This window comes from Sulfitobacter sp. GN1-4, assembly GCF_055693825.1.
This window is the reverse complement of sequence record NZ_JBVFUQ010000003.1, coordinates 1437653-1494348: the sequence shown is the minus strand read 5'-3', so window position 1 is coordinate 1494348 and position 56696 is coordinate 1437653. Positions and strand designations below refer to the sequence as shown.

The following is a 56696-nucleotide window of genomic DNA, read 5'->3' as shown; positions in this document are numbered from 1 at the left end:
GGGGGGGGGGCAGCAAACTCAAAACATAAAAGGGGACACCGCCACGTCAAAGGAACTACCCCGCGCAAAAATTTCTAATGTGAGCATGCTTAAGGTAAGAAAGGCATACCACACAACCAAATGGCTCTCCATCGTGCCAATCTGTTTCCGCCCTTCGAGCAGACACGTTGGAGCCAGCTGTGAAGAAAACTCCGGCGGCAAACCAATCGGTATTCGCGTTAGTTCGAACTCGGTAAAGAAGCGCATCGCGCTTGACTCCAAACGATGACCACGTAAGCTTCTGAACAGGGCGCTCATATTGGAAACAGTATGGGTTCTGGCATCAAATTCGGGAGACCCTTGACTGGTTATCGCGAGCCAAGCTTGTAACGCAAGAAGGTGTAGAGACTGAACGGTGCCCACCTAACGCAGTTAGCTATGGTGAAGAGACAGTCCAGACCACAAACAGAACTCTGGCAGCGAAAGCTGTAGTGGTAAGATGGGTCGGCAAACGCCGACCCTTGCTCGTTTTGATGGCCTTTGAAGGCTACTCCTTAAAACTTGTTGGCTATGCAGGCTGTCTTTCTCTCGGCACCAAACTCCAATGCGTCGAAGACACACAAACCTTCAATGGTGTGGGTTTAGGGGCGCTAGATACAACAGCGGGGCCGAAACGGGCCAAGAGTTTTTTACATGTTAGTTTGTGGTGCCCCTGACCCAATTCAACAGCCGGTCAATGACTGAAAGGGATTGATTGACTGTTGATCTTGGTGGCAATGCATCGATTTCTCTTTCGAATTCGTCCAGAGAGATGAATTCCACTCGGTCCTCAAAAATCTGCGCGGCATTGCGGTGAATCTCATCGTCTAGAACCTCTAAGAAGTAACTAACGAGCTGAGAAGACACGCGTTGTCGCGCGGCCGCCAGCCTATCCTCACTCACTCTTGCGGCGTCGCCGGGTTTTCTCCTGCCAGTTACCCGCTTTAACCTAGGTGAGCGTTCCAAGGATCCAATTGTCCTGGGGTAATCATAGATGTTCCTTCCAATTTTATATGCTTTGACGCCCCGCGAGCGCCCAGCGTAACTTATGTTCCACTCGTGCTCTTCCAGCCTTTCACCATTGTTCCAGCGAGCCGCAATTTCGCCATACCGTTTCAAGTCTTCGTTAATGAGAAAGTTCTCCGAAGGCTTTATGATTTTCAACTTTCCGAGGTTCTCACTGGTATGCGAAGCTATGACGCCGAACCCCGCGTTGATCACCGGGTCAATCAAATTCCAGTAATAACCCCTACCAACGGCCGAAGCTCCCGCAGCTTCCACAAGTGGTGCAGAATAGAATTTTCGTATCGGGTTTTCTGAAAAGTCCTGGTCGTTGTTTTCGTTGAAGAAAGCGAGTAAGCGGAGCCTCAGAGCTTCCGAAAGGGTCGCAACCTCAAAATCATTAATCCTGAGTATGTTTGCTCCCTTCAGATAAAACGGTATATCCGCCTTCTCCCTTTCCTTGTCGTCAAGGATGATAATTGGGGTACCTAAGGCATGGAAGAAAGATAGTTCATACATCACGCTTGGTGATCTTGAAGTGATGTCTGCAATAGCAAGGTCTGCTGAATCGATGCGATTGAAAACGTATGCTTCAATATCTGACATGCCGTCCGTTGGTGCGTAGATATCTATGATCTCTCCGGAGGGTGTTATGTCGTCTCTGATAGATTGAAGTGCCAGTTTAATGTTACCTACGTGCTTCGAAATTGGCGTAGCTTCTTCTTCTGGATTGTCCTTATCCTCCCCCATGGGCCCAATAATAAATATCTCAAATTTCTTCATATCTTTACCTCACGGAGAGAAGTACACCATCCCAGCAAAGGCGATAAGGACGAAAGGCGCGAGAACTTCAAGCCGCGTCAGGCCAACTCTTCGGTGAGCGGATGGCATCGCGGCCCACTCCTTGGTAAACGGATCGAAAGCGAGTTGCTTCTCCATCTCTAGCAGTACCTTAAATTTGGCGCGAGCTAGGTTTCGATAAAACAAGATCGTCAAGATCCAGATAACGGCAACAAAGCCTATCATAGAGACAGCGTAGAGCTTTGGGAAACCCTCGATGGTCGAGTAGGCGGTTATCACTGCCAAAGAAATAGTTAGATAAATCTGATTAGCGTTCTGACGCTTCCCTTCGTTGTGAAGAAGCGCCGAAACATAGGTCGCGTAAATTTCTGTAATCTCGTTATTCCTTGTCATGCGAACAGCACCACGGTCTCAAACTTCCCGTTCCTTAGATCAAGGAAGTTATTTTCTACTGTCAACCCCGTCTGGGCGGCATAGGCTTTCATCACTAACACTATCTGATCATGGCGTTTGGCCAGTTCGTCACGTTCGTTCTCATCACTACAAGTGGGGGCAATATCTTGAAACACCAGCTTCACTTTGGAAACCAGCGGAAACCCGTGCTCCTTCAATAAATGGAGCGCTTCCAAGGCGAGGTCGTCATCATCTTGGTTGAGGATAAAATCTGAAAACACCATGACGGTCTTGTCTGTTTTGGAGGATGTAACGCGCACGAAAAATCGTGCGGAACCTTCGGCTAGTATTTGAAATGAAAAGTCATCGCTGCGGGAGATAAGTCCGGTCAAAATGCTGCTCCTCCCGCTTCTCAGCCACGACAAGGACCTCCGCCCAAATCACTGCGAGACCAGATTTACAGTGCGCCTTTACAGGTTACTACCTGATTTTCGCAACTGACCTTTGATTTGTCAGGAGAGTATGACAATCGACCCGGCGGCGAAGCGCGCTGCCTGCTAGGAACTAGCTTCTCGCGTTGCGATCCTGACATGTTAAGCTGATGTAGGATTTGGGATTTTCTGCTACGGCGCATGTCAATAACAACAAGTCTTATAAAGATCATTCCCTATTTGGCGGTGCTACTAACGGCACTCGCCACACTACTAGCGCTGTTGGATGCACTATCGCCTGAGTACCATGAAGCAAGCGCTCTATTGTTTATCATCCATTCGCTGCTGCTTGCCGGGCTTTTCTTCGTAGTTGTATCCTGCTCGATCATGTGCCTTTACCTTATGCTTTGCTCCGGACAGGAGAAAGCCGGAGACTTGGAGATGTCAATGTCCACCATGTGTGATGAAAGCGGAGCATCTGAGCAACAGCGCATAGTCGATATGGTCACGGGCATTCCGAACGACCGGCAATTCTGTGTTGATTTCAGAAAGGTTGTCGGATCGGTTTCCTATGAAGCGCCGGTCCATCTGATTGTCGTTGACCTAGTCGCCTTTGGAGAGATCAATCAAAGGTACGGTGACATAAATGGTGACAGGGTTATGAGGTGCTTCGCGCAGACGTTATGTAAGTTGAAGCACAAAGAGGAGAGCGTTTGCAAGATCTCGTTCAAAGTGCAGCCGAAGGTCCTAGGGTTGAGGCAGCTAGTATACCGCAAACAGGCATGTAGCGATGAATTCATAATTATGATTGGTGCCCCAGAGGCAGCCGCAGTTGACTTCCTGGTGCGCTTGCAACGGCGGCTTTTAGATGAGCTTACCCCATACATCCAGTCTAAGACCCTAAAGTGTTCTGAATTGAAACTGACCTTTTCTGCTGCTGTGATATCAGTCTGCCCAAACGACACAATTGTTGACGTATTGCAGCGGGCGCATGAGGGTATGCGCAGTGCTAAGCAGCCAGGACAGTCCTGCCGTATTTTCTGGGCTTCTAAAACACAGCCGAGCGATCTGGAAGACGGTTGGAAGAAGACAGTTTACGAAGACGCGTTGCAGTTATTCCTGGAGACTTCAGATTAGCGGGATTTTCTAGAGTTTTGCATTTCGGGCGAGCGGAAATGTGAAGCTCATAACAAGGCATACATTTCCAAAGCCAAACCTGGTAGGCCCGAGCGAAACGCATACTAAGGCGCTTAACCTAACTCTACTTTTAGCACGATGAAATCCCGCTTTCTCTGGCCTTTGGTATAGGTCCACCAAGAGTCCGGATAGTGCTATGTTAAGGGAGCTTCAAATGGAGAGTGGGGCCATGGCAAAACAATCGAAGCGGAATAGCATGCACGTACGGAGAAACCGCGAATACGAACAGCGCCAGAACATGAACGGTCTGGTGCGCGTCAGTCTTTGGGTGCCTGAGAGTGACAAAGAGACGTTCACAAACGCCGCGCGCACCTATGTCGAGAAGCACAAAGAACGCCTGGGCCTATTGCGGTCCGGCAGCTGAGCGGAATCATCGCCACGAATTGAAGCCCCTGCCGGTCTGGCGGGGGTTTTGCTTTTGAGGGCAAAAAAGACCGATTTTGATTCCAATGGTCGACAAATTGGTCGACAGAACACAGGGTCTCAGAATTAAGTCACTGATTTATATTCAGAATATGGGGAGATATGGTACCACCTCCTGGTCTCGAACCAGGGACCTCTTGATCCACAATCAAGCGCTCTAACCAACTGAGCTAAGGCGGCACGCACGCCGATTTAGCCCTGTCGTTTTCAGATTGCAAGTCCCAGCAAGCCCCAAATCTGCGTAGCACCGGCGATCAGAGGTCGATTTCCCAATGCTGTTCCACCAAGGCCTGTCCGAAACTGACCACCGGCACTGACGACATCAACGTCCAACCGTTTTTGGCATAAAGCGCCCCGGCCGCCCGGTGAGATTCGTGCGTCCACAAAACCATGCGGCGATAGCCCTTATCCCGCGCAAACGCCATCGAGGTCGCCAACATCCGCTGCCCCAACCCTTGGCCGCGCACCGCTTCACTCAACAAAAAGAGCCGCAGCTTGGCGGTATCCTCCTCAAGGCGGACGCAAAAGATGCTGCCCAAACGCGCCGCGCCGCGACACGCGATCCATCCCCGTTCAACGGTTGGATCATGTGTGCTGATAAAGCTGTCCAGGATCTCTGCCACCAAATCGCCAAAGCTGTCATCAAAGCCCTCGGCGCGTGCGTAAGCCAAGCGGTGCTCTGCAACCAGCCAATCGCGGTCTGCCGCTTCAAAGGGGCGAATCTCAATATCATCCATCGCCCCAGTCTCAGCAGGCTGGCTTGCGTTTCAAGACATCCCGCGCTACCTCTGCGGTCCAGCGAAAGAGGCACCCATGGGCATTAACGACGAAAGCGATATTGAGGCAAACCTTCAGATCGGGCCAACTGATGCAGGTATGGTGCGGCTTTATATCGAAGGGGGTGGTTTTGAGATCCCGATGGATTTCACCGCCGAGGAAGCCTATGAGATCGCCGATGAAATCACCGCTGCGGCCAACCGCGTCGCCGGTGGTCAGGCGCAAAAGAAACGCTAGGCCTTAGCCCCATTCGGGGATCAACCCCGGATCGCGCAACATATGTAGCCGCCTTGCGGCATGGACTGCGAACTTCTGCACCATGACTTTGCGCCGCGCGGCGGGCAGCTTGGCCTCTACTGGCATGCGTATGATCTCTCCGCCATAGGCGTCAGCGATGATCAACCCAGTGTCATGCGGCAGCAGTTCACTGGGAAAATCCTGATCCACAGCCCAAAAAAACCGGTCCGCCCATTCAAGATAGCCCTGCCATTTACCGTCAGAGGTGTAATCGGCGCGGGACGATTTGCATTCCACCACCCAAATCTCACCCTTCGGCCCCAGCGCCATGACATCCACACGCAAACCACGCGTCGGCACCAGTTCTTCGACACAGACAAACCCGTGGCTGACCAAATGCCGCGCCACGCCCCGCGCCAACAGCTGACCCGGCTGCGCCACCCGTTCTGCCAAATTCTGATCCGTTGCGGTCATAGCCAAGACTACGAACAATTCATGAACATTTGCAACTTTTTGTGCCGCACCATATCCCCTCACCCGCACCGACACCCGCCACACAAGCGTCCGAAGGCCGCAGCAGAGAGCGGCGCTATTTCGCTCAGCCCCATTGCCACCGCACCCCCGGCAGCATACATGCAGCCCTGTGGCGGGGTTCTGCCCTGTGCGTGAGACGTTACATTCCAGTGGCCTTAAGCAAATCCGAGGGAGCTGGCTCTGTCCGAGCCCTGGTTCGGTTACCTGGCGCCCACCTGTATATACAGGTCCTCGGGAATAAATACTGACCGGCAGCGGTGGTACCGCCACACCCAAAGCTCATGCACCGCATGAACCTTGCAGGGTAACACTTTATTTACCCTTGGTATTTTCCCGCCTCACGGGAACGGGTACGCCACGGTCCGGCCCTGCAGGTGGTGCCGTCTCATCCGTGCTCATCAACATCACCGCAACGCCGGTTTGTACCCCTGCAAAGACAATCCCGTTCAGCACCCAAAAGACCACAAGCGCCAACACAGCGATGTCCGACGTCAGGACCAGATGTCCCAAATTAGCGATGTTGAAATAGATCAGCACTGCCACAAACACCGCTGAGACGGCAAAACCAATCAGACAATGCTTGATGTAGAACCGGAAGATAATGGGCATAGCGCGCGCTCCTGCCCTACAAGATAGACCATCTTGGCTGGCGTTCAAACCCGCTCAGAATGCCTCTGGGCGGGCCTCACGTGCCATGTGATCCAACACCGCGTTGACGAACTTGGGCTCTTTGCTTTCTGGAAAAAACGCCCGCGCCACATCCACATATTCGGTGATCACCACCCGTGGCGGCGTTGCATCATCGCGCAGTTCAGCTCCGGCGGCGCGAAACACTGCGCGCAACGTGGGATCAATCCGCGCGATGGGCCACTTGGCCACCAAGGCGCGGTCGGTCATCTGGTCAATCGGCGCCTGATAGTTCACCGCATCATCCAAGACCCGCGCAAAGTGATCGATGTCGCCATCCACCATCTCATTGCCTTCATAGGTCGCGCCAAAACGGTGGTCCAAAAACTCGCGCCGCACCACTTCGACGGTTTGGGCCGAATGCTCCATCTGAAACAGCGCCTGCACCGCATAAAGCCGTGCCGCTGATTTCATCTTGCGCTTCTGATTGCCTGAAAGGCCGGTGGTCATGCGATGTTCGTTCCGTCTGCTGTGCCAGCCATCAGCGTGTCCTCGCCCCGTGGCTTGAACCCTATGCCCTTGCTGGTGTCGGCCCACTTACGGCTGAGCGCAATAAGATGCAAGGCAGCAGCCGCCGCACCGCCACCTTTATTCTGCCCCTCAGGATCAGCCCGCACCTCAGCCTGGCTCTTGTTCTCAACCGTCAGAATGCCATTCCCGATGCACAGCCCCGACAGCCCCAGCATCTGCAAGGCGCGCGAGCTGTCGTTGCACACCGTCTCATAATGCGTGGTCTCTCCCCGGATCACACAACCCAAAGCGACATAGCCGTCAAAGTTGCTGCGCCGATCAGAGATGCCGATCGCTGTGGGGATCTCCAGCGCGCCGGGCATTTCGACAACCTCAAAGCTGGCCCCAGCCGCTTCCAACTCCGCCTTCGCCCCGCGCAGCAACCCCTCCGCGATGTCGCTGTAATAGGGCGAGACAACGATCAACACCTTCACAGGTTTGTCGAACGTGGGGCGGTCCAAAACCGTATGCTCTTGTGAAGATGCCATATCAAACCTCTTGGGTGATGGGCCGGGTGCCCACAATTTCAATGCTATAGGCGTCAAGACCCAAATACCGGGTCTCGGGGTTATCTGTGAGCAAAATCAGCTGGTTCAACCCCAAAGCTGACAGGATCTGAGAGCCAAGCCCGGTGTTCTTGACCGTGCGGGGCCCTTCATCCTCTTCATCCTCCAACCGCAGCCGCGGATAGGGATCACGGAAAAGCACAACCGCGCCGCGCCCCTCATCTGCGATGATCTGCATGGCGCGCGGCAATTCATCTGCGGGGCTGGGGCCAAGGCCCAGAATATCCTCCAGCGCATTGATCGCATGGGTGCGTACCAAAACCGGCGCAGGGGTTGAGATATCGCCCTTAATCAGCGCCACATGGTCCGTGCCGGTGATCTGGTCACTGAACACGCGCATCTGCCAGTCCCCCCCATAGGCCGACACCACATCGCGGCGCGCGCGTTCCACAAGCAGGTTGTCATGCTGATGCCGGTAGGCGATCAAATCGCTGATGGTGCCGATCTTCAGCCCGTGCTCGGCAGCAAAGGCCACCAGATCTGGCAACCGGGCCATGGTGCCGTCGTCCTTCATGATCTCGCAAATCACTCCTGAGGGGTGCAGCCCCGCCAGGCGCGAGATATCGACCGCCGCCTCCGTATGCCCGGCGCGCACCAACACGCCGCCATCGCGCGCACGCAGCGGAAAAACATGCCCCGGCGTGGCAATATCCGCGGCCCCCGCCTGATCTGAAATGGCCACGCCAATGGTCAGCGCCCGGTCCGCCGCAGAAATCCCCGTGCTCACCCCTTCACGCGCCTCAATGGACACGGTGAACGCGGTCTCATGGCGCGACGAATTATGCATTGCCATCATCGGCAAGCCCAGCTCGGACACCCGCGATGCGGTCAAGGGCAGACAAATCAAGCCACGCCCATGGGTGGCCATAAAGTTGATCGCTGCGGCATCTGCAAACTGCGCCGGGATCACCAGATCACCCTCATTCTCGCGGTCTTCGTGATCCACAAGGATGAACATCCGGCCCTGCCGGGCCTCTTCAATGATCTCTGCGATGGGCGAAATGGCCTCGGCCAGTCCTTCTTCGACCGGTCCGGGTGTTTCATACGTCATAGGGCACCCCGTGATAGCTGCGCCCCCTCTAGCCCGTCGCCGCAGGTTTGACCAGCCGCAGCGCACCCGCGCACGCCCTGAAACACCGTTCACCGGAGCAGATCACACCACCCCAAAAACCCGCGCCCCACGCGCACACCCCTACCCGGGGCCCACCGTCCCGCGCTTCATCTTTCCTCTAAAACTCAAAAACGCCCGACGCCCCAGGCACCACCAATCGCGTGGGCCCCAGGTCAGGCCCCTAAGACATCTCCGCCAGTCGCGCCACATAGCGGGCCAGCGTGTCGATCTCCAGATTAACCCGGTCGCCCAGCTTAACATCGCCCCAGGTCGTCACCTCCTTGGTGTGCGGAATAAAGTTGATGCCAAAATCACAGCCCTCAACCTCATTGACGGTCAGCGACGTTCCATTCAGCGCAACCGATCCCTTGGGGGCAATAAAACGCGCCAGGTCTTTGGGCGCGCGCAGGGTCACGCGGGTGCTGTCGCCCTCATCCGCCATCTCCACCACCTCGGCCACGCCGTCGACATGGCCAGACACGATGTGACCGCCCAGCTCGTCTCCCACCTTCAGCGCGCGTTCCAGATTGACCCGCTTGCCCTCATGCCAACCGTTCTGGCCGATGTTGGTCTTCTCCACCGTCTCGGCTGAGATTTGCACCTCATACCAGTCCGGGCCCAAAGCCACGACCGTCAAACAGACCCCGTCACTCGCGATGGAGGCCCCCATGTCGATCCGCGTGGTGTCATAGCCTGTCTGAATGCGCGCACGCAGATCACCTTCCTGCGCCACCTGCGTGACAATGCCGATGTCTGTGACGATGCCGGTGAACATGGGCGAACCCTCCCTTTCTGGTGTCGCTCAGCAGGTAGCGGCCTTGCCCCCCTATGACAAGGTTCGTGGCACGCCCCTGCCGCTCGCGGTGGCAAAATTCCACACATCGGCACGGCAAAAGACGGCATTAACCAGATTTTTGTTCACTTGTCCGAGGCTTCAGCATAGCTTTGGCGAAAAAAGAGCAGAATTGATGAACGATAACAGGGCATTCCTTTTCCTGCAGGGGCCGCATGGACCCTTCTTTGACCAGCTTGGCAAAATGCTGCGCCGGGCGCGGTGCACGGTCTGGCGCGTAGGCTTTAACGCAGGTGATGCGGCCTTTTGGTCTGACAGCGCCAGCTATCTGGCCTTTGATGCACCCGCTGAGACCTGGCCAGAGCGGCTGGCGCAGATCCTGCAGGACAAATCCATCACCGACATCGTGCTTTACGGCGACACCCGTCCGGTCCACGCCCAGGCGGTTGAAGTTGCGCGCGCGCGTGGGGTCAAGGTGCATGTCTTTGAGGAAGGCTATATGCGGCCCTATTGGGTCACCTATGAACGGGGCGGCTCAAACGGGCATTCGCCGCTGATGGACATGACCGTGGCCCAAATGCAGGCGGAGCTGGCCCAAACCGACGGCGAGGCGCCCCTGCCCCTGGCCATTGGGGCGACATGCGCCAACATGTGTTCTACGGCGCGCTCTATCACTGGTTCGTGATGTTCCGAAACGGCAAGTACCGGCACTTTCGCCCCCACCGCCCGCTGGCCGTGGGGCAAGAGTTTCGGCTCTACCTCAAACGCCTGCTGATGATGCCCCTCAACGCCATAGACCGCATTCTGGCGCAGGGGCGTATCAGACGCGGCGGCTTTCCCTATCATCTGGCGCTATTGCAGCTGGAGCATGACGCCTCTTTCAGGGAACACTCCCCCTTTAACACGATGGAGGAATTTCTGACCCTCGTGGTTGAGAATTTTGCCAAAGGCGCGCCCGGACACCACCATCTGGTGATCAAAGCGCACCCCTTGGAAAATGGCCGCGCCCCGCTGCGCCGCATTCTGCGTCGCCTGGCGCAGGAGCACAGCATCGAAGACCGCTTGCATTTCGTGGGCGGCGGCAAGCTGGCCGCACTTCTTAATGACGCGCGTTCCGCCGTGACCGTGAACTCCACAGCCGGTCAACAGGTGCTTTGGCGCGGCATTCCGCTGAAAACCTTCGGGCGCGCGGTCTATGGCAAACCGGAATTCGTCTCTGATCAACCCCTGGCTGAGTTCTTTGCCGCAGCCACCCGGCCCGACAACAAAGCCTACCAGGACTTTCGCCGCTATCTGCTTGAAACATCACAAGTTCCTGGCGGTTTTTACGCCGCCAGAGGGCGCCGGCAATTGATGCGTCACGTCGTCGATATGATGCTCAGCGCCGATGATCCCTATCAGGCACTACGCGCGGGCACCGCGGCCCCGCGGCAACAGTTGCGCCTGGTGACCTGAGCTAAGCCGTTCAAACCGCTAGCTTTCGAGACAACTCTGGGCTATCTTTCCTCAAAATACGCTGAAAACAGCGATTTCGAGGCAGAGTTGAACAGGTCGAGGAGACCGAGCAGTGAATTCCCAAACCAAACGATGGGTGCGTCCCGTCGCCGCCGTCACGGCCTTGGCCATTGTTGCATCCTGTGGCCTGCCTGCTGTTGGTCCGAACAAACGTCAGATCTTTGCAGGCTCGATCCAGAAAGAGGGCGACGCCTTTATCGTTGCCGTCAACGACAGGGTGACCCGCGCCACCGCCGTGGTGCCTGCGCTTGGGTTCTCAGACGCATTCAAAAACGCCTCAGTTCTGGGATCAGACACCATTCGTCCCGGTGACGTCTTGGGCATCACGGTCTATGAAAACGTGGATGATCCGCTGCTGGGCGTCGAAGGCTCTCCTGCGACCGTGCTGGAAGAGGTCCAGGTCGACGGGGCGGGCTTTATCTTTATCCCCTACGCGGGCCGGGTCAAAGCAGCGGGCAACACGCCTGACGCCATCCGCCGCATCATCACCAACAAACTGGGCGAACAGACCCCTGATCCACAGGTAGAAGTGCGCCGTGCTGCGGGCGATGGCTCAACCGTGTCGCTGATCGGTGCCATCGGCGCGCAAGGCGTCTACCCGATTGAGCGGCCCACCCGCACCTTGGGCACCATGCTGGCCCAGGCGGGCGGTGTGACCATCACGCCAGAGATTGCGCAGATCACCGTCATTCGCGGCAGCCATCGCGGCCAGATCTGGCTTGAAGACCTTTATGAACACCCCGAGCTTGACATCGCCCTGCGCGGCGGCGACCGGATCCTGGTCGAAGAAGACACCCGCTCTTTCACCGCGCTGGGGGCCACCGGTGGCCAAGCCCGGGTTCCCTTTGATTCCCAAACGCTTTCCGCGCTTGAAGGCATCGCACAAGTGGGCGGTCTGAGTGCGGCAACAGCCGATCCAACCGGCGTCTTTATCTTCCGCAATGAACCGGCAGAGGTGGCAGGCCAAGTGCTGGGCCGCGATGATCTGCAAGGCGCGCAGCGCATGGTGTACGTGCTTGATCTGACCCAACCCAACGGCATGTTCATGGCCCGCGATTTCGTGATCCGCGACAGCGACACGATTTACGTGACCGAAGCCCCCTTCACCCAGTGGAGCCGCGTGATTTCGGCGATTACGGGCACAGCTGGTTCGGCAAGCACCTTGACCTCTTTGGGCAGCAGCGGCTGACCAGGTGGGCCTGGGGCCTGAGACATACGATGCGCCCCAGACCGCCCAGCAAGAGGCTGAGCGCCTTTTTGTCTACACGGGTGGCTTTCTGACCCAACGCCGCTTGCGCCGGATCATGGCGCTGGCGGGCTATTCCATCCACATCGGTGCCCCGAAAGAAGACGACGCCATCGCCGTCTGGGGCAATTCGCCTTACGCGCACCGGGGTCTTGGCGTCGCCGAACGGCGGGGCAGCCCCGTGGTCCGGGTGGAGGACGCGTGGTTCCGCTCATTGCACCCTGGCCGCACTGGTGCCCCCCGCTGGGATTGGTGATCGACCGCAAGGGGGTGCATTTTGATCCCTCTGCCCCCACTGAGCTGGAAGAGCTGCTGGCCCATCACCCGCTTGACGACAGCGCCTTGCTCACCCGTGCGCGCGGGGCCATGGCGCGCATGGCCGAGGCGCATCTGACGAAATACGCAGCCGTTGATCCAGACGCACCTGCGCCCGAGCCGGGCTATGTGCTGGTGATTGATCAAACCCAGGGCGATGCCTCAGTCACCGCCAGCGGGGCCGACCGGGCGCGTTTTATGGAAATGCTCGTCTTCGCACAGGAAGAGCACCCAGGCGCGCCCGTCCTGATCAAAACCCACCCAGAGACGGCTCAAGGCCACCGCGATGGCTACTTCAGCGCAGCCGACACCAACGACCGCGTCTCACTCATCACCGGCCCGATCAGCCCCTGGACGCTGTTTGAAGGCGCTGTGGGGGTCTATACGGTCTCATCCCAACTGGGGTTTGAGGCGATATTTGCCGGTCACAAGCCCCGCGTCTTTGGCCAGCCCTTCTATGCCGGTTGGGGGCTGACTAGGGATGAATTTCCGGTCCAACGCCGCCAAAGAACGCTCACCCGCGCGCAGCTCTTTGCAGCCGCGATGATCCTCTATCCAAAGTGGTATGACCCCTATCACGACAAGCTGTGCCGCCTGGAAGACACGATGGAAGCGCTTGCCGCCCAGGCGCGCGCCTGGCGCGAAGATCACCGCGGCTGGACCGCTTCTCAGATGCGGCTGTGGAAACGCAAGCCGTTGCAACAGTTCTTTGGCCACAGCCAACCGCTTCTGTTTGAAAACGATGCAGACAAAGCCCGCCAAAGCGGCCGCAACCGCATGATCTGGGCCAGCAAGGCAGCTGAGGCTGACACAGATGCCGCCCGCGTCGAAGACGGCTTCTTGCGCTCCAAAGGGCTTGGGGCCGCGCTGACCCCGCCGCTGTCGCTGGTTGTGGATGATCTGGGCATCTATTACGATCCCAGCCGCCCCAGCCGTCTGGAGAAATGGATTGAGGCCCGCGCCACCCTGCGCCCGGATCAACAGCAGCGCGCGGAACGGCTGATCGATCAGCTGACCCAGGCAGGCCTCAGCAAATACAATCTTGAAGCCGCCCCGCCAGAGCTTGATGAAGTGCCAAAAGGTGCCCGCATCCTTGTCCCCGGCCAGGTCGAAGACGACGCCTCCATCCAGCTTGGAACAGATCAGTTGCGCACCAACCGCGGCCTTCTCGAAGCGGTGCGCGCCGCCAACCCCGACGCCGTGATTCTTTACAAACCGCACCCGGATGTTGAGGCAGGACTGCGGGACGGGGCCACAGATGCCAGTGACATCGCGGATCGCATCCTGTCCCACGCCGACCCCGCGCAGGTGCTGGGCCATGTCGATGCGGTCTGGACGCTCACCTCTCTGTTGGGGTTCGAAGCGCTGCTGCGGGGCATCCCCGTCACCACCTTAGGCGCGCCTTTTTATGCCGGCTGGGGGCTCACACATGACTTAGGGGATATCCCGCCCCGCCGCCGCGCTGAACCCAGCCTTGCGGGGCTGGTGCATGCGGCGTTGATTGATTATCCGCGCTATCTTGACCCCAAAACCGGGCAAGCCTGCCCCGTCGAAGTGATCGTGGCCCGGCTGAGCAGCGGTGACATTCCAACGCCCGGCCCAGCGAACCGCCTGCTGTCCAAACTTCAGGGCATCTTTGCCAGCCAAGCCCACCTGTGGCGGCGCGGCTAGCGCGGGCAACGCGAGGTAACGTATCGCCTGTGGCCGCTCACAGGGTGAATGGCCCTAAGGCCGCTCCCAGACATGCATCACATCGCCGCCCATTGGCCGCACGTCCCGCAGAACATAGCGCGGGGCCTCTTGCAGCTTTGCCAGCCCCAGGGCCCCAATGCCCGGCAACCCTTCGGCCCCGATCACCAGACCGGCGTTGAACCCAACCAACACATCCACCAGATCCGCCTCAATCAAGGACGCGGCAAGCGCCCCGCCGCCTTCGCAGAACACCCGCGTCATGCCCACACCGCCCAACTGGCGCAACACATCCGCCGGATCTAGCTGCATACCCCTGACCGCGCAGGGCAGCAGATGCGCGCCAAGATCTTTCCAGGTGTGGATCAACGTCTTGTCCGCATCCGCGCCATGGCACAGATAAACCGGAACCTGCCCTGCGGTCTGTGCCAGCTGGCTCATCAGGGGCACATCCAAGCGGCGCGAAATCACAACGCGGGCAGGCTGATGTTTGGCCCCCATGTGCCGCACGGTCAGGCACTGGATCATCCTTGCGGGCCGTCCCGCCGCCGACCATCACCGCATCATGGCGCATCCGCATTCCGTGCACGGCGCGCCGCGCCTCGGGGCCGGTAATCCACTGGCTTTCGCCGGTGCCGGTCGCAATCCGCCCGTCAAAGGAATTCGCCAGCTTCAGCGTGACCAACGGGCGGCCCAACTCAAGCCTGCTGAAAAAGCCCGCGTGATCCCGCGCAGCCGCCTCCGCCCCCGTGCCCACCGACACGTCAATGCCTGCCGCCTGCAGCATGGCGATGCCGCCGCCATCCACACGCGGGTCCGCATCCGTCACAGCCACAACAACGCGCGCCACCTGGGCCGCGATCAAGGCCTCAGCGCAGGGCGGTGTTTTGCCATGATGGGCGCAGGGTTCCAGCGTCACATAGGCGGTTGCACCTGCGGCGGCCACTCCGGCCTGCGCCAGCGCTTCGACCTCGGCATGGGGGCACCCACCGGGCTGGGTCCAGCCACGGCCCAAGATGCGCCCGTCCTTGACGATGACACAGCCCACCGACGGGTTGGGCCATGTCGTACCCTGTCCACGCCGCCCCAAAGACAGGGCCAGCGCCATAAACCGGGCGTCGTCGATCACTCTTCTATTGGGGTATCAGGGCGCAGTTCTTGAACGAATTTGTCAAAGTCATCCGCCGCCTGGAAGTTCTTGTAAACACTGGCAAAACGCACATAGGCCACCGTGTCGATCCGGGCCAGCGCTTCCATAACAATCTCACCGATCTGCTTGGATTGAATGTCTGTCTCACCCATGCTTTCCAACCGCCGTACAATCCCGCTGATCATCTGATCAATGCGTTCAGGATCAATCGGGCGTTTCTGCATGGAGATGCGGATGGAGCGTTCCAGCTTGTCGCGGTCGAAATCTTCGCGTTTGCCGGTGGATTTGATCACCACCAGATCGCGCAACTGTACCCGTTCATAGGTGGTAAAGCGCCCGCCACAGGCCGGACAGAACCGGCGCCGCCGGATGGAGACATGATCCTCTGCAGGACGCGAGTCTTTCACTTGCGTGTCGATGTTTCCGCAAAATGGGCAGCGCATGTGCTTCTCCCTCTCTTTCCGCCGTGCTTGGTGGGGCCAAAGGCCCTGTTCCCTAGACTTATAGGAGACCCGCGAGGTTTTGGGTAGGGTTGAAATGCAAACCTATATCTTGTGGCCAAATCCTGGCCAGGCCCGCGCGAAAAAGAGGTTTGGGAACGAAACAATTGGCGTGCTGGACAACCACCCTCGCTGGCCGTTCAGCGCCCCTGCACCTGCCGCCCAAACCCGCATACCGCCGTCTTAGCCCGCAAAATGCGCGGCAATCTCGCGCCGGTGCGGCGCGTCGCGATGCTCAAAGACGTAAATCCCCTGCCAGGTGCCCAGACGCATCTGCCCTGCCTGCACCGGAATGCTCAGATGGATCGGCAGCATCGCCGCTTTGATATGCGCCGGCATGTCATCCGGCCCCTCCTGCCGGTGGGTGATATAGCCCATCGACGGATCATGTGTTGGTGGCACAAGCCGTTGATAAAACGCCAAAAGATCCACCTGAACATCTGGGTCCGCGTTCTCTTGGATCAACAGCGAAGCCGAGGTGTGGCGGATCATCAACGTCACCAACCCATCGCCCTGCCCGCGCAGCCAGCGTGCGACATCTGCGGTGATTTCGTAAAGGCCCTGGCCCTGGGTCTGGCATGTAAAACTCGTCTGCATGGCGCGATCTTGCCCGCCCTCGCGGCCAGGGGGCAAGCGCTACTTTGTGGAGCGGGTGAACGCATCCCGGCAATAGCGGCGGGCCTGCACGGATTTCAGCATCACGCCCGGATCATCCACAGTTAGCGTCAACCGCGCGCCCGTTTCAGCGGGCAGCCCAGCATTGCTGAGCGAAAAGACCACGCCCTTGCGGCCCGGTGCGCTGACGCTGGGAGCCTCTGCCCGCTTTACATAGATCGGGGTCAGCTCTGATTTGCCGCTGCGCCGCTCCACAAATGTGGCGGCCCCGCACCAATATTCGGCCGCGCCAAAGTTGATCCCTGCAATCACCTCAAAATCCGCGCCCGACAGCGGGTTGATCACGATGGTGTCTTCCTCCCCCATGGTCGCGGCGGCTGCGATGGTGGGGGTCAGGGCGCAAACCAATGCCAGCACGTGATGTTTCATCGGTTGATCACCTTTGCGTCGGCACAAAAGGAATAGGCGTGATCGACAGACAGGTTGGCCCCCGCCCGCCGCAAAGACGCGCCCACGATGAACACCTCACCGGGTGGCAACCCTTGTGCATCCAGCGTGAACCGCACAGGTCCCCGTTGCCCCAGCCCCGGTGTGCGGCCCTCTGCGATATAGATCCGGTCGGTGCCTGCCGCCCCCAAGGCACGGCGCGCATAATCTGCCGCAGCACACCACATGCCGCGCGCGCCATGCCCCGCGTCGCCCTGCACGGCAAACCCATCCGCCTGGCCCACAACAGCCACCCGGTTTTCAGCACGAAATGTCGCGGCCTCTGCCATCAGCGGCAGGCAGGTTGCGGCAATGCCCAAAGCCATCTTAAAATGCATGTCCTAGCTCCCTCTCCGGCGCAGCAGAATGTCTTCCAGCTCAATCTGGTAGTCCTTACAGAACTGAACCGCATGATTGACGGGCAACCCAACGCCGGCCGTCCGCACGGTCACTGACAGCGATTGGCTGGGGGGCACGCCCAAACGGGCGGTGCTGGTGGTGAACACTACTCCCTTGCGCCCCGGTGCGGTGATGGCCGCCTGTCGCGGGCTTTTAACATAGATGCGCCGATCCGCCCCCTGCCCGCCGCGCGCCAACACATAATCCGCCGCCGCACACCACAGGCCCCGCGCGCCTTCGCCTCGGGCCTCAATCACTTCAAAGTCACCGCCCTGCAATGGCATCACAACCAGCTGGTTCACCGCACGATACCCCTGCGCCGCCGCCAGCCCGGGCAAGAGCCCCAACACCAAAGCCGAAAGAAAAATCCGCATCACGTCTCTCCTGTTCCTGATACGAAAATAGGGGCGCTTTGGATCAGGTCAAAATCACGAGGCTGTGGGAGGCGGCCTTATGCGCATCACAACCCTGCGCGCTTTAGCACCCTATGCGCTTTAAAACCTTGCGCGCTTCAAAGCCCTTGCCGCATCAAAAAAGCCGCCCCGAATGGAGCGGCTCTTTCAAAATTCTAATCCTGCGCCCTACTGATCCAGGAACGAGCGTAGCTTGCGGCTGCGGCTTGGGTGCTTGAGCTTACGCAGCGCTTTCGCCTCAATCTGGCGGATACGTTCGCGCGTCACGCTGAACTGCTGACCCACCTCTTCCAGCGTGTGGTCGGTGTTCATCCCGATGCCAAAACGCATCCGCAGCACGCGCTCTTCGCGCGGGGTGAGGCTTGCCAAGACGCGGGTGGTGGTTTCTTTGAGGTTTTCCTGAATGGCGCTGTCGAGCGGCAGCACAGCATTCTTGTCCTCAATGAAGTCGCCCAGCTGGCTGTCTTCCTCGTCCCCAATCGGCGTCTCAAGAGAGATCGGCTCCTTGGCGATCTTCATCACCTTGCGCACTTTCTCCAAAGGCATCTGCAGCTTTTCTGCCAATTCCTCTGGCGTCGGCTCACGGCCGATCTCATGCAGCATCTGCCGGCCTGTGCGCACCAGCTTGTTGATCGTCTCGATCATGTGCACTGGAATACGGATGGTGCGCGCCTGATCCGCGATGGAACGGGTGATCGCCTGCCGGATCCACCAGGTCGCATAGGTGGAGAATTTATAGCCACGGCGGTATTCAAACTTGTCCACCGCCTTCATCAGGCCAATGTTACCTTCCTGAATGAGATCAAGGAATTGCAGGCCACGGTTGGTGTATTTCTTGGCAATCGAGATCACCAAGCGCAGGTTCGCCTCAACCATTTCTTTCTTGGCCTGGCGCGCCTCTTTTTCGCCCTTCTGAACCTGCTGCACGATGCGGCGGAATTCTGAGATATCAAGGCCCACATACTGGCCCACCTGCGCCATGTCAGCGCGCAGGTTTTCCACCTTTTCGCTGGAGCGTTCGATGAACATTTGCCAACCGCGCCCGGGCTTTTCGGCCATCCGCTCCATCCAATTGGGATCAAGCTCATAGCCCCGGTAGGCTTCGACAAATTCCTTGCGGTTGATGCGCGCCTGGTCGGCAAGCTTCACCATGGAGCTGTCGATCTGCATGATGCGGCGGTTGATGCCGTAAAGCTGGTCGATCAACGCTTCAATACGGTTGTTGTGCAGATGAAGATCGTTCACCAAAGCCACGATTTCACTGCGCAACTTCTGGTATTTGCCTTCTTCCTTTTCTGAGAATGAGCCATCCTCGTTCAGGGTTGCCGAAATCCGGCTGTCCTGCATCTCACTCAGTTTGGCATAGTCATCCGCAATGATGTCGAGCGCTTCAAGAACCTGAGGTTTAAGCGCCGCCTCCATTGCAGCCAACGACATGTTGGCCTGTTCGTCATCATCATCATCGTCGTCGGTGGTGATGGGGTTGCCGTCGGCATCCAGCTCTTGCTTGGCCTCAGCAGGTTTGTTTTCAGCAGGGGCTGCCCCCGGCGCGGGCACCACCGGTGTGGTTTCCTCGTCTTCGCCCATCTGGTTGCCAAAGGTGGCCTCCAGATCAATCACATCGCGCAGCAGAATGTCTTCGGACAGAAGTTCGTCGCGCCAGATGGTGATCGCACTGGAAGGTCAGCGGGCTTTCACACAGGCCCGCAATCATCGTGTTGCGACCGGCCTCAATCCGCTTGGCAATCGCGATCTCGCCTTCGCGGGACAACAGCTCAACCGATCCCATCTCGCGCAGGTACATGCGCACCGGATCGTCCGTGCGGTCCAGCTTTTCGGCCGTGCCCGAGGACAGCGCAACTTCCTTGTTGCTGTCTGTCGTCGTCAGCTCGGTTGAGCCCTTTTGCTCTTCCTCTTCGGCCTCTTCATCTTCGATGATGTTGATGCCCATCTCAGACAGCATCGACATAACATCTTCGATTTGCTCAGAACTGACCTGATCAGGAGGCAGAACGGTGTTGAGCTGATCATAGGTGATATAGCCCTTTTCACGGGCCTCCGAGATCATCTTTTTGACAGCAGCCTGAGACATGTCCAGCGAATGACCGCTGTCTGCATCGTCCCGTTTTGCGTCTTCGTTCGTGTCCTTAGCGGCCATAGGGTCCCTCCAGCGCGAGCGCGCGAATCAATCAGGTGATTCGAATTGTCAGATCATGGGGTGTTCGCCCTGATTCTAAAACCCGATATCCTGCTTTTTCCTAAAGTATCTGCCAAAAGGTCACGGGTTTTTGCCGCGCCCTTTGGTCTTGCTGAAATCAATCGTACTCAGCAGCGTGTCCCAAGCGCTGCGTTCGTCTTTGCTGATGTGCGCGCCGTTGTCGCCCACATCATACTCTGCCGTGTCTTCCTGACCCGACCGTTTGGCCATTTCCGCGGCGCGCGCCGCTTCTGAAAGCCGCCACGTCACACCTTCATCGGCCACGCCGCTCAGATCCTCAACCGCTTCTGCGATCTCTGCATCCAACCCTCTTGCTGCTTCCAGCTTTGCCAATTCCTCCGCTACGGTAAGGCTGGCCATCTCTGTATCACCTGGTTTGCGCACGCAGGGCGTAATGGCCACATGGCGCTGGGTCAGCAGGTTTTCAAGGGCATCTGGCCCCAACGCACGGTCTATTTCCGCGCGCAACACCTCCGCGCCTTCAGGGCCAAAGCGCAACAGCACGTCGCGCAGGCCCCGATGCAAGGGGTCTCTGCAGGCCATGGCATCAAGCCCGCTTTCGAATTCCTCGATGATCTGCGGCGATGTGGCCAAGGCCGCCAGAATGACGCCTTCGCGCAGATGCTCGGTGCTGGCGGCATCCGATGCTGCGGCCAGCACCGAAGATTTCGTGCTGGGCAAGGGCGCTTTGGCCGCCCACTGCCCGCCCCGGCCCCGTGCGCCAGCCTGCGGACCGCCGCGCTGCGGGCGGAACAGCTGCCAGCGTAAGTCTTTGATTTCCTGACCGTAATGGCTGCGGATCGATGGGTCTTTGATCAGCGTGATCTTTTCACGCAGCGCTTTGTCCAGCGCTGCTTTCCGTTCAGGGCTGTCAAACACGCGACCCTCGGTTTCGCGCTGCCACAACAGCTGCACCATGGGCACCGCGCCGTCGATCAGCTTTTGAAACGCCTCGCGGCCCGCTGATTTGAGCAGATCGTCAGGGTCCTGCCCTTCGGGCATCATCGCAAAACGCAGGCTGCGTCCGGCCTCCAACAGCGGCAGCGCCAGGTCAATCAGCCGCAATGCCGCGCGTTGGCCTGCGGTGTCACCGTCCAGGGTGATGATCGGCTCTGGGTCAATCCGCCACAGCATCTGCAACTGGTTTTCCGTGATCGCCGTGCCCAAAGGGGCCACCGCCGCCTCAAACCCGGCCCCATGCAGGGCAATCACATCCATATAGCCTTCGGCCACCAAGAGCGTCTGCCCCTTGCCAGCAGCACTGCGCGCCTCTTTGACGTTGTAAAGGCTGCGGCCTTTGTCAAACAGCTCCGTCTCGGGTGAATTAAGGTATTTGGCGTTGTCGTTGGGGTCCATCGCCCGCCCGCCAAAGGCAATCGCGCGCCCGCGTGCATCCCGGATCGGGAACATGATGCGGCCCCGGAAAGTGTCATAAGGCTTGCCCCCTTGCTGGAGGGTTTGGCCAGCCCCGCGCCCAGGATCATCTCATCGGGGATGTTTTTGCCCTTCAACGCGTCCCACAGCCCCTGCCAGCTGTCCGGGGCAAAGCCAATTTCCCAATGATCCTGCGCCGCCCCAGACAGGCCGCGCCGGTCCAGATAGGCCCGCGCCTCTGCCGCCGCACCGGTTTTCAGCTGCAACCGGAACCACCGCACGGCCAGTTCCATCACCTCGGCCAGGTCTTTACGCTTGTCATCTTTCTCAGCCGCGCGCGGATCGCGGGCTGGCATCGTCATACCTGCCTCTTGCGCCAGGATTTCCACGGCTTCCATGAAGCTTACGTTTTCCGTCTCACGCACAAAGCTGATGGCATCGCCTTTGGCATGGCACCCAAAGCAATAGTAATAGCCCTTGCGGTCATCGACGTGAAAGCTGGCGGTTTTTTCGTGATGAAAAGGGCAAGGCGCCCACATGTCGCCCTTGCCCTGGTTGGACTTGCGCGCGTCCCATATCACCTTGCGCCCGACAACCTGAGACAGGCTGGATCGGTTGCGCAATTCGTCCAAAAATCCGGGTGGCAGGCTCATGCCGTATTATATTGACCCGCGTGGATCAGAGTCCAGCAAGTCAGTTCGCCAAACAGACCTGTTCCCACAGCGCACCCTGATCGCTCTTTTTCAGATCGCGGCGTTTCAGCTTATAGATCTCGCCGGTGAACATCGGCACGACCTTGTTGTATTTCTCAGGCCAGGTGGCGTCAGCAATCACATGCTCGCTTGCGCGCTTTTCGGGCACCCGGTCCAGCTTGGCCTGCACCACGGCGCTGACGATGGCCCCTTGGTGGGCGCAATCCTCTTGCTTGGCCGCATCCGCCGCCCAAACCGGGCTGCTCAGGCCCAGGGCCACCACCACTGTCATCACACTTAACTGCCGCATCTCAGGCTCCACTTGTTCAGAATCTCAAGCGCCAGTTTAGCCGCGCGCCGCAACCGCCGCCATAGCCCCTTTGACATCATGCACCAAGGTGCCCGCCATGGAGCGGAACACCATGATCATGAAATGATCCGGCCCCAGCTTGGTGAGTGAGCCGTGCATATGCATCAGCGGCGCGCGCAGGGTATGGCCGCGTTTGAATACACCGTCGCGCAGGTCAACCGGCACCAGACGCGCCAAAACCTCAACGGCAGCCGGCCCCTTTAGGCTGACCACCGCCCAAGCGTCGGTTTGATCCACCACCGCACCATGTGGGGCCATGCTGGGATCAGGCTCTGGCCCAATCAACAATGCCTCACGCAAACCAAACCAAATGCAGCGCGCGCCGTCTTTCCCGGTGCTGCGGTTGGCTTTGGGCAGGGCCATGCCGTGGGCTTTCTCCAACGCCGCAGACATCTTGGCGGGATCGCCTTGCGCCGACAGCGATGTGATCGCCCCCACCGACATCTCTTCCAGTGTCACGCCGCCCACCGTCACGGGCAGCAGCCCCGCACAGGGGGATGTTTCTTTCAACTCAACCACGCACACGCTCCCCCTCAGGATCAAGGAATACCGGCGAACAGACCTCAACCTCGGTCTCAATCCCCCGCATGTGATCCACTATGCGGATCACTTCGCCCATCCGCTCAGGACCGCGCGACAAAAAGCCCAGGCCAATCATCGTACCCAACGCGGGCGAAAAGCCGACAGAGGAGACATGTCCTTGATAATTCACCCGAACCGCCTCTGCGCCCCGGTCAAACAAATGCGCACCACCGGTCAGCTCTTTGGCCTCGCCCGCAGGTTTCAGGCCCACCAATTGCGGGCGTGCGGGGTCCACCAGCCCAGGCCGCGCCGCCATCGTTTTGCCGATGCAGTCTTTCTTGGCTGAAATCATCCGCGCCATGCCGATGTCAAAGGCCGTCGCCCGCCCTTCGATCTCTGCATGGGTGATGAACCCTTTCTCAATGCGCAGCACATTCAGTGCTTCCATCCCGTAAGGCCCGCCGCCCATCTCCTTGGACCGCTTGACCAACGCGTCCCACAGGCTGGCCCCAAAACGTGCTGGCACCGCCACTTCATAGGCATGCTCACCGGAAAAGGAGATGCGGAACAGCCGCCCCGCAACCCCGCCAATGCCAACAGCGCCGCAGGCCATAAACGGCCAGCTGTCCCCATCAATGGGCTGGTCCAGCAGCCCATTCAACAGCGCCCGCGATTGGGGGCCCGCCACGGCAAACTGCGCCCATTGCTCGGTCACAGAGGTGAAAGACACCTGCCATTCAGGATGCAAGGCCTGGGTGACAAACTCCAAATGCCGCATCACCTGCCCTGCCGCGGCTGTGGTGGTGGTCATCAGATAGTGCGTCTCGCCCAGCCGCGCAGTCGTGCCGTCATCCATGACATGGCCATCCTCGCGCAGCATCAGCCCATAGCGCACCCGCCCCACTTTGAGGGTGGAGAACATGTTGGTATAGACAAAATCCAGCAGCTTGGCCGCATCCGGCCCCTGAATGTCGATCTTGCCCAGGGTTGAGACGTCACAAACCCCAACGCTGCCCCGGACATAGCCCACCTCCCGGTCACAAGACTGCCGCCAGGTCGTCTCTCCGGCCTGCGGGAAATCGCTGGGCCTGTACCACAGCCCCGCCTCAATCATCGGCGCGCCGCTCTCCACGGTCTGCTTGTGCGAGGTCGTCCAGCGCTCCGGGGCAAAGCCATGCCCCTGCCCGCTTGACCCCATCGCCGCAATGGATACGGGCACAAAAGGCGGGCGGAAGGTGGTTGTTCCGGTCTCAGGAATGCCGCGCCCGGTGGCATCGGCCAAGATCGCCAGTGCGGCAACGTTGGAGTTCTTGCCCTGATCGGTGGCCATCCCCTGCGTGGTATAGCGCTTCATATGCTCCACAGAGCGGAAGTTCTCGACCGCCGCCTGTTTGACGTCCTTGACGGAGACATCGTTCTGGAAATCAAGCCAGGCACGTCCCTTGCCCGCAACCGCCCAAAGCGGTGCCAAATGATAGGGCGCGTCCTCCGCCTCCGGCACCACCACGTCAGTGGTTTTCTTGCCCAGCGCGGCCAAGGCCGCCTGCGCGGCGGCAACGCCCTGTTGCAAACAGTCTTGGGTCGAAAACGCGCCATTGCAGGCCCCCGCAGGGGTCATGCCGGGCACCGCACCATCGGTCGGCACAAAGGCCTGAATGTCCGCACGCCAGCTTGGCCGCCCGCCCAGATGACAGGTCATATGCACCGTCGGGTTCCACCCGCCAGAGACCGCCAGGCAATCAACCTGCAAGGCATCCTCGCCCGTGGGCGTGCGCAGCGTGATCGCTTCCAACGCCTTGCGCCCGCCCGCATTGCAGACCTGCGCGCCCCGGATCACCTGACCGTCAAAACCCGCCACCTCAACATCCGCACGGCTGTCGATCAGCGCCACCACATGCACGCCAGCCTCTGACAGATCACGCGCGGTGCGGTGGGCATTGTCATTGTTGCCAAAGACCGCCACGCGTTTGCCCGGTGCCACGCCCCAACGGTTCAGATAGGCCCGCACCGCGCCGGCGGTCATCACCCCAGGCCGGTCATTGTTCTGAAACGCAATCGGCCGCTCAATGGCCCCTGCGGCCAAAACGCTTTGCTTGGCCGCGATCCGCCAGAAACACTCCAGCGGCGCGCCGGGTGCATCCCGGTGCCGGCTCACCCGCTCTACTGCGCCAAAGGTGCCGCCATCATAAACGCCCGTCACCGTGGTGCGCGTCATCAGCCGCACGTTCTCCATCTCCGACAGCTCAGCCACAACGCTCGCCGCCCAATCGGACCCCGCTTGGCCCCCAACCTCTTCCACTTCCGCATTGAGACGCCCGCCCAACAGGCTGTCCTCATCGGCCAGGATCACATCCGCCCCGCCCCGTGCCGCCGAAAGCGCCGCCATCAGCCCCGCAGGCCCGCCCCCGATCACCAGCACATCGCAGAACGCAAAGGCCTGCTCATAGACATCTGCGTTGTTCTGCCCGCTCAGCGCGCCCAATCCCGCCGCTTTGCGGATGATCGGCTCATAAACCGCCTCCCAGAACCGTTTCGGCCACATGAAAGTCTTGTAATAAAACCCCGCCCCCAGAAACGGGGCCGCTAGGTCATTCACCGCCATCACGTCAAACTCAAGCGACGGCCAGGCGTTCTGAGACCGCGCCTGCAGCCCTTCATAGACCTCCTGCACCGTCGCGCGCACATTGGGGTCCTGGCCCGCACCGCGCCCTGTCGTAATGAGCGCATTGGGCTCTTCGCTGCCCGCCGTTAACACGCCGCGCGGCCGGTGATACTTAAACGACCGCCCCATCAACCTGACCCCATTGGCCAGCAAAGCCGAGGCCACCGTATCCCCTGCAAACCCGCGATAAGAGGTGCCATCAAAGGAAAAACTCACCGGCTTGCTGCGGTCGATCAAGCCCTTGCCCGCAACCCTCATGCTGTCCCCTCCGCCGCAACATCCCGCGCCAATGCCACGCCTGATATCTCATGCGTGCGCGTGTCCCGCGTCACCACCAGCCAAGCGCCACAGCCGCCCTCATGCTGCCACAGCTCCCGGGTTTCGCCCGCCGGATTGTCGCGCAAATGCAAATAGCTGTCCCAGGCCTCGACCCCCGCCTCCGGGTCAGGCCGCGCCACCATCACCGCCGCACCTTGATAGTAAAACTCCCGCCGGTCGCGGTCCCCACACAAAGGACATCTGATCCTCACGCCACTTCTCCTACCTGGGCGCACCGCCCCCGCTTCATCTTTCCACTAAAACTCATCACCAGCCCTCCCCGCGCGCTAGTGCAAGTTATGCTGAGACCCGGTGGCCTCTTCATCCATCAACCCCGCACCGGTGCGGAACCGGTCCATCCGGAACGCCGCCGCGGCCTCATGGGGCTGGCCCGTGGCCATCAAATGCGCAAAGCTATGCCCCGATCCCGGCACCGCCTTAAACCCGCCGTAACACCAGCCACAGTTGATAAAGAGCCCCTCGGTATCGGTTTTGTCGATCATCGGCGAGCCGTCGGGCGTCATATCCATGATCCCGCCCCAGGATCGCAACACCTTGGCCTTGCCGATCATCGGCATCAAGGTCATGCCCGCCTCCATGACATGCTCCATCATCGGCAAATTGCCGCGGGCCGCATAAGAGGCGTAGAAGTCCAGATCACCGCCAAAAACCAGCCCGCCCTTGTCTGACTGGCTGATATAGAAATGCCCCATCCCGAAACTGACCACATGATCAATCACCGGCTTCAGCCCTTCGGTGACAAAGGCCTGCAACACATGGCTCTCAATCGGCAGGCGCATCCCCGCCATCGCCGCCACCTGGGAGGAGCGTCCAGCGACGACAATCCCCACCTTCTTGGCCCGAATGGGCCCGCGTGAGGTTTGCACGCCCCTAACCACACCGTTCTCAATATCAATGCCCGTCACTTCGCACTGCTGGATCAAATCCACCCCGCGCTGATCAGCGCCCCGCGCATAACCCCAGGCCACCGCATCATGGCGCGCAGAGCCGCCGCGCCGGTGCAGCAACCCGCCATAGATCGGAAACCGCGTGTTGGAGAAATCCAGATAGGGCAACAGCCGCCGCACCCCTTCGGTGTCCAAAAGCTCTGCGTCATCGCCCTGATTGGCCATCATGTTGCCACGCCGCGCAAAGGCATCGCGCTGCCCGTCAGAATGACACAGCATCAAAACCCCGCGCTGGGACATCATCGCGTTGTAATTGAGGTCTTGTTCCAACCCTTCCCACAGCTTGAGCGAATGCGAATAGAACTGCGAATTGCCTTCCAACCCATAGTTGGCGCGCACAATCGTGGTGTTGCGCCCCACATTGCCACCCCCCAGATAGCCCTTCTCCAGGACCGCCACATTGGTGATGCCGTGCTCTTTGGCCAGGTAATAAGCGGTCGACAGGCCGTGCCCGCCCCCGCCAATGATCACCACATCATACTCGGCCTTGGGTTCGGGATCACGCCAATGCGGCGTCCAGCCCTTGTTGCCGGTCAACCCTTCCTTCAACAGGCGAAGCCCTGAAAACCGCATGTGCCATCCCCTCTGGTTCGTGCCCGTATCTAGACACGCCCGCGCAGGACTATCAACGCACCAAAGCTCTCCTCTTGCGGCACCGCGTCAAAAGCTGGCCTTGATGCGACAGATGGCGCTTAAATTTCCGCCTGTTGCGCCAAGGCCTTCATCAGCGCCAGATAGGGGGCCGGGCCGTGGCTGATGCGGGCCACACCGGCCTCTGCCAGCGCTTGGATGGGCAGGTTTGGGTCCATGCGCATCACATTTACGGGGAGCGGCTGGGCGGCACAGATCTCAGCGATCACCGCCAGATCTGTGAGGCCCGGTAAAAATAAGCCATCCGCGCCCGCATCCGCATAGGCCGCAGCGCGCGCTAACGCCGCGTCCAGCAGCGCTTTGGGGCTGCCCTCTGACCCACCAAAGAACACGTCTGTGCGCGCGTTGATGAAAAACGGCACCGCTGCATCCTCCGCCGCGCTGCGGATCGCAGCGATGCGGGCGGCGTGATCGGCGATGGCGTGCAGTCCCTCGCGGCCCAGCTTGCGGTCTTCAAAGTTCAGCCCCACAGCGCCCGTTTCGATCAACGCCGCCGCGTTATCGCCAACCGCCACCGGATCTTCGGCGTACCCACCCTCAAAATCCACCGTCACCGGCACCGACACGGCCCCCACCACCTGACGGGCTGAGCGTAGCGCATCTGCCATCGGCAGCGCCTGCCCATCGGCAAACCCCTGCGCTGCCGCCACAGACCAGCTGCCCGTGGCAATGGCAGCGGCACCCGCGTCCGCCACCGCCTTGGCTGATCCCGCGTCCCAGATGTTCCACAACACCAACGGGCTGCCTTTGACATGCAGCGCTGCAAAATCCTGCGCCCGCTGAACCTGATCACGCATGTTTCGTCTCCTTGGGTTTGCGGGCATAGGCCCGTTCAATGTCAATCAACGCCTGTTTGCGCCACAGCCCACCGCCGTATCCGGTCAGGGCACCATCCGCCCCCAGCACCCGGTGACAGGGGATTGCAATGGCGATGGGGTTGGCCCCGTTGGCCCGCGCCACCGCACGCACCGCATCGGGGCGCCCCGCAGCACGCGCGAGGGCCGCGTAACTCAGCGTCTCACCTGCTGGCACCTGCCGCAGGGCCTGCCATACCTCTTGCATGAAAGGCGTGCCTAAAGGGGCCAGCCGCGTCTCAAACCGGGCCGCACGGCCTGCCATGAAATCCGCCAGCTCCCGCTCAATCTGATCGGTCGGCGCGGTGCGGCCAAAGCCCAGCGATCCTTTGGCGTGCGCGAAAAGTCGTTTCAGCTCAGCAGGCAACGCTTTGCGCTCTGCAAACTCCAACAGATGCAGCGCATGGGCATCGCTTACCGCGATCATCACTCCCAGCGGCGTTTCAATCCAATCGGCGCGCAGCAGCGCATTCGTCTTTGCAAACTTGCCGGGAGCCAGCCCCAACCACTTGCCAAAAGCCGCGCGAAAGGCACCGGGGCTGTCGTATCCGGCCGCCAGTTGCGCATCAATCACACGCGCGCCTTCGGGCATGGTGGCGGCGGCCGTGCGCAACCGCGTTAGCCGCGCCATCTCCAGAAACGTCATGCCAAAATGCCGCTTGAATACGCGCCGCACGGTTGAGGGATCCGCCCCCATCTGTGCCACATCAGCCTCGCGCCAGACACGGGCGGGTGCATCGCGCAGAGCGGCCAGCAACCGGGCCACCACCGGATCCGCTTCAGCCGCCGGGGCCATGGGATGGCATTTCAGACAGGCGCGAAACCCCGCCTCAATGCAGCCGCCGATGCTGTCAAAGAACACACAGTTTTCCCGCTTGGGCTTGCGCGCCGAACAGGTCAGCCGGCAGAACACCCCGGTGGAGGTCACACCCACATAGGCGCGCCCCTCAAACCCCGCGTCGCGGGCCAAGAGTGCGGCATAAAGCGTGTCATCATCTGGCAGGTCAAACATCATGCCCGCTTCATAGCCAGCCTGCGCGGGGCTGTCCGCCTCAGATCGGGCGTCTATTCAAGAAAAGCAAAATTCGTGTGCGCGGCGGGACATCGCCCCCGCCGCGCGTCTTTGTCTTACAGACCTTTGGCCTGATAGCTTGCCGCAACCTTTTCAATCGCAACCAGATAGGCCGCCGTGCGCAGGTCTTCGACGTCGTCGCGGTCGTGCCAGACGCTGGCCATCGACATATACGCCGTCTGCATCGTGTCATCGAGGCCCGAGCGGACAAGCTCCAGCTCTCCTGCACCGCGCAGGTACTTCTCCTTGAAGTTGGGGCTCAGCTCCCAGCCGATGCCACTGTCAGAGCTCAGCCGCTCCAGCTCATCAATGATCAGCTGGTGGCGCGTCTCTTCCTGGCGGCGCTGCATGCGACCAAAGCGGATGTGGCTCAGGTTTTTGACCCACTCAAAGTAGGACACCGTCACACCGCCCGCGTTGGCATACATATCGGGGATGATCACCGTGCCCTTGTTGCGCAGGATCTCATCCGCGCCCGCCGTGACAGGACCGTTGGCCGCTTCAATGATCAGCGGGGCCTGGATGTTTTCTGCGTTGGACAGGTTAATCACCCCTTCTAGGGCCGCCGGGATCAGAATGTCGCATTCCGCTTCCAGCAACTTGGCACCGTCCTCTTGCATCTTGGCATCAGGGTATCCCGCGATGGTGCCGTGTTTGGCGATCCACTGGCGCACCGCTTCGACATCCAGACCGCGCTCATCATGCAGCGCGCCGTCGCGCTCAATGATGCCGGTCACTTTGCAGCCGTCCTCTTCACTCAGGAACTTGGCCGCGTGATAGCCCACGTTGCCCAAGCCCTGCACGATCACACGCTTGCCTTCCATCGTGCCGCTCAGCCCGGCTTTCTTCATGCCCTGCGCGTCGCGGAAAAAGGCATGCAACGCGTATTGCACACCGCGGCCCGTGGCCTCCGTGCGGCCCTGAATGCCGCCTGCGTTGGTAGGCTTGCCTGTTACGCAGGCCACGCCGTTGATGTCGGTGGTGTTCATGCGTTTGTACTGGTCAGCAATCCACGCCATTTCACGTTCCCCTGTGCCCATGTCTGGGGCGGGCACGTTCTGGGCGGGGTTGATCATGTCGCGCTTGATCAGCTCATAGGCAAATCGCCGCGTGATCAGTTCAAGCTCATGGGTATCGTATTCCCGTGGATCAATGCACAACCCGCCCTTGGAGCCGCCAAAAGGCGCCTCCACCAGTGAACACTTATAGGTCATCAGCGCAGCGAGCGCCTCCACCTCATCCTGGTTCACGCCCAAGGCAAAGCGGATGCCGCCTTTGACAGGCTCCATATGCTCTGAATGGACAGAGCGATATCCGGTAAAGGTCTCAATCTTGCCCCGCAGCCGCACGCCAAAGCGCACGGTGTAGGTCGCGTTACAGACGCGTATCTTTTCTTCCAGTCCTGGCGGCAGATCCATCAGCGCCACGGCGCGGTTGAACATGATATCTACGCTTTCGCGAAAGCTCGGCTCGTTGGCAGGCTGCATTCGTCCCTCCTGTACAGCACCTCAGGCGACGTCTGGCGAATGACCTGTTGAACGACTCAGGCTTTTGTGCGCCGCCTACCACTACCCTAGCGCGTGATTTTTCACGTTGCGACTTTATTCAGCACCCCGCCCGCGAAATCAGCGCGCCCCATCCGCGTCGCAATTGTGGCAAAACCGTTGAGCGACCGGAAACAATGTGGGCACCAAAAAGGCGAAAACACCCATCCAGGAAACAAAAACCGTTTATTATCAAGAGTTTGCCTAAATTCCGCCTGAATCTTGAGGCAACTCTTAGGCACTTTAATGACACGGCCTCATGCTCCTGCTCGCCATGAAGGCCTCTCAAAAAGGTAAACGTCGATGGGATACTTCCCGGTCAGCACATCCAGGGCGCTGCCACGCCCGCCCCGCTTTCTTGCGCAATTTGCCCAGCGCGAGGATGGGATGATTACGATATTCGCCTGCTTCATGATCTTTTGCATGATCATGATCGGCGGGATCGGTGTCGATATGATGCGCCACGAAATGGAGCGCACAGCGATGCAAGGTGTGTCTGACCGGGCGGTTCTCGCCGCCGCCGACTTGGACCAGGAACTCGCCCCAGAGGCCGTCGTACGTGACTATTTCATCAAATCGGGGATGGAAGAATACGTCAGCGCCGTTCAGGTCGATCAAGGCCTCAGCTTTAAAACCGTGACCGTGGATGCCCAAACCCAGGTGAACACGATGTTCATGGACTATCTTGGCGTGCAAACCCTGAACGTCGGGGCGTTGTCGACCGCGCAGGAACGCGCCTCCAACGTCGAAATCTCGCTGGTGCTCGATATCTCAGGCTCCATGCGCTTTTCCAACCGGATGGACGAGCTGCGCCCCGCCGCCGTTGATTTTGTGAACACAGTCCTTTCCAGCGACACCGGCCAGTTCACTTCCATCACACTGGTGCCCTATGCGGGCCAAACCAACCCCGGTCCCTTTATGTTCAACCGCTTGAACGGTCAGCGCTACGCGGCAACGCCGCTGGATCAGGCGCTGGGTGGCATTCCTGAGGCGATGAGCCACGGCACCCTGCCCGCCGGTGTGGAAGGCGGCTCAGGCGCAGATCCCAACGTCCGTTACGTGCATCCAAACGTGTCGTCCTGTCTTGACGTAAACCCAACCGGGTTTGACGACACTGAGCTGCCCGCAGGCGCGCTCTATCCGCAGACCGCGCATTTCATGAACTGGAACATCGCAGCCAACGTGATGGACTGGGGCTGGTGCCCGCAGGACAATCAGGCGATCCAGTACATGTCCAACAACGCAGGCCAACTCAGCCAGTTCATCAACACCATGCGCATGAACGATGGGACGGGCACGCATTACGCGATGAAATGGGCGGTTGCGATGCTTGATCCATCTTCACAGGATGATGTCGCCGCCTTGGCTGGCGCAGGTCTGGCCGCGCCTGAATTTGTGGGCCGCCCCGCGCCCTATGATGATCCTGAAACTGAAAAATACATCATCCTGATGACCGACGGGCAAATCACCACACAGGTGCGCCCAACCGACACGCTGGATACGCAAAACCCAACGGTTGAGCTGGCCCGCGGCCGCGGGGGAGCGCCGCTCCATCACCTCGGCAAGTACAAATGTCGCCAGCTTCTTTGATCAGTGCGATCTGGCCAAATCCCGCGAACCCCGCCCGATTATCGTCTTTACCATCGCCTTCGACGCGCCCGGCACACCCGAGCAGCAGATGCGTGAATGTGCATCGTCTGAGGCGCATTTCTATACCGCTGACACCAACAACATCGGCGAAGTCTTCGCCTCCATCGCGCGCCAGATCTCAAAACTGCGCCTGACACAATGACACCAAGGGGCCCTTTGGATATGCGCCATCGCGGCGCTGAACAGCAGGCCCCGCACCGCCTATTACGTCGGGCATCCAGACATCAAACCGCCTGAATTGCCCTAAAACTCTAAGATTTGCCCATCATTTGCCCCAATTGCGCCACCATCGCCCAGCATGAAGAGCATAGGAAAATCCGCAGAAATGCCGAGGTTCGGCTGGCCGGGAAGGTAAAGAAACGATGATGAAGAACACATCCAGATCACGCTTGAGCGTCCAAGATATTTTGATGCTGTCGCGCCACTTCGCGAAAAAAGAAGATGGCATGGTGACGATCTTTGCCTGCATGATGATCTTCTGCATGTTGATGATCGGCGGCATTGGAGTGGATATGATGCGCCACGAGATGGAGCGCACGCGCATCCAATCCGTGGCCGACCGCGCCGTGCTGGCGGCGGCTGACCTGGATCAGACGCTGTCGCCGGAAGCAGTGGTGCGCGATTACTTCGCCAAATCCGGCATGGCCGATTTCGTCTCCAGCGTGGATGTGGATCAGACGTTTAACCAAAAGACCGTGACCGTGGATGCCTCTACGGACGTGAACACGATGTTCATGGACTATATGGGCGTGCAAACGCTCAACGTGCCGGCTGTCTCTACGGCGACCGAGAAGATGCAGAAGGTTGAGATTTCGCTCGTGCTCGACATCTCCGGCTCCATGGGCTGGAACGGCAAGATGCAAAACCTGCAGGACGCCGCAGGCACCTTCCTTGATACCGTGCTGACGCCTGAGAACCGTAACCTGATCTCTGTCTCTCTGGCCCCCTATACCGCGCATACCAACGCGGGCCCCTATATTTTCCAGCACATCGACACCAATCAGACCCATGATTGGTCGCATTGCATCGAATTCGAAGACGATGACTTCGACAACACCTTCATCTATTTCGGCAACACGCCTGACCGTCAGCCCTATGACCACATGCAGCACTTCATGCGGGGTTGGAACTGGCCCGGTTGGCACGGCGGTGCCGACACGATTTCAAACCCAAGCTGTCCCAAAGAGGACTTTGAGACCGTCTATGCGTTCAGTCAGAACGCGCAAGACCTCAAAGACCGCATCAACGCGCTGCAACCCCGCGCAAATACCGCCATCCACCTTGGGATGAAGTGGGGCGTGGCGATGCTGAACCCTGAGTGGCGCAAGTTCAACGCTGTTCTGCCGCCCGAAGCAGGTGTGGACCCCGCTTTCGTTGACCGCCCCGCGGATTTCTATAACCCCGAGGCCCCACAGGACAACGAAACGATCAAGACAGTTGTTCTGATGACGGACGGCGAAAACGTCTATACCCAGCGGATCGCGAACCGGTACTATCAGAACTACAACCACTGGGTACACTGGAGCAAGTATCCCCTGGACGCCTATCTGAACCGCTATGTGCGCAGCAATGACCACTGGCGCTGGCGCTATACCAAATACACGCCCTCTCAGGCCGACGATCTGCTGAACCGCGTCTGTAACGCCGCCAAAAACCGCGGCATCGTGATCTGGACCATCGCCTTTGAGGCGCCCACCCACGGTGAAAACGTGATGCGCAACTGCGCCTCTTCGCCCAGCCACTTCTTTGCGGTGGACGGCGATGAAATCACCGATGCCTTCGGATCCATCGCGAACTCGATCAACCAGCTGAGGCTCACACAATGATACGGCCTATGACCAAATTCCTGCGCCGCTTCCAAAAGGAAGAAAAAGGCGCGGCCCTGCTGATCGAATTCTGCATCTTTGTGCCGCTGCTCTTTGGGGCCTTTCTGATGGCGGTAGAGATGGGCATCTATTCGATGCGCCAGATGTATCTGGACCGTGGTCTTGATATTGCCGTGCGCCACATCCGCCTGAACACGGCGGCCGTGCATTCGCATGACAACATCAAAGACATCATCTGCGACAATGCAGGCTGGTTGGAGAACTGCGATGAAACGCTGCGCCTGGAAATGGTGCAGATGACACCGCGCACCTTCAACACCCTGCTGGGCACGGCCGACTGCGTGGATACCTCATTGCCGATTGAACCGGTGCGCGGCTTTCAGCTGGGGTCTGAAAATGACCTGATGCTGCTGCGGGCCTGCGTGAAGTTTGATCCGGTCTACCCCACCAGCGGGCTGGGTGCCGCGTTTGAAAAAGACGGCGCTGGCCAGGTCAACATGATCTCTGTTGCCGCCTTCGTTCAGGAGCCAAGCTCATGACCCGTATCAAGACATTTCTCACTAAATTTGCGCGTCGTGAGGATGGCACCATCGCGATGGAGGCCATGATCATCATGCCAATGATGTTCTGGTGCTTTCTGTCGGTGTTCTCCATCTTTGAGACCTTCCGCACCTATAGCATCAACCAAAAAGCGGCCTTTACCATCGGCGACGTGATCTCGCGTGAGACGAACCCGCTGGATGATACCTATCTCGACGGGGTGCATGACCTGTTTGAATATCTGTCCAATAGCCAAGGCAATACGCGGATGCGGGTCAGCGCCCTGCGCTGGGACAGCAACGATGACCGCTTCTATCTGATCTGGTCCGAAACCCGTGGTTCCATGCCCGAGCTTTTGGATGGGGATGTGGAAACCTGGGACGATCGGTTGCCCGCCATGCCGCACAACGAACAGATCATGCTGGTCGAAACCTGGAGCACCTATGATCCGCCCTTCGCCACCGGGCTGGAGCAGCGTGAGATCGAGAACTTCGTTTTCACACGCCCCCGCTTTGCGCCGCGCGTGTGCTGGGAAAACTGTACCTGACGGGGTGTGGCCCTGTTGAAAAAGACGACCGCCTGCTGGGATTTTCTCCGCGGGCGGTTTATTTTTATGGTGAGGGACTGGCTGAGTGGAACGCGGGTGTTGCGTTCGGGGGCTGAGGTTGTTTTTGAGTTGTAGGGGAAAGATGAAGCGCAGGCTGCGGTTCCTGTCTTTTGGGGGGCTTTGGGGGTGCGGTTGGGATTTTAGGTTTTTTGGGTGGCCCGGCTTTGGGCGCGCGGCCCTAAGGCGCTGCTGGCGTCAAAACCGCGCCGTTTCGATGGCTTGAGACATGCAGCACCTCACGGGTGCCTTGCCCCGAGAAGGATCTCTCAAACTAGTGGGGCGAGATGCATGGGTCCTGACCCTAAGGCGCTGCTGTGCCGTCGCGCTCAGCGATCAGGGCTGAGAGCACTTCGGCCATGAACTTTGTTTGGCTGCCGGGTGTCATCCCGCCGATGCCGATGCGCCGGCCCATGCGCCACCACAGGCCCGGCCGCCAGTGACGCGCGCCCCGGCTGTCGGTCTTTAGCAGAAAGCCGTTGGAGGGTTTAAAGGCGAAAAAGCCGCGGTCCATGTTTTGGATATCTGCGACTTTGGCAATCACCGTGCCATCTGCGTCGCGCAATTCATGCGGGGTGAGCTCGACCGCGCTTGCGGTGGCCCGGCGCATCGCATCCGTGCACCACAGTGCCGCCACGCCAACGACCAGCAAGAACATCTGAAACCCAAAGGTAGGGGGGCGCGCAAAGGCGATGTAGATCAACAACACGCCCAGCACCCCCAAAGAGGTCAGCCCCAATATGCGCCGCCCCATGGAGGCGCGCACCACCGCCAAGACTTCATCTGGATCATCAAACCGCACGTGCCATGCCCCCTACTGCTGCGCGTGCCTACCGCGCACCCCCGGCAAGGGCAAGGTGCCAGCGGTGCTGGCGCTGCGTTTGGCCGTGATTGGGGCTGCGGGCGCAGGCCCGTTTGGCGTGGCTTGGGCGCGCGATTGCGTTCAGGGTTTATGTTTTTTCTTTTTGGGTCCGCGTGCCAGAACCTCTTCCAGCGCATCGGCCACCTGGGCCCGTTCGCCGGCATCCATCTGGCCCACGATCCGAAGCCAGCTGGCCTGTGCGCGTTCTTGGATCTCACGCGCAGCACCAGATTGGCTGGCAAAAATTGTCTCAACCGCCGCGACATCGAAGGGGTCTTGGCGCAACACCTCAACCATCTGGGTGTAGAGGGCGCGCCGCCCTGGCGTGACATCACTTCCCCGGCGGAGCGGCGCATGTCCTGCTGCATCGCGCGCCGCGCCTCTTTGGGCAGGGCACGTACAAAAGGCGCGCCATATGCGGCCGCATGATCGCGCCACTTTCCCCCTGACCGCCCGGCCCCGCGATGCGCCAGGCCGCCCCGGCCACAAAGCCTATGAAAATCAGGTTCAGCACCAGCGACACCGCCAAGAGCCATTTCCACCCGCGCCCCTTGGGCTTTGTGTTTTGCGTCTCAGCCATTGTCTTATCCTTCGTCCAAATCCCAGCCAAAGCCGCTTAACCCCGGTTCGGCCAAGGGGTCGAGCTCCAGCAAGATGTCGGTGCCCAAAACCAGACTTGCCACATCCGGCAGGCCGTCGGGCGGGGCCACGCCCAGCCAGAAACCCACGGTGGTGGCCGTGACCAGCCCGCCCAGCCCCGGCAAGCCGCCGAAGGTGCGCAGCCAGCGCTGCCATGCGGGCATGCGCGGGGCGGGTTGCGCGGCCTCTGCGTCGGCCAAGACACGCGCCATCAGCGCCTCTGGCGCGGCAGGGGGTGCGGCCCGGGCGGCGTCAAAAAATGTCTCCAGCTCGGTGTCGTCCATCTGGTGTTTATCCGTCATCGCTGAACCCCAATGCATCCTTTTGTCCACTCAACGCCGCTTTCAACGCTCTTTTGCCCCGCGCGGTCAGGCTTTCAACCGCTTCCACGCCGATCTCCAGGATCTCAGCGATTTCGGGGTTGGCCAACCCCTCAAGATGGCGCAGCACCACGGCCTGGCGCTGGCGCTCGGGCAGGGTTTGTAAGGCCGCCTGCAAGGCATCGGCCCGTGCGGCCTGTTGCAGCCGTGCCTCCGCTGAGGGCTGCGGATCAGCGGGCTCAGCCTCGGGCACCAGCGGCACGGTGCGGCGTTTGCGCAGCCGGTCGGTGCACAGGTTCGCCACCACGCGGTAAAGCCAGGTCGACACCCGCGCCTCGCCTGCCCGCCACTCAGGGGCGGCGTGCCACAGGCGCATCATCGCGTCTTGGGTGACGTCCTCAGCCTCAGCCGCATTGCCCAAGACGCGCAGCGCCTGGCCGTAGACGCGCGGCGTCACCTGGCTGGCCAGCAGCCGCGCGGCCACGCCGTCACCGGCCGCGTAGCGGCGCAGCAGCGCGGCCTCGGCATCCGCGGGCGCAGTGGCGGCTGGATCTGACATCGCCCTCCTGGCTAGCCTTGTTTGCGAAATGACAGCAGCCTCTTGGGCCATCTGGTCTCCACCGATACGATCTCTTGTCGTCCTGGGCCAGACCAACCGGCCCAGGACAGTGCCGTTTAGTTCTTCTGCGAGTGCCGCATGCCTTTGCGCGCTTTGGCGAATTCCTCCGCCGTCAACCCGCCACTGCCGTCGGTATCCAGACGCTCAAACATCTTGGCCGGGTCGCGTGCGGCGTTCATTTCCTCCAGGCTGAGCTTTCCGTCTTTGTTGCCGTCCAGCCGCGCCATCATCTTTTTGGCCCGCTTGCCCATCCGGTCGTTGGACGCCGCTTCCAGCTCTTCCGCGCTCAGCTGGCCATTGCCATCCGCATCAAAGCGCTTGAGCATGCGGTCAGCGCGTTTGCCCACCCGGTTGGCCATCAACTCTTCTGACGACAGCTGGCCGTCTTTGTTGGTATCGGCCTGCTCAAACCGCGCTACCGCATGGGCGCGCAGCTCGGCCTGGCTGATCTCGCCATTGCCATCGGCGTCAAGCGTTTCGAACATCGCACCTGCATCTTGTGATTTCGCCGATGCGGCACCGCCTGCGGCAATCAGCGTTGCCAGGACGGTTGCCTTGATCAGATCTGTCGTTTTCATGGGTCACTCCATTTTCTGCTCAGCCCCAATTCCGGGGCCAGATGACAGTAAAACGGAGCTGCCGCTGATTTCCGTCGCAGAAAAATCGCATTGGGCGAAAAAATCTGTGACATCGCGCCGCAATCACGCCTAACGCCCTTTCTTTCCGGCGCGCGAAGGCGCATGTGAGCTTCAGAGCAAGGATCTTACGATGTCCCAATCCATTCAAACCGCAGACACCTCCGCCTCTCAGGACAACACCGCAGAGCGGTCGCTTTGGGGTGCGATGGCGCGCGGCTGGCGGCGCAAATGCCCCAATTGCGGGTCTGGCCCGCTGCTGAAAAGCTATCTCAAGGTTAACGATGATTGCACCGTCTGCCGGCAAGAGTTTCACCACCACCGCGCCGATGATGGCCCGGCCTATCTGACGATCCTGCTGGTCGGACATCTGATGGCACCGATGCTGCACTGGGTCTTTGTCACCTGGCGACCAGAGCCGCTGACGCTCTTCACGATTTTTGCGGTTGGCTGCGTCGGGCTGTCGCTTTACCTTCTGCCTCGATTGAAGGGGGCCATGATTGGCTTTCAATGGGCCAAGGAAATGGGCGGCTTCGGCAAAGATGCCTGACCCCATCGGCTCCAACACCAAAAACGGGGCCGCATGAGCATCGACAAAACCCAAATCCGAAATGCCGCCACAGTCATCGTGCTGCGCAACCGGTTTGAAGATCCCCACATCCTGATGGGCCAACGCGGTGCCAAAGCCGCCTTTATGCCCAACAAATTTGTCTTCCCCGGCGGTGCCGTCGATCCCGAAGACGCAACCGTCCCGCTTGCCACACCGCTCAATCCCACCTGTGCCGCCCGACTGGCCGAGGACGCCACGCAGGATCTGGCCCATGCGCTGGCCGTCGCGGCCATCCGTGAGCTGTGGGAAGAAACCGGTCTGATCCTGGGCCAACCGGGCACATGGGACGGCACGCCAAGTGCGGATTGGCAAAGCTTTGCCGCCACCGGCCATCTGCCACATGCCGCACCGCTGCAGTTTAATTTCCGCGCGCTCACCCCGCCGGGGCGCCCGCGCCGCTTTGATGCGCGCTTCTTTTTGATCGACGCCGCTGACATCGCCTCTGATTTGGATAACTTCGACGCGGCCTCAGATGAGCTGTCGCACCTGCAATGGGTCCCCCTCAGCGATGCACGCGGCTTTGACATGCCCTTCATCACAGAAGTGGTCCTGGCAGAGGTGCAAGCCCGCGCCAAAGACCCTGAGCCGCCCGCCTCTGTGCCATTTTTCAAAAACAACGATGAGGAAAGCCTGTTCTTGCGCCTGCGCGGCTACCCGATGCCCGATTGACCGGGCTTCAAACGTCACAAAGCCACAGCCGCCCCAGCTCATCCCACGCTAAACGCTAGATCACCAGGATCAGCATAAGGATGGATCCCACCAACACCGCGATGCCCGCCATTTCGCGCCAGCTGATGCGCTCTTTGAAAAAGAGCGTGCTGGCCATCACGCTCAGGATCAGCTCAATCTGGCCCAGCGCTTTGACATAGGCCGCGTTTTGCAGCGCAAAGGCGATGAACCAGCAAAGCGATCCACCCATCGAGGTGATGCCGATCCACACCGCAACCCGGCGCGCGGCCCAAACGGCGGATATCTCTCCCGGCGACCGCCAGCGCAGCCAGATCACCATGATCACCGTCTGCATCAACACCACCGCAGCCAGCGTCAGCAAGGCTCGCAAAAACGCGTCATCAGCCGCCACCGCCAAGGTCGCCCCGCGATAACTGACCGAGGAAAACGCAAAAAGCACCCCCGATGCCAGCCCCAGACCAACCGCCCCGTTGTTCAAATCCCGCAACCGCACCCCGCCACTGCCCCCCGACAACAGCAAGACACCGACAATCCCCAGCGCAATGGCCCCAAACCCCCAGGCCGACACCCCCTCGCCCAGCAGCACCCAGCCGATCAGCACCGTCTGAATAACTTCGGTCTTTTTGAATGTGATCCCCACGGCAAAATTGCGCTGTTTGAACAGCAACACCACACAGACCGTCGCCAGGATCTGCGTGCTCGCCCCCAAAAGGCCAAAGGTCCAGAACGAGGCCGCCACATTGGGCAGCTTGGCACCAGACACCCAAAGATAGCCCGCCAACAGCGCCATGATGAAGGGAAGCGAATAGGCAAAGCGTGAAAACGTGGCCCCCGCCGCAGACAGCGTCGCCGTGGCCAGCACCTTTTGCAGCATGAACCGCACCGTTTGAAAGGCGGCGGCGGCCAGGGTGACAAGGATCCAGGTCTCAAAAACGGAGCTGCTCATGCTCCCCTATAGGCTTAATCGTCCTTGCCCTGCCAGAGCGGATGCGCCACCGGGTCTTTGCAGCGGAAAAAGAACCGGCGAAAGATCTCAGCATAAGACCGGTACACATAGCCCTGGTTCATCCGCACAAACCGCTCTTTGCGCGCGCGGTAAAGGGCGGGCAGCTTGTACCAGGCCACTTGCGGATGCATGTGATGCACCACGTGGTAGTTGTTGTTGAGAAACAAAAACGCCAACACGCCCCGGTCTTCAATAATCACGCTGCGCCCCGAGGCGCGCTCATGGGCCTGATGCTCCAGAAAGGTGCGGATGCGCAGCACAGAAAGCGCCCCATAACAGGCCAGCCCGTAGGCCCAAAACGGCAGGCTCGACAGGCTCACCAGCCACCACGTCACGCCAACACCCGGCAGATGCGCAGCCCACTGCCAGGCCACCTCCCGCGCGCCCGCCCGGATGCGCTGTGCGTCCCAGGCGATGAAAATCGCCATCCCAATCAGCGGCCCCACCAGCATGCGCCCAAAGAGCGTGTTGTTGAAGGTCAGCAGCTTTTGCTGCCAGGGCCGCAAGGTCTGCCAGACCGCCGGATCAAGGTAGTTCGTCTCAGGATCGTCATAAGGATCGGTCAGATTGGCGTCTTTGTGATGCGCCAGATGCAACGCCTTGAACCGCAGGTAGGGCACAAAAAGCCCCGGCTGAAACAACCCCAGAACGGTGGCCGCGCGGTCTGATCCAAAGGGATGGCCGTGCAAAATCTCATGGCTCAGCGAAGAATGCAGCGCCAGCGCAAAGATCAACAGCGCCACCTGCAGCGCGCCGTACCCCTGCGGCAGCATGAGTGCTGCGCCCCAAAGCCCCGCACAGCCCAGAAAAACCCCAATCGTCGGCCAATCCCAGGCGCGTACCCCCTCGCCCAAGCGCCCCAAAGGGCGATGCGGCAGGGAGGGCGGTGTGTCTTGAAGGGTCATTGCTGCGGTTGTTCCTCACGTTGCTGTGAAGGTCCCGCTTTTGATCCTTTGTAGATAGCCGGAAAATTATTAATTATTCCGACATTCTGTGATATTTGTAACCACATGCAGATAATTACCAACAAAAACACCCGCGCTCAGCATTTTCGCACCCGCCTCGCCGATGCCCTGACCACCGCAGGGATGAGCCAAAGCGCCCTGGCCCGCGTCACCGGGGCCGACCGCTCAACCATCAGCCAGGCGCTCACCGATGCCGGTGCCCGCCTGCCCAGCGCCCATGTGATCGCCGCCTGCGCCACGGCCCTGGGCGTCTCAGCTGATTGGCTCTTGGGCCTGTCAGACCGGCCTGAAACAGCCGCCGATCTTGTCTCCAATAGCTTCCAGATCTCCCAGGCCCCTCGCGCCCTGGTGGACGAACAGATCTACGCCTGGCACCGCGAGGCCGCAGGCTACAAAATCCGCCACGTCCCCGCGACCCTGCCAGACATGCTGAAAACCGAAGACATGCTCGCCTGGGAATACGGCCCCCACCTGGGCCGCACCGCACAACAGGCCATCAACGCCTCGCAGGATCGCCTCGACTGGATGCGCACCGCAGGCTCCGAATATGAAATCGCCCTGCCGCTCTATGAACTCGACAGCTTTATCCGCGGCACCGGCTACTACCGCGGCCTGCCCGCGCCGCTGCGCCTGGCCCAAACCGACCACCTCATCGCACTCACCGGTCAGCTCTACCCCCGCCTGCGGCTCTACCAATTCGACGCCCGCCGCCTCTATTCGGCCCCCGTCACCATCTTCGGCCCCCTGCTCGCCGTGTTCTACGCAGGCGGCCACTACATGGCCTTCCGCGACCGCCGCCGCATCGAAACCTTCACCAATGACTTTGATGTCCTCATCCGCGAAGCCTCCACCGCCGCCCGCGATCTCCCCCACATCCTCACCGAAATGCGCCCGCTCATCAGATAAATCAGAAGCTTTCGGATCGGAGCCGCCTTTGCGTGATCAGCCGCAGCCCTGCCCCGGGCCGCGGGACAAGATAAATCGCCGAGGGCCCCGGCCCCGCCGGGAGACGGCTATTTCTCTTGGCGCGGGGGCCGGGGTGGGGCAAGACAGATCGCGCAAAGGCGGATGCGGTCTGAAAGCGTTTTCGGATTGGAAAGCCTGCAGCGCTGCCGCCCTCTGAGGCGCGCCCTGAACGTCCCTACACCTTCGGGTCCGGGTTCTCCGTATGCCCATCCACCGCGATGACCTGACCCGATACCATCCGCGCCGCATCCGAGCCTAAGAACACCGCCATCTCCGCGATATCACGCGCCTCAACAAAGGACCGCATCGAAGTGCCTTGCGCATAGCCTGCATACACCGCGTCGCGGGTCATGCCCTTGGCGGCGGCTTCCCGCGCCAGCACGCCCTCCATGCGCGCGCCCTCAACCGCACCAGGACAGATCGCATTGGCCCGCACGCCGAATGGGCCCAGTTCCATCGCCAGAGTTTTCATCAAACCGATGACCGCCCATTTCGCCGCCGCATAGGGCGCGCGGTTGGGATAGCCATAGATACCGGCGGTGGACGACGTCAGGATCATTGCACCGCCCTGAGCGGCTTTCATCCGGGGGGCCACGTGCTTGGCGGCCAAAAACGCGCCCTCCAGGTTCACACTCACACAGGCGCGCCAGGCGTCCAGGGCGATGTCTTCGATCTGGGCGGTGGGGCCGGCCACACCGGCATTGGCGCAAAGCACATCAACCAGGCCCATCTCAGCCACCAACGCAGCCATCGCAGCTTCATCCGTAGCATCCGCAGTGCGGCATTCCCAATCGGCCGGACAGGCCGCCAGCGCTGCGCTGTCCACATCCGTGATCCACACCCGGTCTCCCCGCGCGGCAAAGCCTTCGGCCATGGCCCGCCCAATGCCCGACCCGCCTGCGGTGATCAGAACCTGCCTCACCGGGGGCCACCAATGGCGCGGCCCAACCCCTCGGGCCGGGGCAGCGCGGCATGACCCTCAGCCATCCGCACCAGCGCCGCTTCAATCTCAGCCGAGGGCGGCGATGGCTTGCGCGTCTCCAAGGAAACATGCAGCAAGAAATGCTCCCCCGTGGCCAAAAGCCGATCTGCCGCGCGCATCTCATGCCACAGGTGCATCTTTTTGCCCGCGCCCAGAATGACCTGGGTGTGGATCTCAATCACCGTGCCTGCGTGCACCTCATCAAGATGGCGGATATGAGTCTCAGCGGTGAAGTAACTGCCGCCAGAGGCGATATAGGCGGCATCACAGCCGATCATCTCCATGAACCGGTCCGTGGCATCGGCAAAGGCCTGCAAATACCGGCTCTCGGTCATGTGGCCGTTGTAGTCCGTCCAATCCAGCGGCACCGTGCGACGCGCGGTCAGCACCGGCGCATCTGCGGGCAGATCATTGGCCGCCGCCCCCAAAGAGGTGCCCGCGCGCATCAGCGCCTCTTGCGCATTCAGCAAAGCCCCCGCACCCCAGTTCTGCGCTTTCAGCCCGCGCATCATCGTCACCAGATTGTTGTCGCGGATACGCTCCAATTCGCGGATCGAATAGGCTCCGGACTGGGCATCTGACTGCCCCGCGATCAGATCGACCAACTCATCGGTGAACTCCGGCACATCCATCAACTTGGTCCAGGGCCATTTCAGCGCCGGACCAAACTGAGCCATGAAATGCTTCATGCCCGCCTCTCCGCCCGCCACGCGGTAGGTTTCAAAAAGCCCCATCTGCGCCCAGCGGATGCCAAAGCCATAGCGGATGGCATCATCAATTTCCTCAGTGGTGGCGATCCCGTCTTTGACCAGCCACAGCGCTTCGCGCCAGACCGCCTCCAAAAAACGGTCCGCCACATGGGCGTCGATCTCTTTTTTCAGGTGCAGCGCATGCATCCCCAGCGAAGAGAGCGTCGCCTTGGCGACCTCGATGAGCGCGGCGTCGCCCTCAGGGCCGGCAACCAATTCCACCAAAGGCAGCAGATAGACCGGGTTGAACGGATGGGCGACCATGATCTGGCCCGGCCGCGCCGCCCCGTTTTGCAACTCGGATGGCTTGAAGCCAGACGTGGAAGAACCGATGACCGCATCCGGCGCACAGGCCGCCTGCACCTGGGCAAAGGTGGCGTGTTTAATCTCCAACCTCTCGGGCACACTTTCCTGGATCCACTCAGCCCCTGTGACGGCGTCTGCGATGCTGGTGTGAAAGGTGATCTCCCCCTCAGGCGGCAGTGCGACGTCGGTCAGCCCTGGCAAGGACCGGCGGGCGTTGGCCAACACCTCGCTGATTTTGCGCTCCGCTTCCGGGTCAGGGTCAAACACCTGAACGCGCCAGCCGTTCAGGGCAAAGCGCGCCGCCCAGCCGCCGCCGATCACACCACCGCCAATGATTGCCGCCACTCTCGTCATTGCATTGCCCCCTTCAGTTTGGCCATATCCCAGCCGTTAAAATCCAAAATCTCTGTTGCCGCCGCGATCCGGTCTGCCGAAGGTGCCGCCGTCCGGTCAATCACCGCCGCCCAGCGTCCGCCCGCCTCACCCACTGCGGCGGTGCGAAACCCGTCGTCCACCCACATCACCACAAGCGTGTCCGCGCCCCGCAGAATGCCGGGGCCGGTGATCTGATACCGCGCCTCGCCTTGCGCTGTTTTGCGGGTCATCTGCCCGTCCCAGACGTATTGCACCGAGGGCGCGCAGGCGCCGATGCAGGCCACGGTCTGCCAGGTCTGGGCAAAGCGCGCGGGATCAAACCTTGTGGTGCCCGCCAGCGTCACCGTGGGGTTGCGCAACAGGCCCGGCGCCGCTGGCCCGCCGGGGGCTGTGGCGCATCCGCCAAGCCCTGCGGCGATGAGAACCGCTGCGACGCAGCGGTGCACGCGGGGTGTACGTCCGGTGTACGCTGTGTGGCTTTTCACGAAAGTTTAACTTTCTGCACTTGCATCATTTTGGGGCGCGTTTCGTCAGCCCCAGTTTTTCGCGCACTTCTGCGGGTCCGATGACCCGGGCACCCATGTTTTCAATGATAGTGGCCGCGCGTTCAACCAGCTGCCAGTTTTCCGCCAGCACGCCTTTTTCAAGCCAAAGGTTGTCCTCCAACCCGACCCGCACATTGCCCCCCGCCAACACGGCAGCAGCCACATAGGCCATCTGATTGCGCCCCAATCCAAAGGCCGAAAAGGTCCAGTCGTCCGGCACGTTATTGACCATCGCCATAAAGGTATTGAGGTCATCAGGCGCCCCCAGGGCACACCCATACAGAGCTGCACCAAGGCCGGACTGTCCAGCACACCATCGGCAACCAATTGTTTTGCATACCAAAGATGGCCTGTGTCAAAGGCTTCAATTTCGGGCTTAACGCCCAGCTTGGTCATCATCCCGCCCATGGCCGTCAGCATGCCCGGCGTGTTGGTCATGACGTAATCGGCCTCAGCGAAATTCATTGTGCCGCAATCAAGCGTGCAAATCTCGGGCAGGCATTCAGCCACATGGGCCACCCGCTCAGAGGCCCCGATCATGTCCGTGCCTTCGGCATCCACCGGGAACGGGGCCTCGGATGAGCCAAAGACAATGTCGCCGCCCATGCCCGCTGTCAGGTTCAGCACGACGTCAGTATCGCTGTCCCGGATCCGGTCCGTCACTTCGCGGTAGAGCGCTAAATCCCTGCTGGGCTTACCTGTTTCCGGGTCGCGCACATGGCAATGCACCACCGCCGCCCCCGCCTTGGCCGCCGCAATCGCGCTGTCCGCAATCTGCTTCGGCCCACGCGGCACGTGCGGGCTGCGGTCCTGTGTGCTGCCGGAGCCGGTGACGGCGCAGGTGATGAAAACGTCTTTGTTCATGGAAAGGGGCATGGCAGGCTCCGTGGTCAAATTTCACCGGACCATGCTCCAGGATGTGCGGCTGATCCATACCGAAAACGACACTTGTCAGGCAGCACCGCCGCGTTTCCTTTAAAGGAAACGTGACGAAGCCTTTGAAGGCTTCGGGAAAGCGGGCGCAACATCGGTAGCGTTTCCTTTAAAGGAAACGGATCGAAGCCTTTGAAGGCTTCGATGTAGTGAGCGCGGTTAAGGAAGTGGGGCGGTTCCTTTAAAGGAACCGATCCGAAGCCTTTGAAGGCTTCGGCCGACCGTTAATACGGCATCGGATGCGCGCGGTGCACATCGTCCAGCGCGTCCAGCACCTCTTGGCTCAGCGTCACCTCAGCTGCGCCCAGTGCCAGCTTTAACTGGTCCATCGTCGTGGCCCCAAAGATCGCGGACCCCATGAAAGAGCGCTGACAACACCAGGCAAGCGCCATTTGGGTGGGATCCAGCCCGTGATCTGAGGCAACTTTCAGATAGGCCTCCACAGCCTCAAAGGCCCGCGCCGTTTTGCGCCCCCCTAAGTCCGAATTCAACGACAGCCGAGAGCCGTCAGGCACCGCACCGCCCTGGTACTTGCCCGTCAAAAGCCCCGTTGCTAAAGGGGAAAACGCAAACATATCAATGCGTTCGTTGATGCACACCTCTGCCACATCAGTGTCTGCCATCCGGCACATGAGCGAATATTCGTTTTGCACAGAAATTGGCCGCGGGCCGCCGGTGCGGTGGGCGGCTTCGGCCCATTGGGTCATCCCCCAAGCGCTTTCGTTGCTCAGACCAAAGTAGCGGATCGTGCCCCGATCGACCTCATCTTGAAGCGCGCCCATCGCGTCCTCCATGTGGGCCATGGTGTCGGCGCGGTCTTGCTTGGCCGGATCGTAACGCCAGTTCTGCCGGAACATATAGCTGCCCCGGTTGGGCCAATGAAACTGGTAGAGATCGATGTAATCGGTTTTGAGCCGCCGCAGCGATCCTTCGACGGTTTCGCGAATCGTGGCTGATGAAATCGGGGCCCCATCGCGCACATGCGCCATCCCCGCGCCTGAGTGTTTGGTGGCCAGGATAATGTCATGCCGCTTGCCGGTTTTTTCAAACCACAACCCGATGATGCGCTCCGTGCGTCCGGTGGTTTCCGCGCTTACGGGGTTTACGGGATACATCTCAGCGGTATCGATGAAATCGACCCCTGCGTTCAGTGCAAAGTCAATCTGCTCATGCGCCTCTTCTGTGGTATTCTGTGTGCCCCAGGTCATCGACCCCAGGCACAGCTCGGGCACCTCAAGTTCACCGCCAAGTCTGTTTCTTTTCATCATTAGGCCCTTCCGTTTGTCGCCACCTTAGGTCGCCGCCAAGAGGCCGCAAGCGCGAATTCACCACCTCACTACACAACAATTTGCTAAAGGCAGCCCAAAACGACGCAATTTGTCGACTTTCCGCTTGGGGGCCTTGCACAACAGTGCCAAGCAGGGGCCATGCGCCTGCTCATTTCCTTTGCCGCCCTTTTCCTTTCTGTCATCCTGCTGCAGCTGTCCTCAGGGGGCGTGGGGCCTTTGGATGTGCTCTCTGGCACGGCGCTGGGGTTTTCGCGCCAAGAGATCGGTCTTTTGGGTTCGGCGCATTTCTTTGGCTTTTTCATCGGATGCTGGTGGGCACCCCGTTTGATGGGCTCCGTGGGCCACAGCCGCGCCTTTGCGGCCTTTACCGCCGCTGGCGCGATTGGCCTGATGGCGCATATGGTGATCATCGACGCCTACGCCTGGGCGGTGATGCGCGTGGCTTCGGGTCTGTGTGTGGCGGGGTGCTACACGGTGATTGAGGCCTGGTTGCAGGCGAAGGTCACAAATGAAACACGCGGGCGGGCCATGGGCATCTACCGGGTGGTGGATATGACCGGGTCGCTGGGGGCGCAGATGATGATCGGGCTTTTGGCCCCTGCCTCTTATGTCTCGTACAACTTGCTGGCCATCGGGTGCTGTGCGGCGCTGTTGCCGCTGACACTGACGACCGTCAAACAACCCGAAACGCCCAGTTCCCCCGGCTGCGCCCACGTCTGGCCATCACCCGCTCGCCGCTCGCGGCTGCGGGTGTTGTGGTGGCCGCGCTGTCGGCGGCGGCCTTTCGGATGGTCGGCCCGATCTACGGCCAGGAAGTGGGCCTGTCCGCAGCAGAGATCGCCTGGTTTTTGTCGGCATTCGTGCTGGGCGGGGCCATTGCACAGTTCCCCATCGGCTGGCTGGCGGACAAATATGACCGCCGCTGGGTGCTGATCTGGCTGTCGGTGGCGGCCATGATCAGCTGTGCTGTCACCGTAATGGCGAGCGGCATGGGGCTGGCAGGGATTTTGGTGACTGCGGGGCTTTTTGGCCTGACGACCTTTCCGATCTATTCGGTCGCCGCAGCCCACGCCCACGACTTTGCCAGCAGCGATGAACGTGTTGAGCTCTCTGCCGCATTGATGTTCTGGTATGCCACGGGGGCGATCTTTGCCCCCTATGTGGCCTCAGCCTTGATTGACAATTTTGGGCCAACGGCGCTCTTTATCATGATCTCCATTGGGCATGCGGTGTTGGTGGTTTTCGGCCTGGCATGGATGCGCGCGCGTCCCTCGCAAGAGGTCCGCACGCCCTATATCTACGCGCCGCGCACCTCTTTCACCATCGGTCGGTTGCTGCGCAAAGAGCGGGACAAAAAGTAACCCGCGCATCACGGTCAGAGGAATGGCAAAAAGCGCGCGCCGCACTTGCGCGTGCAATTGAACCTTTGCCACCAGCGGTCTATGTCAGCGCAGCGACTGCCCAAAGGAAACGTTATGGCCCGCCATCTGATCACATCAGCGATCCCCTACATCAACGGGGTGAAACACCTTGGTAACCTGGTGGGCAGCCAGTTGCCCGCCGATCTTTACGCCCGCTACCTGCGTGCGCGCGGGTCTGAGGTGCTGTTTTTATGTGCCACGGATGAGCACGGCACACCTGCCGAGCTGGCCGCAGCAAAGGCCGGGATGGACGTGGCCGATTACTGTGCGCAACTGCATGAGGTTCAGGCCGAGCTGGCCAAGGGCTTTGGGCTGTCGTTTGATCATTTTGGCCGCTCGTCCTCGGTACAGAACCGCAAGCTGACGCAGCAGTTTGCCGCTGTTCTGGCCGACCAGGGGCTGATCAAAGAGGTCACAACTCAGCAGATTTATTCCCCCACTGACGGGCGTTTCTTGCCCGACCGCTATGTTGAAGGCACCTGCCCCAACTGCGGCTTTGACAGCGCGCGGGGCGATCAGTGTGACAATTGCACCAAGCAGTTGAACCCAGAGGAGCTGATTGAGCCGCGCAGCACCATTTCGGGGGCCACGGATCTGGAGATGCGCGACACCACGCATCTGTTCTTGTTGCAAAGCCAGATGAAAGACAAACTGGACGCCTGGATCGACAGCAAGACCGATTGGCCGGTGCTGACCACCTCCATTGCCAAGAAGTGGCTGCATGATGGGGACGGTCTGCAAGACCGAGGGATCACGCGCGATCTGCATTGGGGCGTGCCAGTCAAACGCGGTGACGAAGATTGGCCCGGCATGGAAGGCAAGGTGTTCTATGTCTGGTTCGACGCGCCGATTGAGTATATCGCCGCCGCGCAAGAGTGGGTGGATGCTGGCAAGGGCACGGATTGGGAACGCTGGTGGCGCACCGATAAAGGGGCGGATGACGTGCGCTATACGCAGTTCATGGGCAAGGATAACGTGCCCTTCCACACGCTGAGCTTTCCTTCCACGATTATGGGATCGGGCGAGCCGTGGAAGTTGGTGGACTACATCAAATCCTTCAACTTCCTGAACTATGACGGCGGACAGTTTTCCACCTCGCGCGGGCGTGGTGTGTTCATGGATCAGGCGCTTGAGATCTTGCCCGCAGATTACTGGCGCTGGTGGCTGCTGAGCCACGCGCCTGAGACTGCGGATGCCGAATTTACCTGGGAGAATTTCCAGACGTCGGTCAACAAAGACCTTGCCGATGTGCTGGGCAATTTCGTGAGCCGGATCACCAAGTTCTGCCGGTCCAAGTTTGGTGAGGCTGTGCCAGAGGCGGGCAGCTTTGGTGCGCCAGAAGAGGCGTTGATCGCCGATATCGCGGCGCGGGTGTTGCGGTATCAGGGGCATATGGAAGCGATTGAGGTGCGCAAGGCCGCACAAGAGCTGCGGGCGATTTGGGCTGCGGGCAATGAATATTTGCAGGCCGAAGCGCCCTGGACCACCTTCAAGACTGACCCCGATAAAGCGGCCATGCAAGTGCGTTTGGCGTTGAACCTGATCCCGCTCTACGCGGTATTGTCGGCACCCTTCATTCCGACCGCATCCGCGCGGATGTTGGAGGCGATGCAGGTCCCTGACATGGCCTGGCCCGATGATGTGCCTGCCGCGCTTTCTGCACTGGCACCCGGACATGCCTTTGAGGTGCCTGAGGTGCTTTTTGCTAAGATCAGCGATGAAGATCGCGAAGGCTGGCAAGAGCAGTTTGCGGGCAAACGCGACTGACCTTGAAGTGCCTTTGTTGGCCGCTGCTTATTGCTGGCCTGCGATTGTTGTTGGGCCTCTATCCGTGTCGCCCCCGATCCGTGTCACCCCTGATCTGAATTGATCCCTGACCCTGCGGGCCTGTCGCCTGCACCGCGCGCGCAGCGCGCAGCGCGGGATTTGCCAGCTTGGCTCCCCGCCTTTGGCTAGAATTCCTCCCAGCCTTCGGCGTCATCCTCTTGGGACAGGTCGTAGGCCACATTGCCTTGCGTGGCAGGCATGGGGGCTGCAACCGGGGCCTTGGCGGGCGCAGCTCTTGGGGCCGGAGGTGCTGCCGGTTGGGGGGCCGCCTGCACAGCCGGTTTGGGGGCAACGGACTGCATTTTAAAGCGGGATACGGCGTTGACCAGCGCATCGGCCTCGGACGTGAGCGCGTGACTTGCGGCGGTGGTTTCTTCAAACATGGCGGCGTTTTGCTGGGTGACCTGATCCAGCTCATTCATCGCGGTATTGATCTCAACCAGCCCGCTCGATTGCTCCCTTGCGGAGGTTGCAATGCCCGCCACACTGTCCGAAATCTCTCTGACCGAGCTGACGATGGCATCCAGCGCCGTGCCGGTACGGTCCACCAGATCAACGCCCTGTTGCACCTGATCGCCGCTGGATTTGATCAGGCTGTTGATCTCTCTTGCCGCGTCCGAGGATCGCTGGGCCAGCGCGCGCACTTCTGTGGCAACGACGGCAAAGCCGCGTCCCGCTTCACCGGCGCGGGCGGCTTCAACGCCTGCGTTCAGCGCCAACAGGTTGGTTTGGAAGGCAATGTCGTCAATCACGCTGGTGATTTTGGAAATCTCTTGCGATGAGGTCTTGATCTCATCCATGGCAGACACGGCCTGGCGCGCGACTTCGCCTCCGTTTTCGGCGTTTGTCTGTGCGTCTGCTGACATTTTGGACGCGGTATCCGCCCCCTGTGCTGTGGATTGAACCGAGGCGGTCAGCTCATCCAAGGCGGCTGCGGTTTCTTCCAATGTTGCGGCCTGTTTTTCGGTCCGGCGGGACAGATCATCTGCGGCCGTGCTGATCTCTGAGGTTTCATTGCGGATCGAATCAGAGTTATGGGTGACCGCCTGAATGGCCTGACGCAAAGCCTGCATCGCGCCGTTAAAGTCATCGCGCAGCTTGGTGTAGGCGTCGGGCACCTGCCCTTTGATATCACACTCCAGATTGCCGCCAGCCAGCTTTTGCATCGCGTCGCTCAGCAAAGTTACGATCATCGCCTGCTCTTGCGCGGCTTTGGCCTGGCTTTCCTCAACTTCAGCAGCCTGCAAGGTGGCCGCAGTCACGTCGCGGCCTAAAAAGATGGCGGCCTCTGGCACGTCGTTCTCATCGCGCAGGATGGAAAAGCCCCCTTCTAGGAAACAGGGGCCGTGGGCACCGGGCAGTTGGACATCGAATTTGCCCCGCGCCACATCGCCTGCAAACATCCGGTCGGCAAAGTCAGCGCTTTGCCCCGCGAACATCGCTGTCAGGGCGGCCCCTTTCATGTCCTGCACCGTCGATCCGGCCCGCTTGGTTGCGACCGGGTTGGCGTCAGAGAGGCGTCCGTGCGTGTCAAAGATCAGCTGCAGATTATCCTCATTCAGCGCGTCGATCATGGCCGCGTTGCGCTTTTGCTCTGTCCTGTCGGACCACTGAAGAACACAGCCCGTGACCTTGCCAGACGGGTCAGACGCAACCCCGACTTTGACCTGAACGCGCGCATCACCCGCCTTTAGCATGACAACACGCGGGTCGCGCGTGGCCCCGGCACCCTGATCTTGTGCGAGCGTGTTTTTGAGGGCTGTGGCCAGATCGGTTAGCTGCAAGACATCTGTGCCGCTGAGGTCTTCGGGGGTCATCTGAGGCCAAAGGGCCTGCAATTCAGGCTGCAGTCGGGTCAACAGATCCTGACAGGCGGGATTGGCAAACATCACCTTGCCGGACGTGTCTGTCATCATGATTGCCGATGATGTCGCCTCAAACGCGGCCCCTTTGAAGGTGGTTTCCACTTCCGCCGCTTTGGCTGCCTGGAGCGAGGTGCGCAACACCTCCAACTCTCGGGCGATCAAGCCGATTTCATCCCGCCGCGATTGCTGCGGCACCTCAATATCCAATTTCTGCTCAGCGGCAGAGGTGATCGCCGTTCCAAGCTGCTTGAGCGGTCTGGATAACAGATGGCTGAGGGCGAATGTTGAGCCGAAGCAGCCCAACACCAAAGCAACAAGTCCTAACGCGAAGATCCTGACCTGCTGTGCCCAGGCCGCTTCCAACACGGCTTCCGTGCTCCAGGCGCTGAGAATGATACCCGCCAGCGATTCATCCGCGCCGAACAAAATGGGCTGAGCAATCAACATCCGATCTGGCGAAAACTGCGTTGTCATTTCAGACATTGCACTTTGCATGAGCGTTGTGGCCTTTGCTGTGCTCGGGGTCTGGCCGCTCGCAGATGCGCTATAAATTTCTGTGCCTTGTACATCAAAAACGGCAATGCCCCGGCTGTTGCGGCCGGACATTTCCACGACCTGAGACACAAGTTCGTCGATTGCGTCGATCTGTTGGAACTTCACCGCCCCACTCAATTGACCAGACAGCAGTTTTGTTTTCTCAAACGCGCGCTCTTGGATCGATTTTTCGACGGAAGCCACATAGTTCGCATTGGTGGTGGACAGGATCGCAAACAAAGCCACCAGACCAAAAAGCGATGTGAAAACGGATAATTTGAACAACAGGCTGTGCAGCGGATGAACGGAGCCTTGCGCTTTTGGTGCCTTTGAGGCCTTTGACATCGTGAACTCTCCTCAGCTTTCGGGGATCGTGTGACTAGCTGTGGGGGTTTAAGCAGGCAGGTCTTACGGCAGGCTTAACGCCTCAGCGGTTTGCGCGCGCCGCATCGCGCACAGCATCCGCAAGACCGGCAAAAGCATCGGCCAGGGGGTTGGAGCGGCGCCAGACCATGCCGATGGTACGGCCCGGCTGCGGATCGGGCAGACGGACACAGGACACATTGGCCGAACGGGTTTCCACGTCTTGGGCCATTTCGGGGATCATCGTCACCCCGATGCCGGCCCCCACCATCTGCACCAGGGTCGCCAGTGAGCTGCCGTCGAGGCCCGCGCGCGGCGTGGTGGGCGACACATTGCAAAACGACAGCGCCTGATCGCGAAAGCAATGCCCCTCCTCCAGCATCAAGAGCCGCATTTGGCGCAGCTGCTGGGCGTCGGGCACGGGGTGTTGCGCCTGTGATTTGGGGCGCACCAACAGAAAGTCTTCGGAAAACAGGGGCGTTTCGCTGAGCGCGTCCTCTTGCAGTGGCAGGGCCACGATCGCGGCGTCAAGCTGGCCTTGGAACAACTCCTCAACCAGTTTGGGCGTCAGCGTTTCGCGCACATGCAGATCCAGACCCGGATGGCTGCGCCCTAACTGAGCGATGAGACCGGGCAGCAGGTAGGGGGCGATGGTCGGGATGATCCCCAACCGGAAACGCCCGGTAAGCTTGCCTTGGGCGGCACGGGCGAAATCCGACAGATCATCGACCGCGCGCAGAATGTCGCGCACGCGCTCTGCGAAACTTTCGCCAAAGGGTGTCAGACGGACCTGGCGCGCACTACGTTCAAAAAGTGGTGTGCCCAGCGTGGCCTCCAGTTCTTTGATCTGCACAGACAAAGCAGGCTGAGAAATCGCGCTGGCCGCGGCGGCATGACCGAAATGCTGGTGTTGCGCCAGCGCTTCGAAATAGCGCAACTGGCGGAGGGTGAAGTTAGCCATAAGAAAAAGTTATCACACTGATGAGTTTTTCCAACTTAAAACTGTCACACGCGCTTGTTATAACGATTCCAAATCACCTACCGAGGAGAGAGACCCATGGACGGCAACGATTTCGAAAAGGGCGGCAAATGCCCGGTTATGCACGGCAGCACAAAGCATGTCACACATGACGCGCGGACCAACAAAGATTGGTGGCCAAATCAGCTTAACCTCAAGATTTTGCACCAAAACCCTGCGGCAGGCGATCCAATGGATGCAGGGTTTGATTACGCGGAAGAGTTTGCCAAGCTGGACCTTGAGGCGCTGAAAAAAGACCTCGCTGATCTGATGACCGATTCCCAGTGATTGGTGGCCCGCGGACTACGGCCACTATGGCCCGATGTTCGTGCGCATGGCCTGGCACGCGGCGGGCACCTACCGCACGGCAGATGGCCGTGGCGGTGCGGGCACCGGCGGGCAGCGCTTTGCGCCACTGAACTCTTGGCCGGATAACGGCAACCTCGACAAGGCGCGCCGCCTGCTGTGGCCGATCAAGCAGAAGTACGGCAAGCAGATTTCCTGGGCGGACCTGTTGGTGCTGACCGGCAACGTCGCAATGGAGACCATGGGTTTCAAAACCTTCGGCTTTGCCGGTGGCCGTGCCGACATCTGGGAGCCTGAGGAAGACATCTATTGGGGTGCGGAAGAGGAATGGTTGGAAGCCTCCGGCGGCCCCAACACACGCTACACTGGCGATCGTGAGCTGGAAAACCCGCTGGCGGCTGTGCAGATGGGCCTGATCTACGTCAACCCTGAGGGGCCAGACGGCAACCCGGATCCACAAGCCTCTGCCTATGACATCCGCGACACCTTTGCGCGCATGGCGATGAACGACGCGGAAACTGTGGCGCTGACCGCAGGCGGTCACACCTTTGGCAAAGCGCATGGCGCGGGCGATCCAAATCTGGTGGGCCCAGAGCCTGAAGGCGCACCGATGGAGGTGATGGGCCTGGGTTGGATCAACGCGCATGAAAGCGGTGTGGGTGCACATACCACCACCTCCGGCATCGAAGGCGCGTGGACACCGACACCCACCACCTGGGACATGTCCTATTTCGAAACGCTTTTGGGCAACGACTGGGAGCTGACAAAGTCGCCCGCGGGCGCGCAGCAGTGGAAGCCAAAAGGCGATGCGATGGCCAACTCCGTGCCAGATGCGGCATCCGGTGAGATGAAGTTCCAGCCGATGATGACCACCGCTGACATGGCCATGAAAGTGGATCCCGACTATTTGGCGATCTCGGAAGAATATGCGGCCGATCCCGACAAGTTCGCGGATGCATTTGCGCGCGCTTGGTTCAAGCTGACGCACCGCGACATGGGTCCAAAGGCGCGCTATCTGGGCGCCGAAGTACCTGCCGAAGACCTGATCTGGCAGGATCCGGTGCCTGCAGTAGACCACGCCTTGGTTGACGATGCGGACGTGGCCCAGCTGAAAGCCAAGATCATGGCAACAGGGCTGAGCACAGCAGAGCTGATTTCCGTGGCTTGGGCCTCGGCCTCTACCTATCGCGGGTCTGAC

Annotated in this window: 50 protein-coding genes, 1 tRNA gene, 1 other RNA gene and 8 pseudogenes (1 of these 60 cut by a window edge); 18 read left to right on the top strand and 42 right to left on the bottom strand. The window is 60.2% G+C overall.

What is annotated here, in order from left to right; genetic code table 11:
* Positions 1-675: 675 nt before the first annotated feature.
* Genes ACZ1HM_RS07855 through ACZ1HM_RS07845 form a run of 3 tightly spaced genes read right to left on the bottom strand, consistent with a single transcriptional unit; the run spans position 676 to position 2606 of the window.
* Positions 676-1803, bottom strand: coding sequence for a hypothetical protein (locus ACZ1HM_RS07855; RefSeq protein WP_472742285.1), 1128 nt, complete (start codon positions 1801-1803; stop codon positions 676-678).
* A 9-nt stretch (positions 1804-1812) separates the two neighbouring features.
* Positions 1813-2214 (bottom strand): RipA family octameric membrane protein, encoded by a 402-nt coding sequence (locus tag ACZ1HM_RS07850; RefSeq protein WP_472742284.1) that lies wholly within the window; start codon positions 2212-2214, stop codon positions 1813-1815.
* Positions 2211-2606: a hypothetical protein gene (locus tag ACZ1HM_RS07845; protein WP_472742283.1), complete on the bottom strand. Its 396-nt coding sequence runs from the start codon at positions 2604-2606 to the stop codon at positions 2211-2213. Before ACZ1HM_RS07845 ends, ACZ1HM_RS07850 begins: the two co-directional genes overlap by 4 nt.
* Before the next feature lie 240 nt (positions 2607-2846).
* On the opposite strand from ACZ1HM_RS07845, the gene ACZ1HM_RS07840 reads away from it, so the two are divergent.
* Complete coding sequence (locus ACZ1HM_RS07840) at positions 2847-3782, top strand: GGDEF domain-containing protein (protein WP_472742282.1); 936 nt, start codon at positions 2847-2849, stop codon at positions 3780-3782.
* Positions 3783-4038: 256 nt separating this feature from the next.
* The gene (locus ACZ1HM_RS07835) at positions 4039-4206 is read left to right on the top strand and encodes a hypothetical protein (RefSeq protein ID WP_472742281.1); all 168 of its coding nucleotides are present in this window, start codon (positions 4039-4041) and stop codon (positions 4204-4206) included.
* Between the two features lie 162 nt (positions 4207-4368).
* Here ACZ1HM_RS07835 and ACZ1HM_RS07830 read toward each other — a convergent pair.
* A tRNA-His gene (locus tag ACZ1HM_RS07830) sits at positions 4369-4445 on the bottom strand.
* A 74-nt stretch (positions 4446-4519) separates the two neighbouring features.
* Positions 4520-5002 (bottom strand): GNAT family N-acetyltransferase, encoded by a 483-nt coding sequence (locus tag ACZ1HM_RS07825; RefSeq protein WP_472742280.1) that lies wholly within the window; start codon positions 5000-5002, stop codon positions 4520-4522.
* 76 nt (positions 5003-5078) lie between these two features.
* Here ACZ1HM_RS07825 and ACZ1HM_RS07820 point away from each other — a divergent pair, with 76 nt between their 5' ends.
* Positions 5079-5279, top strand: coding sequence for a DUF6324 family protein (locus tag ACZ1HM_RS07820; RefSeq protein ID WP_472742279.1), 201 nt, complete (start codon positions 5079-5081; stop codon positions 5277-5279).
* Positions 5280-5282: 3 nt separating this feature from the next.
* On the opposite strand, the gene ACZ1HM_RS07815 is transcribed toward ACZ1HM_RS07820, so the two are convergent.
* On the bottom strand, positions 5283-5753 hold the full coding sequence (locus ACZ1HM_RS07815; RefSeq protein WP_472742278.1) for an MmcB family DNA repair protein: 471 nt from the start codon (positions 5751-5753) through the stop codon (positions 5283-5285).
* Between the two features lie 174 nt (positions 5754-5927).
* Here ACZ1HM_RS07815 and ssrS point away from each other — a divergent pair.
* A non-coding RNA gene (ssrS, locus tag ACZ1HM_RS07810) (6S RNA) lies at positions 5928-6081 on the top strand.
* Between the two features lie 44 nt (positions 6082-6125).
* On the opposite strand, the gene ACZ1HM_RS07805 is transcribed toward ssrS, so the two are convergent.
* The 5 genes from ACZ1HM_RS07805 to ACZ1HM_RS07785 all read right to left on the bottom strand — a co-directional run bounded on the left by ACZ1HM_RS07805 (position 6126) and on the right by ACZ1HM_RS07785 (position 9462).
* On the bottom strand, positions 6126-6422 hold the full coding sequence (locus ACZ1HM_RS07805) for a hypothetical protein (protein WP_472742277.1): 297 nt from the start codon (positions 6420-6422) through the stop codon (positions 6126-6128).
* Positions 6423-6476: 54 nt separating this feature from the next.
* A complete protein-coding gene (gene nusB / locus ACZ1HM_RS07800; protein ID WP_472742276.1) occupies positions 6477-6950 on the bottom strand; it encodes a transcription antitermination factor NusB in 474 nt (157 codons plus the stop codon).
* Positions 6947-7498 carry a 6,7-dimethyl-8-ribityllumazine synthase gene (locus ACZ1HM_RS07795; protein ID WP_472742275.1) on the bottom strand — a complete coding sequence of 184 codons (552 nt, stop codon included), beginning with the start codon at positions 7496-7498 and terminating at the stop codon, positions 6947-6949. Before ACZ1HM_RS07795 ends, nusB begins: the two co-directional genes overlap by 4 nt.
* 1 nt (position 7499) lies before the next feature.
* Positions 7500-8627, bottom strand: a complete 1128-nt coding sequence (gene ribB, locus ACZ1HM_RS07790) for a 3,4-dihydroxy-2-butanone-4-phosphate synthase (protein WP_472742274.1) — start codon at positions 8625-8627, stop codon at positions 7500-7502.
* A gap of 241 nt (positions 8628-8868) precedes the next feature.
* Positions 8869-9462, bottom strand: coding sequence for a riboflavin synthase (locus ACZ1HM_RS07785; protein WP_472742273.1), 594 nt, complete (start codon positions 9460-9462; stop codon positions 8869-8871).
* A gap of 193 nt (positions 9463-9655) precedes the next feature.
* On the opposite strand from ACZ1HM_RS07785, the pseudogene ACZ1HM_RS07780 reads away from it, so the two are divergent.
* The 3 genes and pseudogenes from ACZ1HM_RS07780 (at position 9656) to ACZ1HM_RS07770 (ending at position 14227) form a co-directional block, all read left to right on the top strand.
* Positions 9656-10935 (top strand): annotated as a pseudogene (locus ACZ1HM_RS07780) (capsule biosynthesis protein).
* A gap of 112 nt (positions 10936-11047) precedes the next feature.
* On the top strand, positions 11048-12184 hold the full coding sequence (locus ACZ1HM_RS07775; RefSeq protein WP_472742272.1) for a polysaccharide biosynthesis/export family protein: 1137 nt from the start codon (positions 11048-11050) through the stop codon (positions 12182-12184).
* Positions 12185-12299: 115 nt separating this feature from the next.
* Positions 12300-14227: pseudogene (locus ACZ1HM_RS07770) on the top strand (capsular polysaccharide biosynthesis protein).
* A gap of 54 nt (positions 14228-14281) precedes the next feature.
* On the opposite strand, the pseudogene ribD reads toward ACZ1HM_RS07770, so the two are convergent.
* From ribD to ACZ1HM_RS07690, 16 genes and pseudogenes are all read right to left on the bottom strand, one after another.
* Positions 14282-15353: pseudogene (ribD, locus tag ACZ1HM_RS07765) on the bottom strand (bifunctional diaminohydroxyphosphoribosylaminopyrimidine deaminase/5-amino-6-(5-phosphoribosylamino)uracil reductase RibD).
* A gap of 17 nt (positions 15354-15370) precedes the next feature.
* Positions 15371-15838 carry a transcriptional regulator NrdR gene (gene nrdR / locus ACZ1HM_RS07760; protein ID WP_472742271.1) on the bottom strand — a complete coding sequence of 156 codons (468 nt, stop codon included), beginning with the start codon at positions 15836-15838 and terminating at the stop codon, positions 15371-15373.
* A gap of 240 nt (positions 15839-16078) precedes the next feature.
* Positions 16079-16492, bottom strand: coding sequence for a secondary thiamine-phosphate synthase enzyme YjbQ (locus tag ACZ1HM_RS07755; protein WP_472742270.1), 414 nt, complete (start codon positions 16490-16492; stop codon positions 16079-16081).
* A 39-nt stretch (positions 16493-16531) separates the two neighbouring features.
* On the bottom strand, positions 16532-16939 hold the full coding sequence (locus ACZ1HM_RS07750; protein ID WP_472742269.1) for a hypothetical protein: 408 nt from the start codon (positions 16937-16939) through the stop codon (positions 16532-16534).
* Positions 16936-17334, bottom strand: a complete 399-nt coding sequence (locus ACZ1HM_RS07745) for a hypothetical protein (protein ID WP_472742268.1) — start codon at positions 17332-17334, stop codon at positions 16936-16938. The genes ACZ1HM_RS07750 and ACZ1HM_RS07745 overlap by 4 nt, the downstream gene beginning before the upstream one ends.
* Positions 17335-17337: 3 nt before the next feature.
* Positions 17338-17769, bottom strand: a complete 432-nt coding sequence (locus ACZ1HM_RS07740) for a hypothetical protein (protein ID WP_472742267.1) — start codon at positions 17767-17769, stop codon at positions 17338-17340.
* A gap of 207 nt (positions 17770-17976) precedes the next feature.
* Positions 17977-19966 (bottom strand): annotated as a pseudogene (gene rpoD, locus ACZ1HM_RS07735) (RNA polymerase sigma factor RpoD).
* Between the two features lie 120 nt (positions 19967-20086).
* Positions 20087-22053, bottom strand: a pseudogene (gene dnaG / locus ACZ1HM_RS07730) (DNA primase).
* A gap of 40 nt (positions 22054-22093) precedes the next feature.
* Complete coding sequence (locus ACZ1HM_RS07725; RefSeq protein ID WP_472742266.1) at positions 22094-22402, bottom strand: hypothetical protein; 309 nt, start codon at positions 22400-22402, stop codon at positions 22094-22096.
* A gap of 36 nt (positions 22403-22438) precedes the next feature.
* Complete coding sequence (locus tag ACZ1HM_RS07720; RefSeq protein WP_472742265.1) at positions 22439-22981, bottom strand: sarcosine oxidase subunit gamma; 543 nt, start codon at positions 22979-22981, stop codon at positions 22439-22441.
* Complete coding sequence (locus tag ACZ1HM_RS07715; protein ID WP_472742264.1) at positions 22974-25904, bottom strand: sarcosine oxidase subunit alpha family protein; 2931 nt, start codon at positions 25902-25904, stop codon at positions 22974-22976. The genes ACZ1HM_RS07720 and ACZ1HM_RS07715 overlap by 8 nt, the downstream gene beginning before the upstream one ends.
* A complete protein-coding gene (locus ACZ1HM_RS07710; RefSeq protein ID WP_472742263.1) occupies positions 25901-26176 on the bottom strand; it encodes a sarcosine oxidase subunit delta in 276 nt (91 codons plus the stop codon). The genes ACZ1HM_RS07715 and ACZ1HM_RS07710 overlap by 4 nt, the downstream gene beginning before the upstream one ends.
* Before the next feature lie 75 nt (positions 26177-26251).
* Positions 26252-27505: a sarcosine oxidase subunit beta family protein gene (locus tag ACZ1HM_RS07705; RefSeq protein WP_472742262.1), complete on the bottom strand. Its 1254-nt coding sequence runs from the start codon at positions 27503-27505 to the stop codon at positions 26252-26254.
* A gap of 119 nt (positions 27506-27624) precedes the next feature.
* A complete protein-coding gene (locus ACZ1HM_RS07700) occupies positions 27625-28380 on the bottom strand; it encodes an isocitrate lyase/PEP mutase family protein (RefSeq protein ID WP_472742261.1) in 756 nt (251 codons plus the stop codon).
* Positions 28373-29452: a bifunctional transcriptional activator/DNA repair enzyme AdaA gene (locus ACZ1HM_RS07695; RefSeq protein WP_472742260.1), complete on the bottom strand. Its 1080-nt coding sequence runs from the start codon at positions 29450-29452 to the stop codon at positions 28373-28375. The genes ACZ1HM_RS07700 and ACZ1HM_RS07695 overlap by 8 nt, the downstream gene beginning before the upstream one ends.
* Before the next feature lie 113 nt (positions 29453-29565).
* Positions 29566-30996 (bottom strand): Glu/Leu/Phe/Val family dehydrogenase, encoded by a 1431-nt coding sequence (locus tag ACZ1HM_RS07690; RefSeq protein WP_472742259.1) that lies wholly within the window; start codon positions 30994-30996, stop codon positions 29566-29568.
* Positions 30997-31356: 360 nt separating this feature from the next.
* Between ACZ1HM_RS07690 and ACZ1HM_RS07685 the strand changes: the two genes are divergently transcribed.
* The 5 genes from ACZ1HM_RS07685 (at position 31357) to ACZ1HM_RS07665 (ending at position 35616) form a co-directional block, all read left to right on the top strand.
* Positions 31357-32643, top strand: coding sequence for a pilus assembly protein TadG-related protein (locus ACZ1HM_RS07685; RefSeq protein WP_472742258.1), 1287 nt, complete (start codon positions 31357-31359; stop codon positions 32641-32643).
* A complete protein-coding gene (locus ACZ1HM_RS07680; protein ID WP_472742257.1) occupies positions 32570-32845 on the top strand; it encodes a hypothetical protein in 276 nt (91 codons plus the stop codon). The genes ACZ1HM_RS07685 and ACZ1HM_RS07680 overlap by 74 nt, the downstream gene beginning before the upstream one ends.
* A gap of 223 nt (positions 32846-33068) precedes the next feature.
* Complete coding sequence (locus ACZ1HM_RS07675) at positions 33069-34529, top strand: TadE/TadG family type IV pilus assembly protein (RefSeq protein ID WP_472742256.1); 1461 nt, start codon at positions 33069-33071, stop codon at positions 34527-34529.
* Positions 34530-34537: 8 nt separating this feature from the next.
* On the top strand, positions 34538-35068 hold the full coding sequence (locus ACZ1HM_RS07670) for a TadE/TadG family type IV pilus assembly protein (RefSeq protein ID WP_472742255.1): 531 nt from the start codon (positions 34538-34540) through the stop codon (positions 35066-35068).
* Positions 35065-35616, top strand: a complete 552-nt coding sequence (locus ACZ1HM_RS07665; protein ID WP_472742254.1) for a TadE/TadG family type IV pilus assembly protein — start codon at positions 35065-35067, stop codon at positions 35614-35616. Before ACZ1HM_RS07670 ends, ACZ1HM_RS07665 begins: the two co-directional genes overlap by 4 nt.
* A 361-nt stretch (positions 35617-35977) precedes the next feature.
* Here ACZ1HM_RS07665 and ACZ1HM_RS07660 read toward each other — a convergent pair whose 3' ends face one another.
* The 6 genes from ACZ1HM_RS07660 to ACZ1HM_RS07635 all read right to left on the bottom strand — a co-directional run bounded on the left by ACZ1HM_RS07660 (position 35978) and on the right by ACZ1HM_RS07635 (position 38691).
* Positions 35978-36427, bottom strand: a complete 450-nt coding sequence (locus ACZ1HM_RS07660; protein WP_472744582.1) for a hypothetical protein — start codon at positions 36425-36427, stop codon at positions 35978-35980.
* Between the two features lie 189 nt (positions 36428-36616).
* Complete coding sequence (locus ACZ1HM_RS07655; protein WP_472742253.1) at positions 36617-36820, bottom strand: hypothetical protein; 204 nt, start codon at positions 36818-36820, stop codon at positions 36617-36619.
* A gap of 46 nt (positions 36821-36866) precedes the next feature.
* A complete protein-coding gene (locus ACZ1HM_RS07650; RefSeq protein WP_472742252.1) occupies positions 36867-37115 on the bottom strand; it encodes a hypothetical protein in 249 nt (82 codons plus the stop codon).
* Positions 37116-37119: 4 nt separating this feature from the next.
* Positions 37120-37476 (bottom strand): hypothetical protein, encoded by a 357-nt coding sequence (locus ACZ1HM_RS07645; protein ID WP_472742251.1) that lies wholly within the window; start codon positions 37474-37476, stop codon positions 37120-37122.
* Complete coding sequence (locus ACZ1HM_RS07640) at positions 37466-38053, bottom strand: RNA polymerase sigma factor (RefSeq protein ID WP_472742250.1); 588 nt, start codon at positions 38051-38053, stop codon at positions 37466-37468. Before ACZ1HM_RS07640 ends, ACZ1HM_RS07645 begins: the two co-directional genes overlap by 11 nt.
* A gap of 116 nt (positions 38054-38169) precedes the next feature.
* Positions 38170-38691, bottom strand: a complete 522-nt coding sequence (locus ACZ1HM_RS07635) for an EF-hand domain-containing protein (protein ID WP_472742249.1) — start codon at positions 38689-38691, stop codon at positions 38170-38172.
* Positions 38692-38881: 190 nt separating this feature from the next.
* Between ACZ1HM_RS07635 and ACZ1HM_RS07630 the strand changes: the two genes are divergently transcribed.
* Both ACZ1HM_RS07630 and ACZ1HM_RS07625 read left to right on the top strand, forming a co-directional pair.
* A complete protein-coding gene (locus ACZ1HM_RS07630; protein ID WP_472742248.1) occupies positions 38882-39298 on the top strand; it encodes a DUF983 domain-containing protein in 417 nt (138 codons plus the stop codon).
* Between the two features lie 33 nt (positions 39299-39331).
* Positions 39332-40027, top strand: a complete 696-nt coding sequence (locus ACZ1HM_RS07625) for an NUDIX hydrolase (protein WP_472742247.1) — start codon at positions 39332-39334, stop codon at positions 40025-40027.
* 55 nt (positions 40028-40082) lie between these two features.
* Here ACZ1HM_RS07625 and ACZ1HM_RS07620 read toward each other — a convergent pair whose 3' ends face one another.
* Together ACZ1HM_RS07620 and ACZ1HM_RS07615 are read right to left on the bottom strand one after the other, a co-directional pair.
* Positions 40083-40994, bottom strand: coding sequence for an EamA family transporter (locus ACZ1HM_RS07620; protein WP_472742246.1), 912 nt, complete (start codon positions 40992-40994; stop codon positions 40083-40085).
* Between the two features lie 14 nt (positions 40995-41008).
* On the bottom strand, positions 41009-41959 hold the full coding sequence (locus tag ACZ1HM_RS07615; protein WP_472742245.1) for a fatty acid desaturase: 951 nt from the start codon (positions 41957-41959) through the stop codon (positions 41009-41011).
* A 105-nt stretch (positions 41960-42064) separates the two neighbouring features.
* On the opposite strand from ACZ1HM_RS07615, the gene ACZ1HM_RS07610 reads away from it, so the two are divergent.
* Positions 42065-42925, top strand: coding sequence for a helix-turn-helix domain-containing protein (locus tag ACZ1HM_RS07610; protein ID WP_472742244.1), 861 nt, complete (start codon positions 42065-42067; stop codon positions 42923-42925).
* Positions 42926-43160: 235 nt separating this feature from the next.
* Here the strand turns inward: ACZ1HM_RS07610 and ACZ1HM_RS07605 are convergent, their stop codons facing one another.
* The 5 genes and pseudogenes from ACZ1HM_RS07605 to ACZ1HM_RS07585 all read right to left on the bottom strand — a co-directional run bounded on the left by ACZ1HM_RS07605 (position 43161) and on the right by ACZ1HM_RS07585 (position 48140).
* Positions 43161-43907: an SDR family oxidoreductase gene (locus tag ACZ1HM_RS07605; RefSeq protein WP_472742243.1), complete on the bottom strand. Its 747-nt coding sequence runs from the start codon at positions 43905-43907 to the stop codon at positions 43161-43163.
* Entirely contained in the window at positions 43904-45376 is a 1473-nt protein-coding gene (locus ACZ1HM_RS07600) for a carnitine 3-dehydrogenase (RefSeq protein ID WP_472742242.1), read from the bottom strand. Before ACZ1HM_RS07600 ends, ACZ1HM_RS07605 begins: the two co-directional genes overlap by 4 nt.
* Positions 45373-45882, bottom strand: a complete 510-nt coding sequence (locus tag ACZ1HM_RS07595; protein ID WP_472742241.1) for a hypothetical protein — start codon at positions 45880-45882, stop codon at positions 45373-45375. Before ACZ1HM_RS07595 ends, ACZ1HM_RS07600 begins: the two co-directional genes overlap by 4 nt.
* 25 nt (positions 45883-45907) lie before the next feature.
* Positions 45908-46737 (bottom strand): annotated as a pseudogene (gene bcoG, locus ACZ1HM_RS07590) (3-dehydrocarnitine:acetyl-CoA trimethylamine transferase BcoG).
* Between the two features lie 362 nt (positions 46738-47099).
* On the bottom strand, positions 47100-48140 hold the full coding sequence (locus tag ACZ1HM_RS07585; RefSeq protein WP_472742240.1) for an aldo/keto reductase: 1041 nt from the start codon (positions 48138-48140) through the stop codon (positions 47100-47102).
* A gap of 162 nt (positions 48141-48302) precedes the next feature.
* On the opposite strand from ACZ1HM_RS07585, the pseudogene ACZ1HM_RS07580 reads away from it, so the two are divergent.
* Positions 48303-49525 (top strand): annotated as a pseudogene (locus ACZ1HM_RS07580) (MFS transporter).
* A 114-nt stretch (positions 49526-49639) separates the two neighbouring features.
* Positions 49640-51352, top strand: coding sequence for a methionine--tRNA ligase (gene metG / locus ACZ1HM_RS07575; RefSeq protein ID WP_472742239.1), 1713 nt, complete (start codon positions 49640-49642; stop codon positions 51350-51352).
* Positions 51353-51537: 185 nt separating this feature from the next.
* Here the strand turns inward: metG and ACZ1HM_RS07570 are convergent, their stop codons facing one another.
* Positions 51538-54156, bottom strand: coding sequence for a methyl-accepting chemotaxis protein (locus tag ACZ1HM_RS07570; RefSeq protein ID WP_472742238.1), 2619 nt, complete (start codon positions 54154-54156; stop codon positions 51538-51540).
* An 82-nt stretch (positions 54157-54238) separates the two neighbouring features.
* Positions 54239-55135 carry a LysR substrate-binding domain-containing protein gene (locus ACZ1HM_RS07565; protein WP_472742237.1) on the bottom strand — a complete coding sequence of 299 codons (897 nt, stop codon included), beginning with the start codon at positions 55133-55135 and terminating at the stop codon, positions 54239-54241.
* Positions 55136-55231: 96 nt separating this feature from the next.
* Here ACZ1HM_RS07565 and katG point away from each other — a divergent pair.
* Positions 55232-56696, top strand: a pseudogene (katG, locus tag ACZ1HM_RS07560) (catalase/peroxidase HPI) (it continues 760 nt past the right edge of the window).

Coding starts and splice junctions, on each gene's coding strand:
- ACZ1HM_RS07855 (WP_472742285.1), bottom strand. CDS start 1,803: ATGAAGAAATTTGAGATATTTATTATTGGGCCCATGGGGGAGGATAAG.
- ACZ1HM_RS07850 (WP_472742284.1), bottom strand. CDS start 2,214: ATGACAAGGAATAACGAGATTACAGAAATTTACGCGACCTATGTTTCG.
- ACZ1HM_RS07840 (WP_472742282.1), top strand. CDS start 2,847: ATGTCAATAACAACAAGTCTTATAAAGATCATTCCCTATTTGGCGGTG.
- ACZ1HM_RS07835 (WP_472742281.1), top strand. CDS start 4,039: ATGCACGTACGGAGAAACCGCGAATACGAACAGCGCCAGAACATGAAC.
- ACZ1HM_RS07825 (WP_472742280.1), bottom strand. CDS start 5,002: ATGGATGATATTGAGATTCGCCCCTTTGAAGCGGCAGACCGCGATTGG.
- ACZ1HM_RS07820 (WP_472742279.1), top strand. CDS start 5,079: ATGGGCATTAACGACGAAAGCGATATTGAGGCAAACCTTCAGATCGGG.
- ACZ1HM_RS07815 (WP_472742278.1), bottom strand. CDS start 5,753: ATGACCGCAACGGATCAGAATTTGGCAGAACGGGTGGCGCAGCCGGGT.
- ACZ1HM_RS07805 (WP_472742277.1), bottom strand. CDS start 6,422: ATGCCCATTATCTTCCGGTTCTACATCAAGCATTGTCTGATTGGTTTT.
- nusB (WP_472742276.1), bottom strand. CDS start 6,950: ATGACCACCGGCCTTTCAGGCAATCAGAAGCGCAAGATGAAATCAGCG.
- ACZ1HM_RS07795 (WP_472742275.1), bottom strand. CDS start 7,498: ATGGCATCTTCACAAGAGCATACGGTTTTGGACCGCCCCACGTTCGAC.
- ribB (WP_472742274.1), bottom strand. CDS start 8,627: ATGACGTATGAAACACCCGGACCGGTCGAAGAAGGACTGGCCGAGGCC.
- ACZ1HM_RS07785 (WP_472742273.1), bottom strand. CDS start 9,462: ATGTTCACCGGCATCGTCACAGACATCGGCATTGTCACGCAGGTGGCG.
- nrdR (WP_472742271.1), bottom strand. CDS start 15,838: ATGCGCTGCCCATTTTGCGGAAACATCGACACGCAAGTGAAAGACTCG.
- ACZ1HM_RS07755 (WP_472742270.1), bottom strand. CDS start 16,492: ATGCAGACGAGTTTTACATGCCAGACCCAGGGCCAGGGCCTTTACGAA.
- ACZ1HM_RS07750 (WP_472742269.1), bottom strand. CDS start 16,939: ATGAAACATCACGTGCTGGCATTGGTTTGCGCCCTGACCCCCACCATC.
- ACZ1HM_RS07745 (WP_472742268.1), bottom strand. CDS start 17,334: ATGCATTTTAAGATGGCTTTGGGCATTGCCGCAACCTGCCTGCCGCTG.
- ACZ1HM_RS07740 (WP_472742267.1), bottom strand. CDS start 17,769: ATGCGGATTTTTCTTTCGGCTTTGGTGTTGGGGCTCTTGCCCGGGCTG.
- ACZ1HM_RS07725 (WP_472742266.1), bottom strand. CDS start 22,402: ATGCGGCAGTTAAGTGTGATGACAGTGGTGGTGGCCCTGGGCCTGAGC.
- ACZ1HM_RS07715 (WP_472742264.1), bottom strand. CDS start 25,904: ATGAGGGTTGCGGGCAAGGGCTTGATCGACCGCAGCAAGCCGGTGAGT.
- ACZ1HM_RS07705 (WP_472742262.1), bottom strand. CDS start 27,505: ATGCGGTTTTCAGGGCTTCGCCTGTTGAAGGAAGGGTTGACCGGCAAC.
- ACZ1HM_RS07700 (WP_472742261.1), bottom strand. CDS start 28,380: ATGCGTGATCAGGTTCAGCGGGCGCAGGATTTTGCAGCGCTGCATGTC.
- ACZ1HM_RS07695 (WP_472742260.1), bottom strand. CDS start 29,452: ATGATGTTTGACCTGCCAGATGATGACACGCTTTATGCCGCACTCTTG.
- ACZ1HM_RS07690 (WP_472742259.1), bottom strand. CDS start 30,996: ATGCAGCCTGCCAACGAGCCGAGCTTTCGCGAAAGCGTAGATATCATG.
- ACZ1HM_RS07685 (WP_472742258.1), top strand. CDS start 31,357: ATGGGATACTTCCCGGTCAGCACATCCAGGGCGCTGCCACGCCCGCCC.
- ACZ1HM_RS07675 (WP_472742256.1), top strand. CDS start 33,069: ATGAAGAACACATCCAGATCACGCTTGAGCGTCCAAGATATTTTGATG.
- ACZ1HM_RS07670 (WP_472742255.1), top strand. CDS start 34,538: ATGACCAAATTCCTGCGCCGCTTCCAAAAGGAAGAAAAAGGCGCGGCC.
- ACZ1HM_RS07665 (WP_472742254.1), top strand. CDS start 35,065: ATGACCCGTATCAAGACATTTCTCACTAAATTTGCGCGTCGTGAGGAT.
- ACZ1HM_RS07660 (WP_472744582.1), bottom strand. CDS start 36,427: ATGGGGCGGCGCATATTGGGGCTGACCTCTTTGGGGGTGCTGGGCGTG.
- ACZ1HM_RS07650 (WP_472742252.1), bottom strand. CDS start 37,115: ATGGCTGAGACGCAAAACACAAAGCCCAAGGGGCGCGGGTGGAAATGG.
- ACZ1HM_RS07645 (WP_472742251.1), bottom strand. CDS start 37,476: ATGACGGATAAACACCAGATGGACGACACCGAGCTGGAGACATTTTTT.
- ACZ1HM_RS07640 (WP_472742250.1), bottom strand. CDS start 38,053: ATGTCAGATCCAGCCGCCACTGCGCCCGCGGATGCCGAGGCCGCGCTG.
- ACZ1HM_RS07635 (WP_472742249.1), bottom strand. CDS start 38,691: ATGAAAACGACAGATCTGATCAAGGCAACCGTCCTGGCAACGCTGATT.
- ACZ1HM_RS07630 (WP_472742248.1), top strand. CDS start 38,882: ATGTCCCAATCCATTCAAACCGCAGACACCTCCGCCTCTCAGGACAAC.
- ACZ1HM_RS07625 (WP_472742247.1), top strand. CDS start 39,332: ATGAGCATCGACAAAACCCAAATCCGAAATGCCGCCACAGTCATCGTG.
- ACZ1HM_RS07620 (WP_472742246.1), bottom strand. CDS start 40,994: ATGAGCAGCTCCGTTTTTGAGACCTGGATCCTTGTCACCCTGGCCGCC.
- ACZ1HM_RS07615 (WP_472742245.1), bottom strand. CDS start 41,959: ATGACCCTTCAAGACACACCGCCCTCCCTGCCGCATCGCCCTTTGGGG.
- ACZ1HM_RS07610 (WP_472742244.1), top strand. CDS start 42,065: ATGCAGATAATTACCAACAAAAACACCCGCGCTCAGCATTTTCGCACC.
- ACZ1HM_RS07600 (WP_472742242.1), bottom strand. CDS start 45,376: ATGACGAGAGTGGCGGCAATCATTGGCGGTGGTGTGATCGGCGGCGGC.
- ACZ1HM_RS07585 (WP_472742240.1), bottom strand. CDS start 48,140: ATGAAAAGAAACAGACTTGGCGGTGAACTTGAGGTGCCCGAGCTGTGC.
- metG (WP_472742239.1), top strand. CDS start 49,640: ATGGCCCGCCATCTGATCACATCAGCGATCCCCTACATCAACGGGGTG.
- ACZ1HM_RS07570 (WP_472742238.1), bottom strand. CDS start 54,156: ATGTCAAAGGCCTCAAAGGCACCAAAAGCGCAAGGCTCCGTTCATCCG.
- ACZ1HM_RS07565 (WP_472742237.1), bottom strand. CDS start 55,135: ATGGCTAACTTCACCCTCCGCCAGTTGCGCTATTTCGAAGCGCTGGCG.